This is a genomic window from Flavobacterium sp. FG139 (genome assembly GCF_057809695.1).
The window spans coordinates 1-57,671 of the sequence record NZ_JBMDKL010000013.1 but is presented as its reverse complement, the minus strand read 5'-3'; the positions used below and the strand labels follow the sequence as shown (position 1 = coordinate 57,671).

The window sequence follows — 57,671 nt, the reverse complement described above, 5'->3', positions numbered from 1 at the left end:
TTAACATTAACTTTTCTTCTCAGGTTTGATAATCATTCGTAAGGAAGAGTTTTTTGTGAAATAAGCTATTCCCCAATGATAGAGTGTGTTAACTTTATTTCTTGGCATCGATAGCGACATTAAATGCACAAACAACCAAGCCAACCAAGCGAACGTTCCTTTAAAATGTAGTTTTGGTTTTGGAATGTCAACCACGGCCTTACTTCGACCAATAATGGCCATCGAGCCTTTGTCTTTATATCGAAATGGATGTTCTGATTTTCCAATTTTTTGGTAAATCAAATTTTTGGCAAGATTGCTGCCTTGTTGCATCGCAACTTGTGCCACTTGCGGATGCCCATTTGGAAAATTAGCATCACTGTCCATGTAACATGTATCGCCAATGGCAAATATGTTTTCGGTTGTTGTAACTTTGTTAAATTCATCAACGATCAATCTATTTCCACGACCATAACATTCGTTAGGTAAACCCGAGAATCGCATGGCGGTTACTCCTGCGGCCCAAATTAAATTTTTAGATTTGATGCTGTTTCCTTCTTTAAAATATATGGTTGATCCGTCAAAATCAGACACATGTGTGTTTAAATTTACGACGACACCAATTTCTGTAATGGCCTTTAAAGTATCTTCTTGCGAGGCAATACTCATGGGTGATAAAAGTGCTTCTCCGCCATCAACTAAGTAGATTTTACCATTAATAAATTCCGATAATTCGGGATATTCATTCTTTATTATGGTTTTACTCATTTCGGCAAACATTCCCGATATTTCAACACCAGTCGGTCCACCACCAGCCACTACAATGCGTAATAATTCTTCTTTTTCTTCTCGGTTATTTGAAATCGCTGCGGCTTCTATGCGTTGCAATAAAATGTTTCGCATGTTCAAAGCATCTTCCAGAGTTTTCATCGGAATGGCGTTCTTTTTCACATTTTCCATCCCAAAATAATTGGTCATGGTTCCGGTTGCAATGACTAAATAATCATAGTTGAGTTCACCGTTTGAAAGGATAATTTTGTTTTCATTGGCGTTAATTTCTACCAATTCACCCAGCCAGAATCGGATGTTTTTTGAACCAGAAAACATTTTTCTAAAAGGATAACTAATGGAAGAAGTTTCCAAAAAGCCTGTGGCAACTTGATATAACAAGGGTGGGAAAAAGTTGTAATTGATTTTATCTACCAATACTATCTCGAAACCATCAACATTTGAAAGATTTTTTGCGACGTTCAATCCTGCAAACCCACCGCCAATTATAACTACTTTTTTCATGGTTTAATTTTTTGAAGTAAATTCTATGTTGGCCATTAGGTTGATATTAGAGCCAATTAGTAAACCCGAATTTTCAACATTAGTATTAGAAAACAATTTAAAATCACGACGATTGATTTGTCCAATAATTTCAAAAATAACTTTTGAAAAACCATTTCGAGTTTCAAAGTCTACAATTTTTGCATCTAATTCAACAGTTTTAGTAATGTTGTTTACCGTTAAATCGCCTTTTATAAAATTGATATCGGCATTAATTTTTTCAAATGAAGTAGACTTAAAGCTCACCGTTGGATGTTGTTCTGCATCAAATAAATCATTCAATTTTAGATGACTATCAATGTGTTCTAATTTACCTTCTTTTTTATGAACGTCTACTACAAACTCTATCGAAGCATCTACAAGCTCATCGTTTAGTACTTCTATTGAGCCATTAAATTTATTGATAGAACTTGCCAAATAAGCAATTATAGAATGTCGAGCTCTAATTAAAAAATCGGATTGTTGCGAATTGATAGACCAGTTAGTTGTATTCATTTTGAGAAAGAATTTTATACTATTTTGATGGCAAAGATATACAGGAAACTTTTAATACTAAAATAGTTTCCTTAGTATTTTGATAATTTTAACATTTCAAGCAACCCATGAAACTGTAAAGTAGTTGTGTATTTGTAATCAAATAATATGTAGTTTTGCACTTCTTGTAAACGAAACAAGTCACTCATTATGCAAGCAATCTCACAGTATCAACAACTTATTTCTGATTATTTCACAGCATTACATCTCAATAAAGAACCCAAAAATCTTTATGAACCCATAGAGTATATTTTGCATTTAGGCGGAAAAAGAATGCGTCCAATTTTAACATTAATGGCTGCTGAAGTTTTTGATGTGGATTGTAAAAAAGCATTGGCGGCTGCTACTGCTATTGAGGTTTTTCATAATTTCTCATTAGTGCATGATGATATTATGGACGATGCGCCTTTGCGTCGCGGTAACGAAACCGTTCATGAAAAATGGAACATTAATACTGGAATTCTTTCGGGAGATGCTATGCTGATTTTGGCGTACCAACATTTTGAAGAATACGAGCCAAAAATCTTCAGAGCATTAGCCAAATTATTCAGTAAAACAGCTTTGGAAGTTTGCGAAGGCCAACAATACGACGTCGATTTTGAAACCAGAGACGACGTTACGATTCCAGAATATTTAAAAATGATTGAATACAAAACGGCTGTTTTAGTAGGTGCTGCTATGAAAATGGGCGCTATTGTTGCCGAAACTTCGGAAGAAAACGCCAATTTAATTTATGATTTCGGATTGAATTTGGGGATTGCTTTCCAATTACAAGACGATTATTTAGACGCTTTCGGAAATCCAGAAACCTTCGGAAAGCAAGTTGGCGGCGACATTATCGAAAACAAAAAAACCTATTTGTATTTGAAAGCTATTGAATTTGCGAAATCAGTTGAAAAAGAACAATTGTTGCATTTATTTTCAATTCAACCCGATGATAATACTGATAAAATTAATTCGGTAAAAGAAATTTTCAATCAAACTGGAGCTTCTCAAGCCACTCAACTAGCTATAAAAGAATATACATTCAAAGCTTTTGAAACTCTAGAACAAATGAATATTGATGCTGGTAAAAAAGCACTTTTAAAAGTTTTCGGCGAAAATTTAATGGATCGCAAAGTATAAATTGTGAAGTGGTTTTTGACTTTATCGATTTTCAACAATACCAATAATCACGAACGAGGCGCTTTCTTTTTCACGTTTTGTTTTCCTTTTTTCACCATTGTAGCGTTGTGGATTGATTCGGTTTCTTTTTGTCAAAACCACTTTGATGGAAGAATGCTGACCAACGTTTTAGCCATTACCTATTTTGTGTTCTTCTTCATTTCAGCGCAAGCCAATCTCAGAAAATTGATGTTTTGCATGGTATTTTTGTCGTATATCGGCGAATTACTATTTTGTAAAATATTGGGGTTGTATGCCTATCGCACAGCAGACATTCCACTTTATGTGCCGTTTGGTCACGCTATTGTATATGCATCGGGATTTGTTTTAGCAACCTCGAAATTGGTTAAGACTAACGAAATACTAGTTAGAAAAATTTTCTCAATAGCATTTACATTACTTTTTCTATCGGTTGGTATTTTTCTAAACGATATGTTTTCACTTCTTTTTGGTTTACTGTTTTTCGGTTTGATGAAAAGAAAAAAGTGGCAAAATGTCTATTACACTATTGCACTTTGTGTTATCTTTATAGAGTTGGTTGGAACGTATTGTAAATGTTGGACATGGGTTCCAAAGACATTTAATGCTATCCCAACTGCCAATCCGCCCATGGGAGCCGTGTTTTTCTATGCAGGTGGGGATGTTATTTTGGCAAAAATTGTAAGTTATTGGAAATCAAATAAAGAGTAAATGAATTTTCCCGCACCCACATCTACCGACGAATTGTTGCACAACGCAACAGCCGAAAACTTGTATCAAAACTTAATTCTGCAATTGAATAAAGATTTCAATTTTGCCAACGAACCAGTCGATTTTCATCCCAGTACTACTCCTGATGAATTGAAAGTGCAGTTGCACGAAAAAATCTACCGACTCATTCAGTACAAATTTGCCGAATATTTAAGTCTGCTCTATATTGTGGATGTTCCCGAAGATCAAGTGAAAAAACTAGACGGTTCAGACCTTATGGAATTATCGGAACAAGTTTCTTTTTTGATTTTGAAAAGAGAATGGATGAAGGTGTGGTTTAGAAACCGCTTTTAATTAAATAGTAAAAAACCACTAAAATTAGTAGTCAATACCCAACAAAGGCATTGTAGTGTTTCATGGTTATTTCAATAATTGGTTTGTTGAATAATAGATATTTTTTTGTGACTAACAATCAGACGGATGTTAAAATTATATTCTAATTTTTATTTAAAACATTTATCACTATTTTTGTTAAGAGATAAGATTACGATATTGAAAATATTTTAATTTGCATCAACTGTTCCTTACTTAATTAATCCCCAAACATATGGAAAACTACTTTAAGGAAATAAGGTCACATTTTTTTGATGAAGCCGAAACGTTGTTTTCTATTTGGGATACCAACCTTAACTTTGTGGATGCTAACAAGGCTCTACTCGATATTCTACAAGTAGAAAAAGAACAGCTCATGGGTCAAAATATATCTAAAATGGCTCCTGATACTATAACCAGTGGGCGTTTTGATATATACAAGCAAGTCCTAGAAACTGGTAAAACTGCTATAATTGATGAGGTGAAAACGCATCCTGATTTGGATATTGGTAGTCAATATTACAGAGTAAAAATTTTTAAAATGAAATATGGCATTGGTGTTATCAGTAAAAACATCACCGACCTGAAAATTATCATTAATGATGACATTCAAAAATTACAAGAACAGGCCAGTTTACTACAATATCAAAACACTCAATTATCCGATTTCTGTAATATTGTATCACATAATTTAAGAGCTCCTCTAGTAAATCTTGGTATGCTGACAGATTTTATAGGAGAAAGCAATAATCTTGAGGAATTAAAGGAGTTGTCTTCTAGGTTAAAGCCTGTTATCGAAGGGCTTAATGAGACATTTGATTGTCTAATAGAAACACTTCAATTTCGTTTAGATAAAGAAATAAAAATGGATCAAATTAACCTAGAGGAAAGGACAAACAAAATTCTTAAGGAATTTGAACCTGAAAAAGAAGTCAGTAAAGCTAATGTAAAAATAAATTTTGAATCCTTCCCAGAGATCACTTATCCCCGAAAATATATTGACAGTATCTTGTCTAATTTGATTAGCAACGCATTTAAATATAGATCTCCCAACCGTAATCTTGAACTCAACCTGAGGACTGTGGTAAGGCATGGGAAAGTGCTTTTGGTTGTAAAAGATAATGGCTTAGGTATTGATTTGAATATGCATCATGATCGTATGTTCAAAATAAGGAAAGTATTTCACAAACATCCTCAAGCAAGAGGTTTTGGTTTGTTTATGATAAAAAACCAGATTGAATCAATGGGGGATACCATCTATATTAAAAGCAAAATAAATCGAGGAAGCACCTTTTACATCGAATTTAAAAATCAAAAAAATGACACAAAAGAAATTAGTATTGGTGGATGATGATCAAATTTTTGTTTATTTAACTGCAAAGGCAATTGAACAGACCAAACTTATCGATTTGATAAAGATTTTTGATAACGGATTGGATGCTATTAATTTTTTAAAAGAAAATTCTGGAGAACCTCAATCGTTACCGGAAGTGATACTTTTAGATCTTTCGATGCCCATCATGGATGGCTGGCAGTTTTTAGAAGAATATATTTTTTTGCAACCAAAATTGACTAAAAAAATCATCATTTATATCGTTTCCTCTTCTATCACTCCTGCAGATATAATTAGGGCAAAAAACATCAGTGAGGTTTCAGATTATATTATTAAACCTGTTACCAAAGAAAAACTAATTGAAGTTGTAAAGCAACTATAATAATTACTAGAATATTTCCTGTTTTTAAAAAAAAAACTATTAATTACCTATAAAAAGGAAGTTTTTAAAAAAAAGAGTAGGCTATTCATATTAGTTTAAATCCATAAACCTTATAAAAGGATAACTAAGTTTTTTGGTTACAAAATCTTCTTGGTGATTAAATCGTCGGTAATAATTATGACATTTATAATTTTATTATTATCCGTTCGAGTATAATTTTGTTTTTGGCTAAACAAACAGAATTCCTTGTTATAAGATTTTGGCCAATAAATGGAGTCATTTTAACGCAATGAAGTTACAAAGCTAATAGAACCTTAGTGTTCAATTAGGCATTAGAAATATACTCTAATAAACGGCATCAAAGCATCACTATAAACGCTTTTGTCTTTATCAAAAAGAAGGTTGTATCGAAGACCAACCGTTACGTTATCCATGCGGTAACCAGCGCCTACATACAAACCCGTATTCCAAAAGTTATCTTTTAAGTTGGGTCCGCCAACCATTTGTAAGGTCGAGTTCACACGCACTTGTTCCAGCTCTAATGAAATTTGTGCTTCTTCAATTGGATTGAAAAGTGTGATAAAATTAGCCCCATAAATAGCAGAAGTGTAATAATCTCGTTGTGAAACAAAACTTCCTTGTAGTCCAACACCCATAGAAACATAGCGGTTAAAGTTGTAAATCGCACTCGGAGCCACGGTTACGTCAGTGAAACCAGAACCAATGCTCAAACCCAATCCACCACCAAATTGAACGTGCTCCCAAAAATCGCTTTTTTGTTGTTTTTGAGTGCCTTCCTGTCCATAAACTCCAAAACTTAAACCAATAAAAAACAAAATGGATAGTGTTTTTGTTAAATTTTTTATAGAATTCGTTTTCATACCAATGTATATATTTATTTAGCGATATAAATGTAGCAAAAACATTGAAAGATTGTTATAAATATTTTACTTTTGCAGTAATTTTTTAACTACAAGAGTACTTATATATATAAATATGGATAGGTTTTCCTTTTTAAACGCAGCACATACTCAATTTTTTGCCGATTTATACGAACAATATACTCAAAATCCAGACGCTGTTGAGCCAAGCTGGAGAGCTTTTTTTCAGGGTTTCGACTTTGGAATGGAGACGTATAATGAAGAAAATGCTGGAGCCCAATTGGCTAATTATGCTGCAACTTCATCTGATAACGGAGCAATTTCTGAAAAACTTCAAAAAGAATTTAATGTTTTAAAACTGATTGACGGCTACCGCACTCGTGGACACCTTTTTACAGAAACCAATCCAGTTCGCGATAGAAGAACCTATGAGCCGAATTTAGACTTAGTGAATTTCGGACTTTCGGATGCCGATTTGAATACGGTTTTTGATGCTGCTAAAGTATTAGGACACCAACCATCGACATTAAAAGATATTATTACGCATCTTAAAAACGTGTATTGCCAACACATTGGTATCGAATACATGTACATGAGAAAACCTGAAGTCATTCAGTGGATTCAAAATAGAATTAACATCAACGACAATCTTCCTAAATTTGATGCCGATCAAAAGAAACACATTTTAGGAAAATTAAATGAAGCGGTTTCATTCGAAAATTTCCTTCACACGAAATATGTAGGTCAAAAACGTTTCTCTCTTGAAGGTGGCGAAAGTATTATTCCGGCATTAGACGCGGTAATTGAAGCAGCTGCTGAAAAAGGAGTAGAGCATTTCGTAATGGGAATGGCACACCGTGGTCGTTTGAATGTTTTAGCTAATATTTTTGGGAAAAACACGCAAGATATCTTCTCCGAATTTGACGGAAAAGACTACGATAAAGAATATTTTGACGGAGACGTTAAATACCATTTGGGATTAACTTCTGAAAGAACTACTGCATCAGGTAAAAAAATCAACCTGAATTTAGCGCCCAATCCTTCGCATTTAGAAACAGTTGGAGCTGTTATTGAAGGAATTGCACGTGCCAAACAAGACCGTCATTTTCCAAACGATTTCTCAAAAGTGTTACCCATTGCCGTTCACGGTGATGCGGCAGTAGCAGGTCAAGGAATTGTATACGAAATTGTTCAAATGGCGCAATTGGACGGTTATAGAACTGGTGGAACCATTCATATTGTCATCAACAATCAAGTCGGATTTACAACCAATTACCAAGATGCTCGTTCGTCAACCTATTGTACTGATGTGGCCAAAGTTACTTTGTCGCCAGTACTTCACGTAAATGCCGACGATGCCGAAGCAGTGGTTCACGCGATGCTTTTTGCCTTAGATTTCCGTATGGAATTTGGAAGAGACGTGTTCATCGATTTATTAGGATACAGAAAATACGGTCATAACGAAGGTGATGAGCCTCGTTTTACACAACCGGTTTTATATAAAATTATCGCCAAGCATCAAAATCCAAGAGAAATTTATGCAGAGAAATTAATCACTGCTGGGATTGTAGATGCGGCCTATTTGACTCAAATTGAAAACGATTACAAAGCCGATTTAGATCAAAATTTGGAAGCGTCACGTAAGAAAAGTTTAACCATTATCAAACCATTTATGCAAGATGAATGGAGTGGTTTCGAACAAGTTTCAGACGATGTGATGCTGCAAAAAGTCGATACTAAATTCGATAAAAAACAATTAGATGAAATTATCGAAGTGGTTTCTACTTTACCATCGGATAAAAAATTCATCAATAAAATATCTAAAATTGTTACCGATAGAAAAACCATGTATGATAACAATGTTATCGATTGGGGAACGGCAGAAACGCTGGCTTACGGGTCACTTTTAACAGAAGGATACGATGTTCGTGTTTCAGGACAAGATGTGGAAAGAGGAACGTTTTCACACCGTCATGCGGTAGTAAAAGTAGAAGATAGCGAAGAAGAAGTAATTCTTTTAGACACTTTAAAAAACAGCAAAGGTAGATTTCAAATTTACAATTCGCTATTGTCCGAATATGGTGTGTTAGGTTTTGATTATGGGTATGCTTTAGCATCGCCAAAAACTCTAACCATTTGGGAAGCACAATTTGGAGATTTCTCTAACGGTTGCCAAATCATGATCGATCAATACATTTCGTGTGGCGAAGACAAATGGAACAACCAAAACGGAATCGTAATGTTGTTGCCTCACGGCTATGAAGGTCAAGGTGCAGAACACTCATCGGCTAGAATGGAGCGTTATTTACAACTTTGCGCTCGTCATAATATGTATGTAGCCGATTGTACTACGCCAGCCAACTTCTTCCACTTGTTGCGCAGACAAATGAAAACCAATTTCCGTAAACCCTTGGTGGTATTCTCGCCGAAAAGTTTGTTGCGTCACCCATTGTGCGTGTCAACGCAAGAAGAATTATACAACGGACAATTTCAAGAAACGATTGACGATAAATCGGTAGACAAGAAAAAAGTAAAAACTGTGGTTTTCGTAACCGGTAAATTCTACTATGATATCTTGGCCGAAAGAGAAAAATTAGAACGCAATGATGTAGCTTTGGTGCGTATCGAGCAGTTGTTTCCGTTGCCAGTGGCTCAATTGAAAGACATTATTGCTAGTTATCCCAATGCCGACGATTACGTTTGGGCTCAAGAAGAACCTAAAAACATGGGTGCTTACAGCTATATGTTGATGAATTTCGATTTAGTTAAATGGAGATTGGCATCACTTAAAGCGTATGCCGCACCAGCAGCAGGAAGTAGCACTCGTGATAGAAGACGTCATGCCGATGCGATACGAATGGTTTTTGATAAAAATTTATTTAGATAGTTTTTAAAATCTATTATGAAAAAGCTACTAGTATTCTTTCTCTTTGCAACACTATTTTCTTTTGGACAAGAAATAGAAACACCAAAAGAAGGCAAAGTTTTAGTGTATTTTACAAGATATGATGCCACAGGGTTTTTAATTAATTTTAAATATTTTGATGGAGATAAATATTTAGGGAAGTTCAATTATGGCAAATATATGGTTTATGAATGCGAACCAGGTAAGCATGTCTTTTGGTCAAAGTCTGAAAATTTCGATTTTGTAGAAGCTTCTTTAGAAGCAGGTAAAACTTATATAATTGATTCCAGACCTCAAATGGGTGCATTCAAGGCAGGAGTAAAATTAGTAGTTTTCAATAAAGAACTAGAAAACTACGATAGATATAAAAAACGAATTTTCAAATCAATAGAAAAAGGTGAACGGTATCTACCATCAGAAGAAGAAGTAAAGAAAGAAGCTGATGAAATTAAAGATACTATTGAAAAGGGAATGGAAAAATTCAACAAACTGAAAAGTGAGAATTCAGACCGAATTGAAACTCTTACAGATGGGATGTTTTATGATAAGGATTTTTTTGTTGAAAAAGATTACACAAAAAAAGAGTAAAAGATAAAATACGTCAAATTTTTGACAAGATATAATTGATAATAACACACTTATAAAATTATAAAAGGATGATTTTAGAAATGAAAGTGCCTTCACCAGGCGAATCGATAAAAGAAGTTGAAATCGCAACGTGGTTAGTAAAAGATGGCGATTATGTAGAAAAAGACCAAGCGATTGCTGAAGTAGATTCAGACAAAGCAACTTTGGAATTACCAGCAGAAGCTAGCGGAATTATTACGCTTAAAGCAGAAGAAGGTGATGCTGTAGCGGTTGGCGCGGTCGTTTGTTTAATCGACACCAGTGCAGCTAAACCAAGTGGTGCTGCTCCAGTAGCAGAAGCTCCTAAGGTTGAAGAGAAAAAAGTAGAAGCTCCTAAGGCAGCTCCAGTAGTAGAAAAAACGTATGCTACGCAAGCGCCATCTCCAGCAGCTAAGAAAATATTAGACGAGAAAAACATCCAACCAACAGATGTTGTTGGAACAGGAAAAGGTGGAAGAATCACTAAAGATGATGCGGTAAACGCAGTGCCATCTATGGGAACTCCAACTAGTGGTAATCGTGGTTCTGAACGAACAAAATTATCCATGTTGCGTCGTAAAGTAGCCGAAAGATTGGTTGCTGCTAAAAATGAAACGGCTATGTTGACTACATTCAATGAAGTAGACATGACGGCTATTTATGCTTTGAGAGCGCAATATAAAGATGCTTTTAAAGACAAACACGGATTAGGCTTAGGCTTCATGTCGTTCTTTACTAAAGCAGTGACTAGAGCATTACAATTATTTCCAGATGTGAACTCGATGATTGATGGTCAAGAGAAAATTTCGTATGATTTCTGTGATATTTCAGTAGCGGTTTCGGGTCCAAAAGGATTGATGGTTCCTGTAATGAGAAATGCAGAAACATTATCTTTCCGTGGTGTTGAAGCCGAAATCAAGCGCTTAGCTATTCGTGCTCGTGACGGACAAATTACGGTTGATGAAATGACAGGAGGAACATTCACTATTTCTAATGGAGGTGTTTTTGGAAGTATGTTGTCTACGCCAATTATCAATCCGCCACAATCGGGTATTTTAGGAATGCACAATGTGGTTGACAGAGCTATTGTTAAAAACGGACAAATCGTTATTGCTCCAGTGATGTATGTTGCTTTATCGTATGATCACAGAATCATTGACGGACGTGAGTCTGTTGGATTCTTGGTAGCCGTAAAAGAAGCATTAGAAAACCCAGAAGAAATTTTGATGGGTGGCAATGCTAAGAAAGCTTTAGAATTGTAAAATTAAGTTTTAATAAATATTGAAATCCCGTTTAGGAAACTGAACGGGATTTTTTGTTTATTTGCACCATTGCGTTAGGGATAGCAGTGGAAATACTTTTGTTTTTTATTTAAAACAAAAGATTGGAACGTATAGCCCGACCCTTGTGGTAACGCCCAAAAACTAATTATTATGTCGACGAATAAAAAAACGGCTGCTATCGGATTTATTTTTATCACGATGTTAATTGATATCACAGGATGGGGAATTATCATTCCGGTGATTCCTAAATTGATCAAAGAATTGATTCATGGTGACATTAGTGAAGCGGCTAAATATGGCGGTTGGCTTACTTTTGCGTATGCAATTACGCAATTTCTTTTTGCACCGTTAATTGGAAATTTGAGTGACAAATTTGGACGGCGTCCCATCATATTGATTTCGCTTTTTGCTTTTTCAATGGATTATTTGTTGCTCGCTTTTGCGCCAACGATAACTTGGCTTTTTATTGGAAGGATTATAGCTGGATTAACTGGTGCTAGTATAACCACAGCTTCGGCGTATATTGCCGATGTGAGTACACCCGAAAACAGAGCCAAAAATTTTGGGATGATTGGTGCGGCTTTCGGACTCGGATTCATCATCGGACCGGTTATGGGAGGGTTTCTTGGGCACTACGGTTCTCGAGTTCCGTTTTATGCTGCAGCGGTATTGTGTATGTTGAATTTCTTATACGGTTATTTTATTTTACCCGAGTCGTTATCTCAAGAGAATAGGAGAAATTTCAATTTAAAAAGAGCCAATCCTATTGGTGCTTTTATGAACATGAGAAAGCGTCCGGCGCTATATGGATTGCTGTTTTCTCTTTTTTTAGTATACGTTGCTTCCCATTCCATTCAAGGAAATTGGAGTTATTTTACGATGTATCAATTTGGTTGGGATGAAAAAATGGTCGGGATTTCTTTGGGCGTAATCGGACTTTTAGTCGGATTGGTGCAAGGCGTTTTGATACGATGGATCAATCCGAGATTAGGAAATGAGAAGAGTATTTATGTGGGGTTGGCCTTATATACTTTGGGACTTTCGTTATTTGCAGTGGCTACGGAAAGTTGGATGGTATTTGTGTTTTTGATTCCGTATTGCCTTGGCGGAATAGCCGGTCCGGCGATGCAAGCCGTTATTTCAAGCAAAGTTGATGCTACAGAACAAGGCGAAATTCAAGGCACCTTATCCAGTTTGATGAGTGCTTCTACCATTATCGGTCCGCCTTTAATGTCGAGTGTTTTTTACTATTTTACACACAATGAAGCGCCGTTTAAATTTGCTGGAGCACCATTTGTTTTGGGAGCAGCCTTAATGTTAATCAGCACGGTGATTGCTTATTTTTCGTTTAAGAACAAATAATTTAGGCCATACGATTACACGCTAGCCCTGATGGAAGGGAAAAGCCTTTTTCGTTTATCAAACGAAAAAGCTTGGAATGACAGCAGGAATAGGGTTTGTAGAAAATGCCCAAGCCATTCGCTTCTATTTTAAATACACACAATGGTTGAAATAATCGATGATGGCTTTTCCTTGGAGCAACACATCGGCACCAATAATACCCTGAACCGGTTTGGCTTTATATTGTTGCAACGCTTCGTTGACATGCGATAAATCAAAAATTACCAAGTGAAATTCGGTGTCTTTCCACCGACCGAGTTGTAAGGTATTGTCTTTGGCAATTTGGGTAAACATGCCCGTAGCACCGGCACCAGCCGCTTTGGTTTTAGAGCTTCCGGCGGTGAGTTGAAACAATTCGATGCTTTCAAACCCAACACACGTATTACTGGCTCCAGTATCGAGAATAAAGTTTCCTTTTACCCCATTAATACTGGCTTTTACGAGTAAATGTTGCGTTTTTGAAACTTTAAAATTTATTTTTTTGTATCCTTCTTTTTTGAGGATTGATTGCATGGCTTCCATAATTCAAAAGTAACAGAAAAATTGGAAATAAACTTTGTAACTTTGCCTTTTAAATTTGAAAATGATTCTTACCGATACCCACACCCATTTATATTCTTCCCAGTTTCAAGACGATCGTAGCGAAATGATTCTGCGTGCTATTGATGCTGGCGTTTCCCGATTTTTTATTCCGGCAATCGATTCGACGTATACGCAAAAAATGTACGATTTGGAGCAACTATTTCCTGAAAATATCTTTTTGATGATGGGCTTGCATCCCTGCTATGTGAAGGAAAATTATCTGGAAGAATTGGCGCATGTGGAAGCTCAATTTGCCAAAAGAAAGTTCTACGCTGTTGGTGAAATCGGGATTGATTTGTTTTGGGATAAAACGTTTTTGAAAGAACAGCAACAGGCGTTTCAGCATCAAATACAATTAGCAAAAAAACATAAATTAGGAATTAACATTCACTGTCGTGATGCATTTGACGAAACGTTTGAAGTGTTGGAAAGCGAAAAAGCGGCTGATTTATTTGGAATTTTTCATTGTTTCACTGGCGATTTGGCGCAGGCGAAACGTGCTATTTCATTGGGATTAAAACTCGGAATAGGCGGAGTAGCTACTTTTAAAAATGGAAAAATCGATCAGTTTTTACATGAAATCGATTTGCAACACATTGTTTTAGAAACCGATGCACCTTATCTAGCACCGGCGCCGCATCGTGGCAAGCGAAACGAAAGCAGTTATACGGTATTGGTAGCTCAAAAATTAGCCGAGATTTATAATCTTCCTATAGAAGAAATTGCACGAATTACTACAAAAAATTCCAAAGCCATTTTTGGGATTTAATAGGAAACAAACAACCAGTTTCAAAATATAAAATTAGCCACGAATTACACGAATTAAAACAAATTTGTGTGATGTAATAATATGCAAATCAAAAAAAAGCGGATAAAATTCGTGATAATTTGTGCAATTTGTGGTAAAATGGACAAGAGTCTACTCTAGGATTTAACCATAAAGTAATCAAAAAGTCATATTTTTTTTGTTCATTTGTTATTCTAAAAAATCAGAACCAAAATGCAGAAGTTTGATGCAATTCGACCGTATTATGATACCGAAGTAAACGAGGGAATTCGTTCGTGTTTAAATCACCCAATGATGAAAGCCATAATGGATTTTACCTTTCCAGAGGTAGATGATGAAATATGGAAAGAGCAATTGAGAAGAACGCATTCGATACGCGATTTTCAATGCAATTTCATCTACCAATCGGTGCAGAAAGTGCTCGAAAAATCGTCGGAAGGATTGACCACATCGGGTTTTGAGAAGTTGGAAAAGAATACATCGTATCTTTTTATTTCCAACCATAGAGATATTATTTTAGATACGTCTTTGCTTAATGTGTGTTTGTTTGATCATGGCTTAGTGATGACAGCATCGGCTATTGGCGACAATTTGGTCAAGAAAGATTTTCTCTTAAAATTGTCAAAATTAAACCGAAATTTTTTGGTACAAAGAGGTTTGCCACCACGTGAATTGTTGCAAAGTTCGAAACTTATGGCCGAATACATTGCACAATTGTTATTGCGTGAAAATCGTTCGGTATGGATTGCGCAACGTGAAGGCCGAACTAAAGACGGAAACGATGCCACTCACACAGGAGTTTTAAAAATGCTCGGAATGGGTTCGGACGAAAAAAATCTGATGGATTATTTTAAGAAGATTAAGATTGTTCCGGTTTCAATTTCCTACGAATACGATCCAACGGATGCTTTAAAAATGCCGCAATTAATGGCAGAAGCTAAAGCTGAGATATATGTCAAAGAGAAAAACGAAGATTTTATTACACTTTTAAGCGGAATTATAGGTCAGAAGAAACGCATTCACATTCATGTTGGTGATGTTTTAGATTCAGAAATTGATGCCATTGTAGCTGAAAATGATAATAATAACAAACAAATTCAAGCTTTGGCACAAGCCATAGACGATTCTATATTACAATCGTATAAATTGTGGCCTACCAATTATATTGCTTATGATTTACTGCACAAAACCAACCAATACAGTAATCAGTATACCGAAGATGAAAAATCATTATTCGAACGTCGTTTAGAAATGAAAATAGACGTTTCTAATCCGATAATGATGGACGGATTTTTAGCGATGTATGCCAATCCAGTGGTCAATAAGTCGAAATACGAAAATGCAATCTAAACCTAACATATTGCTCATTTATACTGGTGGAACTATCGGTATGATGAAAGATTTTGAGACTGGTGCTTTAAAGGCATTCAACTTCAAAAAGTTATTGCAAAAAATTCCGGAAATCAAGCAATTGGATTGTGATATCCAAACCTTTTCTTTTGAAAAACCCATAGATTCGTCTAATATGAATCCTGAAAAATGGGTTCAAATCGCTACAATTATCGAAGAAAATTATGCCAATTTTGATGGGTTTGTAGTGCTTCACGGTTCGGATACCATGTCGTATTCGGCATCGGCATTGAGTTTCATGTTGGAAAATCTAGCAAAACCTGTTGTGTTTACTGGGTCACAATTGCCTATTGGCGATTTGCGTACGGATGCTAAAGAAAATTTAATTACAGCGATTCAAATTGCTTCGTTGCAACAGAAAGGCAAGCCAGTTATTCACGAAGTATGTTTGTATTTTGAATACAAATTGTATCGGGGTAATCGTACTACCAAAATCAACGCCGAACATTTCAATGCTTTTACATCGCCCAACTACGCTTCTTTAGCAGAATCGGGTGTGCATTTGAATGTAAATTCTAGTTTTTTATTCCCTAAATCCACTAAGAAGTTTGTCGTTCATAAAGAATTAGACGATCATGTAGTGGTGGTAAAAATGTTTCCTGGCATCAACGAATTGGTGTTGACCGCTTTGATTGCTATTCCGAATTTAAAAGGCATTGTTTTAGAAACGTATGGTTCTGGAAATGCGCCAACCGAGGATTGGTTTATCCAAATTTTGAAGAAAGCCATCAAAAGTGGTTTGTACATTATTAATGTTACCCAATGTTCGGGCGGAAGTGTGAATATGGGACAATACGAAACCAGTACCCAATTAAAAAAGATCGGAGTGATTTCGGGTAAAGACATCACTACGGAAGCAGCGATAACCAAATTGATGTATTTGTTAGGTCAAAAGGTAGCGCCCAACGTATTTAAAACCATATTTGAAACTTCTTTACGAGGTGAGATGCAATAAGCTTTGATATTTGCTAAATTTTGTGGTTATTTGCACTACAATTAGAGAGGTGTCCGAGTGGTTGAAGGAGCAAGCCTGGAAAGTTTGTATATGGGTAACTGTATCGTGGGTTCGAATCCCATCCTCTCTGCAAAAAATGTTTTTTTAATTTTTACAAAAAATTAATTAAAGAGAATGTTCGAATCCCATCCTCATACAAAAATGTTTTTTTAAATTTTTATTAAATTAATTAAAGAGAATGTTCGAATCTCATCCTCTCTGCTAAATTCTTGATAATGCGATATTACTTTTCTCTTCTAGTATTGTTCGTTTTTTTTGGTGCTTCTGCCCAAGAGGAGGTTGCAGAAAAGAAAGTAGTCGATTCGTTGTATCGTGAAGACCAATTTTATATCAATACTTCTTTTATTAATACGCAGAAAACACCAAGCGGATTAAGACAAAACAAAATTTCTCCAAGTTTAGGTTTCGGAATTTTAAGAGATATGCCTATCAATAAAAATAGGACTTTTTCGATAGCGGCTGGTTTGGGGTATAGCATCAATATTCTTAATGATAATTTATATACTTACACGACTTCCGATGCCAATTCGACACGTGTTTACGAAATTATTTCTTCGGATATTTATTTTACAAAAAACAGATTGACTACCCAATATTTAGATTTCCCAATTGAAGTAAGATGGCGAAATTCTACCTATGAAAGTCATAAATTTTGGCGAATTTATACCGGTTTCAAGTTGAGTTATTTGATTGCAGATAAATATAAATTTGAAAACGATTTGGGAACTACTATTTTAAAACACGATCCCAATCTCAATAAACTACAATACGGATGTTATATTTCATCGGGCTGGAATACTTTGAATGTGTATGTGTATTTTGGTTTGAATCCTATTTATAAAACTACCGAAGTAAATGGGCAACGTAATAAAATGAATTTTTTTACTTTAGGGTTGCAATTCTATATTCTATAACCAAAACCAAAATAAGACAATTTGCGGAAGCATTCCAGCGAGGTATCCAATCAGTAGTTCTTGCATAGTGTGTGCTTTCATAGCTAATCGTGAAGAGGCTACAATTCCACTAATGATAAATAACGTAGCTATAGTGTAAATAATGTTCAATTCGTGATGCATGCTCATGCCAATCACAAAGAACGTTAATGCGCTTAAGGCAATCATGTGAATGCTGGCTTTGAGATTAGCATACAACAATCCGAATGCAATTATTGTACTAACAATTCCGCCTAGAAAAAAGAAAAATAATTCCTCAAATCGTTCTACAGTTACACTTTTGCTGATGAGAATACCCGTTAATGCAATTTGCATCAATAACGGAATTTTACGTTGTGAAACTTCCGAAAGCATTATGGTATCGACCTTTCCAAAGGTTCTTAATAAGTAAAAAAATGCTAACGGAAGAAAAAAAGTAATGATTATTACCTGAAATAACAACAGAAAATATTGTTCTTTAGCATAATAATTTTCACTAAAAAGAATGTAAAAAACAGTTCCTACTATTGGGATGAAAATAGGATGGAAGAGGTAGGAAAAAAAAGGAAGAATCTTTTTCAATGCGGTGGATTTAAAAACAAATATAGTAAATAGATGGAATTATCATTATCCTTATGGATATAAAAAAAACGAACACAATGTTCGTCTTTTTTATATTTTTTTTCGCATTCGAGCTACCGGAATGTCCAATTGCTCACGGTATTTAGCAATCGTTCTTCGGGCAATTGGGTAGCCTTTTTCTTTTAAAATTTCGGCCAATTGGTCGTCGGGTAAAGGTTTGTGTTTGTCTTCGGCTTCAATAACGTTTTGTAAAATCTTCTTGATTTCAAGTGTGGAAACGTCTTCACCTTGGTCGTTTTTCATCGCTTCCGAGAAGAATTCCTTAATCAATTTAGTACCATAAGGCGTGTCTACATATTTGCTATTGGCAACTCGAGAAACAGTTGAAATGTCCAAGCCAACCATATCGGCAATGTCTTTCAAAATCATGGGTTTCAAACTGGTTTCTTCGCCATCTAGAAAATACTCTTGCTGAAAATGCATAATCGCATTCATGGTTACAAAAAGGGTTTCTTGACGTTGTTTAATAGCGTCAATAAACCATTTGGCAGAATCCAATTTTTGTTTGATAAACTGCACCGCATCTTTCTGCGAATTCGATTTATCTCTCGAATCCTTATAGGTTTGCATCATTTCTTGGTAATCTTTAGAAACGTGCAATGAGGGTGCATTTCTGCCATTCAACGTCAATTCCAATTCACCATCATTAATTCGAATGGCAAAATCAGGAATGATGTTCTCAGTCACTTTATTATTTCCGGTAAACGAACCACCTGGTTTGGGGTTCAGTTTTTCAATTTCGTGAATGGCTTTTTTCAATACATCTTGTGAGATATTGTATTTCTGAAGTAACTTATCGTAATGTTTTTTAGTGAACGCATCAAATTGCGTTTCGATAATATTGGTAGCTAAATCAACCGATTCTGTGGGTGTTTTATGCTTCAATTGCAACAACAAACACTCTTGTAAGTCGCGTGCACCCACACCAGAAGGTTCCAATTCGTGAATGACATGCAAGATGCGTTCTACGTTTTTTTCGTCGGTATAAATCCCTTGCGTAAAGGCCATATCATCTACGATATCTTGTATGGTTCTGCGGATATACCCCATGTCGTCAATGCTTCCCACAAGAAATTCTGCAATTTCTCTATCGGTATCGTTCAAAATAAACGTATTCAACTGATTGATTAAATCTTGATGGAAACTTACTGGAGAAGCAAACGGACTTTCGCGATCGTTATCGTCATCACTATAATTGTTGGCTTGTAATTTGTAATCAGGCGTTTCGTCGTTACTTAAATATTCATCGATATTGATGTCGTCAGCTTCAATATTGTCGCTTCCTTCATAATCATCGTATTCATCATTGTTGTCAAACTCGTCTTTTTCATAAACTTCTTCCTCATCTTTACCCGATTCTAGTGCTGGGTTCTCGTTCATTTCTTCCAACAAGCGTTGCTCAAATGCCAACGTAGGCAACTGAATCAACTTCATCAACTGAATTTGTTGAGGAGATAATTTTTGAGATAATTTGAATTGTAAGTTTTGCTTTAACATTTTTTATAGTTGCTAAGTAACTGAGTAACTAAGATTCTGAGTTTCTCTTTATGATTTTAAATTAATAAAAATATTTTAAACCTTAGCAACTCAGAAACTGAGGAACTAAGAAACTTAAAATTAAAACTCTGCATTCTGTGGCGTTCTTGGAAACGGAATTACGTCTCTAATGTTTGTCATTCCGGTTACAAACAATACCAATCGTTCAAATCCTAATCCGAAGCCCGAGTGCACTGCCGAACCAAATCTTCTAGTATCTAAATACCACCACAATTCTTCTTCGTCAATACCTAACGCTTTCATTTTTTCAACCAAAACGTCGTAACGCTCTTCTCTTTGAGAACCACCAACGATTTCTCCAATTCCAGGGAAAAGGATGTCCATCGCACGAACGGTTTTTCCATCTTCATTCAAACGCATGTAAAACGCTTTGATGTTCGCTGGATAATCAAATAAGATTACTGGACATTTGAAGTGTTTTTCAACCAAATAACGTTCGTGTTCCGATTGTAAGTCAGCACCCCATTCGTTGATGATGTAATTGAATTTTTTCTTTTTATTTGGTGTAGAATCTCTTAAAATATCAATAGCTTCCGTGTAGGAAACACGTTTGAAATTGTTTTCTAACACGAAGTTCAATTTCTCTAACAATGCCATTTCGCTTCTGTCTGCTTGTGGTTTTGATTTCTCTTCCTCCAACAAACGGCCTTCTAAGAATTTCAAATCATCTGGACATTTCTCCATCGTATATTTAATGACGTATTGGATAAAATCTTCTGCCAAATCCATATTGTCATTCAAGTCATTGAACGCTACTTCGGGTTCAATCATCCAAAATTCCGCCAAGTGACGCGAAGTATTTGAATTTTCAGCACGAAAAGTTGGTCCGAACGTATAAATCTGACCCAAAGCCATAGCAAACGTTTCGCCTTCCAATTGTCCAGAAACGGTTAAGTTGGTTTCTTTTCCGAAGAAATCTTCTTTATAATTTACTTTTCCGTCTTCGGTTCTTGGGGTGTTGTCGAATGGTAAAGCGGTAACTTTAAACATTTCACCAGCACCTTCAGCATCCGAACCGGTAATGATTGGCGTATTTACATACACAAAACCTTTTTCTTGAAAATAAGTATGAACTGCATGAGCCAATACCGAACGAACACGCATAATGGCTCCGAATGCATTCGTTCTAACTCTTAAATGTGCATTTTCACGCAAGAATTCCAACGAATGTTTTTTGGGTTGCATTGGGAATTTTTCTGCATCCGAATCACCCAAAATCTCTAATTTAGTAACTTGGATTTCGTATTTTTGACCAGCACCTTTGCTTTCAACTAATTCGCCAATTACTGAAACGGCAGCACCAGTGGTAATTCTTTTTAATGTTTCTTCAGGGGTGTTTTCAAAATCCACCACACATTGAATATTATTAATAGTCGAACCGTCGTTCAACGCAATAAATTGATTGTTTCTAAAAGTTCTAACCCAACCTTTGGCATTTACTTCATAATTTGCTTTAGCGCTGTTCAGTAAGTCTTTAACTTTGGTATGTTTCATTTTATAGATTTTTAGATCATTCGATTTTTAGATTGTTGAAATAACAAGTGAAATCGTATTACAAATATAAATTAATTTTATTTTTCTTCTTCAGTTTCTTCTTCCTCTTCCACTGGTGAACGAAGAATTTTTAGTGCTGGTTCGTCAATAACATCGCTTTTTCCACTCCATTTTTCGGTGGTTAAAACTAATGCTGGTAATACCAATAAGTTAGCAAACATGGCAAAAGTTAACGTTACAGATATTAATCCTCCTAAAGCAATGGTTCCGCTAAAGCTAGATAAAGTGAAAATAGCAAATCCAAAAATTAAAACGATGGAAGTATAGAAGGTACTTACTCCTGTTTCATGCAAAGCACTAACGACCGATTTTTTAATTTTACCTTTATTATGAATCAAATCGTGACGGTATTTGGCCATGAATTGAATAGCGTTGTCAACCGAAATTCCAAAGGCGATACTAAATACCAAAATAGTTGATGGTTTTAACGGAATTCCGAAATACCCCATCAATCCAGAGGTGATGCAAAGCGGTAAAATATTGGTAACCACCGAAGCAAAAATCATTTTCCAAGAACGGAACATATACGCCATCAATCCAGCAATTAAAAGGATGGCAAATATTAATGATTCGATCAGATTGTCAACCAAATAGGATGTTCCTTTTTGAAACACTAGCGCTTTTCCGGTTAGTTTTACTTCAAATCGATCGCTTGGGAAAATCTGATGGATTCGTTGGTGTAACTTACCTTCAACTTTAGCCATTTCTTCGGTGCCGATATCTTTCATAAACGTAGTGATTCGAGCATACTGCCCAGTAGAATCTACGTAACTCTTCATCAAGTTTTCTTTCGAATTTTTGGTGGCATTTTTGGCATACCCTAAGATGAAAGCTTGTTCTTGCGAAGTAGGTAATTCATAATACTCGGGATTGCCATTGTAATAAGCTTGTTTCGAATATTTTACCAAATTCACAATCGAAACGGGTTTAGAAAGTTCAGGAATACTGTCGATGGTTTGCTGCAATTCGTCCATTTTTCTGATGGTAGACGATTTCATAACTCCTTTTTTCCGTTTGGTATTGATCATGATTTCCAAAGGTTGTACACCGTTGAATTCTTTCTCGAAAAATAAAATGTCTTTAAAGAACGAAGCACTTTTAGGCATTTCGCCAATCAAACTTCCAGAAACTTTCATTTGTGAAACACCAATAACGCTGAAAACCAATAGTAATCCGTAAATGATGTAAATGGTATTTCGTTTGTATCGAACAATGTTTTCAACCGAATTTAGAATGGATGAAAGGTAGTTTTTGTTCAAATGTTTCAAATGTTTTTCCTTTGGCACTGCCATAAAACTATATACTATAGGCACTACAACCAAAGTAAGTAAGTACACCGTGATCACATTGATGGAAGTTACCAATCCAAATTCATACAACAAATCATTCCCAGTAATCATGAAGGTAGCAAAACCAATAGCCGTAGTCATGTTGGTCATCAAAGTAGAAACGCCAATTTTAGAAATCACACGTTGCAGAGCTTTAGCTTGATTGCTATGGTTTTTAATTTCTTGTTGGTATTTATTGATGAGGAAAATACAATTGGTAATTCCGATTACGATGATTAATGGCGGAATAATAGCGGTTAAAATGGTGATTTTATAATGGAATAATCCCAAAGTTCCGAACGACCACATTACACCAAAGATTAAGATACAAATCGATATAAAAGTAGCTCTAAACGAACGGAAGAACAAGAAGAAAATCAATGAAGTGATGAATAATGCGGCACCAATAAACAATCCGATCTCACCTTTCATGTTTTCGGTGTTGATGGTTCTGATGTAAGGCATACCTGAAACCTTCAAGTCTATTTTAGTAGCATCTTCAAATTTCGTGATTTCAGGAACCAAAACATTCAAAATAAACGCTTTTCGAATGGGTGAATTCACCACTTTTTTATTGATGTACAAGGCACCACGAATACTACCCGATTTTTTATTGAATAACAACCCTTCATAAAACGGCAAATCGTTAAAAAGTTGTCGTTTGATTTCAGACAAATACGCTTGGTTTTGAGTTTGCTTTTGATCAATAAGCGGTACCAATTCAAATTTTTCGTTGATGGTATCTTTTTGAAGTTTTTTCAAATCGTTTATAGAAACGATAAGCTCAACTTCTTTGTGCTTTTTTAATGAAGACATCATTTCGTTCCAAGCGGCATAGGCTTTTGGAGTAAAAAAAGCATTGTCTTTAACTCCAATAACGACCAAGTTTCCTTCTTCGCCAAAGGTGTTTAAAAATTGGGTATAGTCTTTATTGGCAGGATGATTTTTAGGTAAAAGATTGGCTTCGTTATAAGTCATCCCAACATTTCTCCATTGAAAGGCAAGGAAAACAGTGAGCAAAAAGATAACCACCAAAATTGTAATTCGGTTTCGAAGTACAATTCCAGCGACAAATTCCCAAAAACCAGTAGTTGATTTCTTTTTCATCAGTGAATTTAAAAACGAGTGCAAAGGTAATGAAAACCGTTTAAAAGCAAAGCACTTAAAACAATCTTTTGAAGAGAAATCTCACTAAAAATTTTATATTAATTTTATACCGCTTTAACAAATTATGATTAAGATTTTCTCATATTTGTAGCATTCAATAAAAGCAATGTTTGCCGATGAAAAATATTAAAAATTCCTTGTTTTATCTGAGTGTTACAGGTGGTTTTACAGCTCTTATGTTTTGGATTGTTTCCAAAGGGAAAATACTTGAAGTTGGTAGAAATGTTGTGGCCAAAACATCTAAAGACACCATGTTTAATCAGTTTTTAGAATCGTTGGTGCATAATCTAAAGCATCCGTTGGCGATTTTATTATTACAAATCATCACCATAATAATCGTAGCACGTTTTTTTGGTTGGATTTTTAGAAAAATTGGTCAGCCTAGTGTTATCGGCGAAATAATAGCAGGTATTTTTCTTGGACCTTCTGTAGTTGGAATGTATTTTCCAGAATATTCAGGATTGCTTTTTCCAACAGAATCGTTAGGGAATTTACAGTTTTTAAGCCAAATCGGATTGATACTGTTCATGTTTGTTATTGGGATGGAACTTGATTTAAAAGTTTTGAAAAACAAAGCCAATGATGCGGTCGTAATCAGTCATGCGAGTATTGTAATTCCGTTTGCTTTAGGGATGGGGCTTTCGTATTTCATCTACCATAAATTTGCTCCCGAAGGCGTAGAGTTTTTATCGTTTAGTTTGTTTATGGGGATTGCTATGAGTATTACGGCATTTCCAGTATTGGCTCGAATTGTGCAAGAACGTGGTATTCATAAAACCAAATTAGGCACTATTGTTATTACTTGTGCTGCAGCCGACGATATTACCGCTTGGTGTATTCTTGCTGCAGTAATTGCCATTGTTAAAGCAGGAAGTTTTGCCAGTTCGATTTATATTATTTTGATGGCTGCGGTGTATGTGCTGATGATGCTTTTTGTAGTAAAACCTTTTTTGAAAAAAATCGGTGATTTGTATGCTAACAGAGACAATCTGAGCAAACCAGTCGTTGCTATTTTCTTGTTGACCTTGATTATTTCATCGTATATAACCGAAGTTATTGGGATACATGCGTTGTTTGGAGCATTCATGACAGGAGCTATTATGCCCGATTTGACGAAAATCAGAAAAATAATCATCGAAAAAATTGAAGACGTTGCTTTGATATTATTATTACCGTTGTTCTTTGTTTTTACAGGACTTCGCACGCAAATTGGGTTGATTAATGACGCCTATTTATGGCAAGTAACGGGTTTAATTATTACGGTTGCCGTGGTTGGAAAATTCTTTGGAAGTGCTTTGGCAGCAAAATTTGTAGGTCAGAATTGGCGCGATAGTTTAACTATTGGTGCGTTAATGAACACACGTGGTTTGATGGAATTAGTAGTGTTAAACATCGGCTACGATTTGGGCGTTTTATCGACAGAAGTATTTACCATGATGGTGATTATGGCTTTGGTAACTACTTTTATGACCGGACCAGCTATCGATGTGATTAATTTTGTTTTTAAACGAAAAGAAGTCCTTATTCCAAATGAAATTATTGAAAATAGTAAGTTTAAAATTCTTATTTCTTTTGGTAATAATGAAAAAGGAAAGTCCCTTCTACGATTGGCCAGCAGTTTTGTAAAAAAGCAAAAAGACAATTCCAATGTTACGGCCTTGCATTTGTCGTTGAGTGATGAGGTGCATTCGTATAATTTACACGATTATGAGAAAGAAACTTTTGAGCCAATTATTGCAGAATCAAAAGTGTTGAATCAAGAATTGACGACTATATTCAAATCCACTGTCGATATTGAAACCGATATTGCAGACATTGCTTCTCGAGGTGAATTTGATTTGGTTTTGGTTGGATTAGGAAAATCCATTTTTGAAGGATCACTTCTCGGGAAAGTGCTCGGGTTTACTACTAGGATTATTAATCCCGACCGACTTTTAGATAAATTTACCGGAAAAGAAGGACTTTTTGACAATTCACCTTTTGACGATAGAACGCGCTTGATTATTTCTAAAAGTAAAAAACCACTCGGGATTTTAGTCGATAAAGACTTGAATGAAGTGAAAGAGGTTTTTATGCCAATTTTCAGTATTGATGATGCTTTTTTAATTGATTATGCTCAAAAATTGATTTACAATAACGATTCAAAAGTTACTGTTTTAGAAATTAATAATCAGGTGAAAAACAATTTTATTATAGAGAATTCGATTACTACTTTAGAAAAAAGCTTTCCTGAAAATATTGCAGTTATTAGCGAAAACGAAATGAAAGCTGGGTTTTTGGCCAAACAAGATTTGATGATGATTTCTTTAGAAAGTTGGAAGAAATTAGTCGATGCTCAAAGTGTATGGTTAAGTACCATTCCTTCGGTTTTAATTATTAAGCCGTAGTAGAATTTAAAATCCTAAGTCAAGAACATAGCTTAATTTAAGAGCAAAATTGTCTTCCAATTTTGGTAAGGCATTAGGGCCATATCGAACAAAAAATGTCAAACCAAATCCTTTGAAAATTTGATTCATTTCAACACCACTTTCAAAAAACCCTTTATCTAACGTTTTGTATTGAAAACCTAGGTGTTGTTCGGGCTTGTCCATAGTTCCCCAGGCCATGCGCGTTACCACAGAAATTAAAGGTTTTATTTTGTAGGCTAATTTCACTTTGTTGAACGTGTGTTTTGCATGAAAAGTCACATACTTGCTCGAGAAAAATTCGTTGAAAAACATGGTTTCAAAACTATTTTTTCCGGCAAAAGTAATGCGTTTAAACAGCCCATCTCGATTCAAATTGTTAGGCGCAATACTGTATAAGTGCGTAAGTGGTACATCGCCAAAGGCAAATCCACCTTGCAAGATAAATGACGTGTTTTGTCCTGATAAATAAGGAATTTCGTGTACAACTTTCACATCAAGTTTAGTGAAATCAAAATCACTTCCGATGATATTTGCAAATGATTTCGTTACTTGAAGTGAGAATTTTGGGAACCTTTTTTCAATTTCAATTCGGCCCGATGAAGTTTGCATATAGCCACTAAACGGATTCCATTGAATGGCAAATTGTGCCGCCGCAATAGTATAGTTGGAATATAAATTGTCGTGTGCAAAGTAGGTGTAGTCAAAAAGAGGTTGAATGTCACTTCTTGACAGACCAAAATAAATATCGGTTTTGGGAAGAAATTTAGTTTCTATAAATCCGGAAAATGCTTTGTTGCTATAAAAAGTAGAAATGTTGATGGGACGCGGGTCATAAATCTTGAATCTTCTGGCTTGCGTGGCAAATTGAATCTGACCAATTTCACTCAAATCATTAGTATACGAAGCACTTACCCATGTGTTGGTTTCCTTCTGTAAAAGATAGGACGGCGTGATGCCATATTTGAATTTTTCATCTTTAAATCCGTATGCTACAAAGCCACTTATTTTATATTTGTCGGATAATTTGTTGTTGGTTACGCCACCAATTCCCAATCTAAATCCTTCAAAATTATTGTATTTGATGATCGATTTTAAATCAACATCAACCACGCTGAGCGGTAAGTAGCCGTTAAATACTTTTTTACCGAAAATGATTTTGTTCTCAATATTTTCAGCAACAGAGAGGCTGTCTAAATTGGTGTAAGTTCTTATTTTTCGTACGTCCAAACTGTCTTTTCGAATAGAATTCCAGTAGGAATCAGGCTTTGACATGCTCGTTTCGGGAACATCAATTTTAATACTTGGTGTTTTAAACGAAACCAACTGATTTATTTTTACATCGTAAGGCGTTGATTCTAGTTTGAGAAAAATTTGATCGGACGCATCTTTCTGTATGCCTTCCAAACTGGTGTTGAATTTAATTGTTTCACCAAAAACATTCAAATCTTCGCTGTTATTACCTTTCACAACAATAAACTTTCGTTTCTCGGGAAACCATATTTTGTGGTCTTTTAGATACTTAAAAGTATAGGTAGCATTGATGTTGATGATTCCGTAAATACGATAAAAGGCTTTGGCAATTCCAAAATTTTCGGCATCAACATACAACAAACCACGAAGTGAATTGGAATTGAATTTTTTGGGTTGAAAGTAAATACGATAGACACTTCTATCTTGAATTTTAACGGTATCCACAATCTTAAACACAAACATGTTTCTACCATAGCTTGAAATCGGATTCTGAATTGGAATTTCCAAAATCTCCAACTGATTTTCATACAGCGAATAAGAAACGAGCTTCAATCCCAAATACTCATACAAGGGTTTCTTAAAACCAGCCATTCGTGAAGCCAAAATGGTTTCTTTGGTGCCGTCGTTATTGTGTTGGATTAGATTTACTTTTTCGGTTTGGTATATGTGTTGTTTTTCAACCAGTTTTTTGAATTTATAATTGGTTGAATCCAAACGCAATCTTCTTTTGTGGAATAAGGATTTCTTGTAAGTAGTATCAATTTTACTTGAAATAGAATCGGGATTGGCAGAAACTAATAGATGTTCGTAATTCTTGTATTCAAAGGTGTTTAACGCTTTTTCGGGTTGGTTTTTGGGTTTGTTTTCAATCACTTTTTTAATGATTAAATTCACTTGGTTCTCAGAATAAATTTCTTGTTGTTTCATGGTATTATTGGTTACCATTTTAATTAAAAGAAATTTGGCGCCAACCGTTTGATAGTAGGTTTTGTCGTAATATCCTTTGTATGAAAAAACTATGGGTTTGTTGTCATCTTTTATTTCAATCGAAAATTTTCCTTCCCAATTGGAAGCAATTGTTTTGTTGTTGTAGGTGATTTTGGCAAACGCAATTGGTACAGTAGTGTCATAATCAATAACTTGACCTTGCATTGTTTTTTGAGAAAAAGCAACATTGCAAAACAGCACAAGAAGGAATATCCAAAACTTTCTCATTAAGATACTTTGATTTAATGGTGTAAAAATAATGGTACAAATGTAGGAATAAAAAAATCCGTCTGGTTCACAAACTAGACGGATTTTAATATAGATTTAACGAACTTACACTTTCATAATCTCGGCTTCTTTTTGAGCCAGATGTTCGTCGATTTTTTTAATAAAACTGTCGGTCATTTTTTGAATGGTTTCTTCGGCTACTTTGCAAACATCTTCCGAAACACCTTCTTTTTCTTGTTTTTTAATATCCGTATTAGCATCTTTTCGGTGGTTACGAATACCAATTTTAGCTTCTTCCGCTTCTGCTTTGGCTTGTTTTACTAAATCACGACGACGCTCTTCGGTTAAAGGCGGAACGCTAATTATGATCACATCACCGTTATTCATAGGGTTAAATCCTAAATTAGCAATCATAATCGCTTTTTCTATAGGGTTCAACATGCTTTTCTCATAGGGTTGAATCGTAATTGTTCTGGCATCTGGAACATTTACATTCGCAATTTGTGAAAGTGGTGTTTGTGAACCATAATAGTCAACAAAAACGCTGCCTAACATTTGAGGTGATGCTTTTCCAGCACGAATATTTAAAAAAGATTTTTCTAAATGAGCCACAGAACCATTCATAGCTTCTTTTGCTTCGTCAATTATAAAGTCAATTTCTTCCATTGTATTTCAGATTATAGCGTCTAAAAATTGTTTTTCTAAATTATATGTTTACTACGGTTCCTACATTTTCACCTTCGCAAATTTTAAGTAGATTACCTCTTTTGTTCATGTCAAAAACCACAATCGGCAATTCGTTTTCTTGGCTTAACGTAAAAGCAGTGGTATCCATTACATTCAATCCTTTTTTCAAAACATCTTCAAAAGAAATGGAGTCAAATTTTACAGCCGATTTGTCTTTTTCAGGATCAGCGGTGTAAATTCCGTCTACACGAGTTCCTTTCAAAATCACATCAGCATGCACTTCTACGCCACGTAAAACGGCAGCAGTATCGGTGGTAAAATACGGATTTCCAGTTCCTGCGCCAAAAATAACAATGCGGCCTTTTTCTAAATGACGAACCGCTCTTCTTTTAATGTACGGTTCTGCAATTGCTTCAATTTTTAGGGCTGTTTGCAAACGAGTTAACATACCTTTGTCTTCTAAAGCGCCTTGTAATGCCATACCGTTAATAACTGTTGCTAACATTCCCATATAGTCACCTTGAACGCGATCCATACCATTACTAGCACCAGCAACGCCTCTAAAAATATTTCCACCACCAATTACAATTGCAATTTCTACACCTTTGTCGTGAATTTGCTTAATTTCATCAGCGTATTCGGCTAGAATTTTTGGGTCAATTCCGTACTGTCTTTCGCCCATCAATGCTTCGCCGCTTAATTTTAGAAGTATTCTTTTGTATTTCATTACTCTTTTTGTTGTTTGTAGTTGTGTTTTGGAAGTGCAAATATAGTTATTATCTGATTTTATGAAATAGTAATTTAAAATTTATGATGCAATTCTTCGAATGATTTTTTGGCCGCTTCATACCCAATTTTGAAGATGGCATCCATTTTTGTTTTACTTGTTTCAAAAGTACTGTAATTAGCTAGTTCTTTGGGTTCAATAATCCAATTGCAATGTTTAAATTTTTCGTAATTGGAATTGGCCGACAACAAATCGAAGGCTCGAGTGGTAACCGCTTTAATCGAAGTTAAATCTTTAGCGGTAATTTTGTTTATCGGACTTACATAAATTCCGATGATGAAATCGCATTTGTCTTGGAGTAAGTCGGTTGGAAAATGGTTTAAAATACCGCCGTCATTATATATTTTACCTTCAATTTCATAAGGAGAAAGCACGCCGGGAAAGGCAGAAGAAGCCAAAATGGCATCAACAACATTAGTTGTTTTTGGAAATACTTTTAATTTGCCTTTCACCATATCTGTTGCGGTAATGTGGATTGGGATGTTTAGATCGCCAATATTGCGTCCTTGAAATATATCTGTAAAATATTTTTTAAAGGAATCAGAATCAATGATTCCAGCTTTTTTTAAAGTGAAATGTTTCCAGTTGAAAAAATAAATCGATTTAAAGAACTCTAAAATTTCTTCGGGTGTTTTTCCGCTGGCATACAACGCTGCAACTATAGAGCCTGCACTAGTGCCCGAAATTTCTGTGGGATGGATATTTTGTTCTTCCAAAAATTGGAGTGCTCCGGCATGTGCCAAACCTTTAGAGCCGCCACCAGAAAACACATAGCCTATAGATTTTTTTTCGAAGTTCATGCGTTGAGTGTGATTAATGTTACAAATCAGTTATAAAAATAAGACTAATTTTGTAATGTAAAATCACAATTATGAATCCGATACTAAAAAACAGTTTAAAAGCCAGTTTATCCTACCAAGAATATAGAAATTTAACCACACAATATGCTGCAGAAGGGAAAACATCTGGTAATAATCAAACGCCAGATTATGTGAATTATACTAAACTAAATGAATCGAGAATGCATCGTTTGGATAAAACGATGCAGGTTGTTGATGAAGTTAAAACCGATCTAGAACATCTAAATAAAAAGTACACATGGCTCGTTATCACGGAAACGTGGTGTGGTGATGCCGCTCAAATAGTGCCGATTATGCATAAAATGGCTGAACTATCCGTGAATATTGATTTGCGAATTGTTCTTAGAGATGAACATGAAGATCTGATGAATTTGTATTTAACCAACGGCACAAAATCTATTCCGAAACTGATTGTTATTAACGCTGAAACAGATGAAGTAATAGCCGATTTCGGACCTAGACCAAGCGGAGCAAAACAATTGATTTTGGATTATAAAGCCATGTATGGCGTTGTTGATGAAACGGCCAAAATAGCTTTGCAAAAATGGTATTTAGAAGATAAAGGCGTGTCGACCCAAAAAGAAATTATTGCATTAATGAAATAATTTTTTCTTCAAACTCTTTAGGAGTAATGCCATTTTCAACAGAATAATCGCCAATTTTAGTTCGACGTAAACACGATAAATAACCTCCAGAGTGTAATGCTTTTCCAAAATCAAACGCTAGCGAACGGATATAAGTTCCTTTGCTGCATTGCACTCTAAAGTCAATTTCAGGCAAATTGATTCGTGTGATTTCAAATTCGTATATCGTTGTTTTTCGGGAAGCAATTTCTACCGTTTCTCCTGCTCGGGCATGTTCGTACAACCGAATGCCATCTTTTTTTATAGCCGAAAAAACAGGTGGTTTCTGGTCGATTTCTCCTAGAAATTGTTTGGTTGTTTCTAGAATTAAGTCCTCAGTAATGTGTTTAGTTTCAAAAGTGGCATCAACTTCGGTTTCCATATCATAGGATGGCGTAGTGGCTCCAACAGTTATGGTGCCAGTATATTCTTTGGTTTGCGCCTGAATTTCAGTAATTTTTTTAGTGAATTTTCCAGTACAAATAATAAGTAAACCTGAAGCCAGTGGGTCTAAAGTTCCGGCATGACCAATTTTAAATTTCTTTGGAAGATCAAATTCGCGTTTCAAAATGTATTTTAATTTATTCACCGCTTGAAACGAACTCCAAGTCAACGGCTTGTCAATTAAAATAACGTGACCTTCAAGAATAGTTTCGGCAGTCATTAAATAACGTCTAATTTATGTATACAGAAATGGATTACCAATAGTGCAATTCCAACCGCAATTCTATAGTATCCAAAAAGTTTGAAGCCATTTCTACTCAAATATCCGATAAAACTCTTAATAGCAATCAAAGCCACCACAAAGCCAACTACATTTCCAATAATTAAGAAATTAACTTGTTCGTGTGATAATACAAAACCGTCTTTATAGTAATCGTAACATTTTTTTACCGTCGCACCCAACATCGTTGGAACGGCTAAAAAGAAGGAGAATTCGGCAGCTGTGGTGCGTGATAATTTTTGTGACATTCCACCCACAATGCTGGCGCCACTTCTTGATACGCCCGGTATCATAGCTAAACATTGGAACAATCCAATTTTTAAAGCGGTTACATAACTAATTTCTTGGTTGGTTGCGATTTCTGTTTTGGTTGAAAACCAATCATCAACTTTTAATAAAATGATACCGCCTATTAAAAGCGAAACCGCTACGGTAACCGGATTTTCTAGTAAGGCATCTATTTTTTTACTGAATAGCAATCCGAAAACCACAGCTGGAATAAAAGCTACCAACAATTTGAAGTAAAAATCAAAACTTTGAAAGAAGCGTTTGAAATATAAAACTACCACAGATAAAATGGTGCCCAATTGAATGACCACGGTAAATAATTTGGTAAATTCTTCATGCGAAATTCCCATAAACGAACTCGCAATAATCATATGACCAGTGGAAGAAATCGGGAGAAATTCGGTTATTCCTTCAATAATTGCCAGAATAATAGCTTGTAAATAATCCATTTTTAGTGAATAGTGATTAGTAAAAAGTGATTAGTTACTCTTATTTATTTTTTTTAAAAATAGCGTAAATGGTAATTCCAAAACCAATTAATACGGTTGTGGGTGCCAAACGAATTCTTCGGAAACTAAACAATGCCTCTTCATTAAATACTTTTGGATTGTCACTGCCACCGCCACTCATTAGAAAAAACCCTAATGCGATTACTCCAATTCCAATTAATAAGAATTTGTAATTTACCTTGTCAAATAAAAAATCGGTGGTTTGTTCGTTATTTTTCATCATATTTTTTGTCTTTTAGTCTATTGTCTGTTGTCTATTCGTCTATTATCTATTCTCTAATATAAATCGTCGGTTCTTAAATTTAAGAAACGTTGTGTTGCAAAGTACGTTCCAATCCATGTAATTAGAATTCCAAGAGCTAAAACGCTTGCCAGAACTGCAACGGTTAACAGTTGGTCTTTAAAAATATCCAACGCAGGATAGTTAGTTGAAACATAGAATAAAACTCCAATCAATGCTGCAATGGCTAACACAGATCCAATGATTCCTAAAATGATGCTTCTTGTTACAAAAGGTTTTCTAATAAAGGCTTTGGTAGCGCCAACCATTTGCATGGTTTTAATAATAAATCTATTGGCATAAATGGACAATCGAAGCGAACTGTTGATCAGCAAAATAGAAATCACGGTAAAAATGCCACTGATGATTAAAATCCACATACTGATTTTCTTCACGTTGTCATTGACTAAGGTAATCAGTTGCTTGTCGTAAACAACATCGGCAACCATAGCGTTTTTTCTAATTTCAGTTTCCATTCTAGAAAAACCAGGATTGGTTACATATTCTGCTTTTAAATGAATGTCGTACGAATTGTATAACGGATTGGCTCCTAAAAATTCGGTGAAGTGCTCGCCAAGGGTTTTTTCGTGTTCTTTAGCAGCTTCTTCTTTCGATACAAATTTGAAATCTTTAGCAAATTTACCTGCTTTCATTTCGGTTTCAAATGCTTTGAAAACAGTATCTGTTGCTTCATTTTTAAAGAAAACACTCATCACAATATCTTCCTTGAAATTGTCTGAAAGTCTTCTCGAATTAATTACAAAAAGCCCTAATAATCCCAGTAAAAACAATACTAAGAATACACTCAATACTACCGAAAAATAGGAGGAAATTAATCTGCGTTTTTGAAATTTGTCAAAATTGGATGCCATACATACTGAATTAAGCCGTAAAAATAATAAAGAATTTGTTTATTCATAGTTTATAACGTTTAAAGTTTTGACTTTAGTACAATAAATGTAAATTTGTGACCGATTACCGTAGACATTAACTTTCGATTAACTTTCAAGGATTTATTTGAAAATTTAAACAAAGTAAATTCTTACAAGAAAATGTGTTTTAAAAGCGATAATCGTATAATCATTAAAATTAAAACTTAGTCACTCAGAATCTCAGTGACTCAGAACCTTAAAATATGAAATACTTCCACGAAAAAATCGAAGCCAAATGGCAACACTATTGGGCAGAACACCAAACTTTTGCTGCATCAAACAACAGCGATAAACCAAAATATTATGTTTTGGACATGTTTCCGTATCCATCGGGAGCAGGATTACACGTTGGTCATCCGTTAGGGTATATTGCTTCCGATATTGTGGCTCGATTCAAACGTCATAAAGGTTTTAATGTGTTGCATCCGCAAGGGTACGATTCGTTTGGTTTGCCTGCCGAACAATATGCGATTCAAACGGGTCAACATCCCGAAAAAACTACTCGTGAAAATATTGCGCGTTACCGTGAACAGTTGGATAAAATCGGATTTTCATTCGATTGGAGTAGAGAAGTACGTACCTCAAATGCCGATTATTACAAACATACACAATGGATTTTCATTCAATTGTTTAATTCTTGGTACAATAATGATTCCGATAAAGCAGAAGATATTGCAACTTTGGTTTCTATTTTTTCAACAGAAGGAAATGCGAATGTCAATGCGGTTTGTGATGATAATATTGCGCCATTTTCAGCTACTGAGTGGAATGCTTTTTCATCCTCAGCACAACAAAAAATACTATTACAATACCGATTGACGTATTTGGCAGAAACCGAAGTCAACTGGTGTCCAGCGTTAGGAACTGTTTTAGCCAACGATGAAATCGTAAACGGTGTTTCTGAACGTGGTGGACATCCAGTGATTCGTAAAAAAATGACCCAATGGTCGATGCGAATTTCAGCTTATGCCGAAAGATTATTACAAGGTTTAAACGATATCGATTGGAGTGAATCCATCAAAGAATCTCAAAGAAACTGGATTGGAAAATCAGTTGGTGCTTCGGTTGATTTCAAATTGAAAGATTCAGATAAACTAATTTCTGTTTTCACAACAAGACCTGATACCATTTTTGGAGTAACGTTCATGACTTTAGCACCAGAACATGAATTGGTGTCTCAAATCACCACACCAGAACAAAAAGCTGTGGTAGAAGCCTATGTAGAAGCTACTGCAAAACGTTCAGAACGTGAAAGAATGGCCGATGTAAAAACCATTTCAGGAGTGTTTACCGGTGCTTATGCCGAACATCCATTTACGAAAGAATCCATTCCGGTTTGGATTGGCGATTACGTTTTGGCGGGTTACGGAACCGGAGCAGTGATGGCGGTTCCATGTGGTGATGAACGCGATTATGCTTTCGCGAATTTCTTTAAAGGAACGCACGGAATGCCTGAAATTAAAAACATTTTCAATCAAGATATCTCGGAAGCAGCTTATGGTGAAAAAGGCGGTTTCGAATTGGTAAACTCTGATTTCTTAAACGGATTAGGATACAAAGATGGAACGAAAAAAATCATCGAAGCACTAGAAAAAATCGGACAAGGAAAAGGCAAGACCAATTACCGTTTGCGCGATGCCGTGTTCTCTCGTCAACGCTATTGGGGTGAACCGTTTCCAGTGTATTATGTAAACGGATTACCACAAATGATTGATGCCCAACATTTACCAATCGTATTGCCCGAAGTTGAAAAATACTTGCCCACCGAAGACGGTCAACCGCCATTAGGAAATTCTTCTAAATGGGCTTGGAATACCGTGACCAATGCGGTTGATTTTAATGAAAATATTGATAACGTTACCGTTTTTCCTTTAGAATTGAATACGATGCCAGGTTGGGCAGGAAGTTCGTGGTATTGGATGCGATATATGCAAGATCCAAAAAACAACAAAAATCCAGAATTTGCTTCAGCCGATGCATTAAAATACTGGGAAAACGTCGATTTATACATTGGTGGAAGCGAACACGCCACCGGACATTTATTGTATTCGCGTTTTTGGAACAAGTTTTTAAAAGATAGAGGCTATGCCCCAACAGAAGAACCCTTCAAGAAGTTGATTAATCAAGGGATGATTTTGGGGATGAGTGCGTTTGTATATAGAAGTGAAGATTCTAAAAAATTATATTCAAAAGGATTAATCAAAGATATAAATGTTCATCCTATTCATGTCGATTTAGCTGTAATCAACGACATTACAAATGAATTAAACATTGAAGCTTTTAAAAATCATCCATTATATTCAGATTACGCCAATGCAGAGTTTATATTAGAAGATGGAAAATACATCGTAGGTCGCGAAGTAGAAAAAATGTCCAAATCCAAATACAACGTAGTCAATCCCGATGATATTTGTAATGATTACGGAGCCGATACCTTGCGTTTGTATGAAATGTTTTTAGGGCCATTGGAACAAGCAAAACCATGGAATACTGCTGGAATTACAGGAGTTTCTGGTTTCTTGAAAAAGCTATGGCGTTTGTATTTTGATGATAACGGTTTGATTGTAACCAACGATGAACCAACAGCAGAAATGTACAAATCATTACACAAAACCATTAAAAAAGTGACCGAAGACATCGAGAATTTCTCGTTCAATACGTCGGTTTCACAGTTTATGATTTGTGTAAACGAATTGGCAACGATGAAATGCAATAGTAGAAAAATTCTGGAGCCATTAGCGATTTTGGTTTCACCTTATGCGCCGCATATTGCGGAAGAATTGTGGAGTCAATTGGGTCACGAAGGTTCCATTTCAACAGTGGCTTTCCCAATTTATGAGGAGAAATACCTGATAGAATCTGAAAAAGAATATCCAGTCTCGTTTAACGGAAAAATGCGTTTCACGATTAAATTACCGTTGGATTTAACCGTTCCGCAAATTCAAGAAATTGTGATGGCAGACGAAAGAACCATCAAACAATTAGACGGTAGAACACCTAATAAAGTGATTATCGTTCCTGGAAAAGTGATTAACTTGGTAGGATAAAAATTTGTTAAATAAAAAAGTGCAAATCCAAATGTGAAGAATTTTCTTGATATTTGGATTTCTTTTTTAAACACGTCAACCATGAAAAAAATAATTTTCTTATCGTTATTGGCTTTTAGTAGCTATAGTTTTGCTCAGGAAACTTCTCAAAAAAAGGACGAAGTTAGTGCTAGTTTTTATTACGGAATTGGAGCCAATGTCAATGGATCTTACAAGATTGACGATAAATTAGCAGCCAGTAATTTTCCGCAAACGGTGCAAACCACACCCGAATTTATTATTGGTATGGATTATTTTGGTAACGATTTTTCGATTGATACGGAGTTGGCATCGCAATTTTTTAAAAAATCAAATTCCAATGGAACGAGTTCTGGAAATTCTACTGCTTTCAAATTGAGAGGACATTATAATTTTGTAAACAGCCCTAAATTTTTCTTTTCAGGCGGTTTGAATTTAGCCTATACTATGAATGATTATGGAGTAAATGCTTCCAATAATCAGGTGGATTTGAATAATTTAAATACCAGTACTTCCAATTACATCCGATTGCGAAATGGAATGTTCTACACGGGTCCGTCTATAGCGTTTGGACTTAAAAAAAATGACAAAGTTTCCGTTCGCTTGAATCTTGGGTATGAGTTTGCCTTAGCTTCGGGAAAATGGAAGTCCGATTTTGCCAATGTAAGTAATTCGTTTTCCGAAAATGGACACAACCGCTTCATGATTGGATTGGTGTTTATGTCCAACAGGTCAAAAAGTCAGAAAGAGTAAAATGGCTTACAATTTGATGCTTACTCCATAAATATTAAATTTAAAATTATGGGAATGGGGTATCTATTTTTAGCCGGAATTATTATGCTGATGAGTTGGCTGGTAAGCAGTCGACTGAAAAGTAAGTTTGAGTACTATTCGCAATTGCCATTACAAAATGGTATGTCGGGAAAAGAAATTGCCGAAAAAATGCTTGCCGATAACGGAATTTATGACGTAAAAGTCATTTCTGTAGAAGGCCAATTGACCGATCATTACAACCCGGCAGATAAAACGGTGAACTTGAGTGAAGCCGTATACAACCAACGCAATGCAGCTGCAGCTGCGGTAGCGGCACACGAATGTGGTCACGCGGTACAACACGCTAAAGCCTATAGTATGTTGGAGTTGCGCTCGAAGTTGGTGCCTATAGTATCATTTGCCTCTGGAATTGTACAATGGATATTGTTAGCCGGAATTATTATGATTCGTACATTTCCAGCACTTTTGTTGGTGGGAATCGTAGTTTTTGCCGCCACAACTTTGTTTACTATTATTACGTTGCCTGTAGAATACGACGCAAGTAACAGAGCTTTAGCGTGGTTGAAAAACAAAAACATGCTGAATCAAGCCGAATATGCCGGTGCTGAAGATGCTTTAAAATGGGCAGCACGAACCTATGTAGTGGCCGCCATTGGTTCGATAGGAACGTTACTCTATTATGTTTCGCTTTATATGAGCGGCAGTCGAAGAGATTAATTTTTTTGAAATAATATGAAATCCGTTATGAGAATAGCGGATTTTTTATTTGGCAAAAGTGGATAAAATGACCGCTACTGATAACCAAGCCACACCGTGAATTAGTAGGCATTTTACATAGCTTTGGTTGCCATAAATTTGTTTCACCAAATGCACCATAAAATAAATTAAACTCACTGGAATCATTACATAAAGCAGCAATACACCCATATTTGGGGTTTTGGCATCGCCTGGGAAAAGTTCGTAGCAAATACCTGCAATTAAAATATAAATGATGTAAAAAGCAGTGGTTATGTTTTCTTTTGAGAATTTGTTGAGGTTCATTTGATGTTTAATAGCTAAAATTTTATATCTACAATTGTATCTGTCGTTCTATTTGTTGCTCCAAAGAGATGAAGGTTTCGGTTCTGGAAACGCCATCGATGGGTTGGATTTTTTTATTCAAAAGTTGCATTAAATGTTCGTTATCTCGACAAATAATTTTGATAAGAATACTCCAATTTCCAGTTGTATAGTGGCATTCGAGCACTTCAGGAATTTTTTTCAATTCTTTTACGGCTTCCGAATTGCTCGCAGCTTTTTCAAGATAAACCCCAATGAAAGCCATGGTTTTATAGCCTAAAACTTTATTGTTTACAATGAATTTAGAACCCGAAATCACGCCAGCTTCTTCCAGTTTTTTCAATCGTTGGTGGATGGCTGCACCAGAAATTCCGATTTTGTTGGCGATTTGTAGAATAGGTTTTCTAGCATCTTCCATCAAATCACGTAGAATTTCCTTGTCGATTCCGTCAATTTCTATTTGTAGCTGATTGATTTTCATTAGTTGTGAATTTAAAGCAAAAATAGAAATTTTGTTTCAGATTATAATAAAAACTAATTGCTTGTGACTAATTTATCAGGATTATAACCAATATAGGGCATTTCAGTTTCTTTGAAAATTACGCCAAATTCTTCTAATTCTTTCAAGATTGGTTCGTAAACTTCTTTTTTAATTGGCAATTGCACGCCAGGTGTTTTGATGTTACCGTTTAAGATTTGCAAAGTTGCCATAGCAACAGGTAATCCCACAGTTTTGGCCATGGCGGTATAGGTTTGATCGTCACCAATGCACACCATTTTAGAGTCGATTTGGTGGTCTTTACCGTTGAGTTCGTAGCCAAATTTGTGGTACATTACAATCATGTCTTTGTCATTGGGTTGTAACGACCAGCTGTCGTTTAAAATGCGTTCTAGAATTTGTGCTGGTGTAGCATTTTTTAATCCAACAATTTTATTTGAATTGAACAAATCGAGTTCCAACAGTTTGTCCCACATGATGTCATCTTGCTCAATGTTAAGCGCCAAACGGGTTTTAATTTCTACCGAATCGGTTGGGTGGTAGGGTAAAAATGAATTGGTGAATTCTCGGAAACTCATGGTTTCTGAGTTTTCCATAGTGTAGGTGTCGTCGGTCATGCCAAGTTGTACAAACATGTTCCAAGCTTTGGAAAAACCTACTCTTCGAATGGTGCCACGATACAATGTTAACACATCGTCTAAACCATAAACGCTTCGGTATTTTAGCGAATCGCGGTTGGCATAGCCTTCAAATTTTCCGTAACCTTCAACGGCAAGAAATTCGGTTCTTCTGAATAATTTAGTGTAAGGTATGTATTTGTATTTACCTTCTTGAATGAATTTGGCAGCACCGCCTTGACCCGCCAATACCACATTTCGTGGTGCCCAAGTAAATTTGTAATTCCACAAATTGGTATCGCTTTCGGGAGCCACTAATCCGCCACAGAACGATTCAAACAGGAGCATTTTTCCGCCTTTATCCCGAATTTCGTCTAAAACTTTCATGGCGCTCATGTGGTCGATACCTGGATCCAATCCGATTTCGTTCATAAAAATCAATCCGTTTTCTTTGGCAGCAGCATCCAATTCTTGCATCGCATCGGAAACATAAGAAGCGGTAACCATGTGTTTTTTGAAGGTGATGCAATCTTTGGCCACTTCAATGTGCATGTGCGCTGGAAGCATCGAAATTATAATATCGGCTTTTTGAATTTCAGCATGACGTTGTGCTTCGTTGTGGATATCCAGTTGAATAGCGGTAGCATTTGGGTGGTTGTTGGTTTTTCTTTGTGCCAATTCTAACGATAAATCTCCTATAGTTAAATGAAGATTTTCTTGCTCCGATTTGTTTAATAAGTACTGAATTAAAGAAGACGCCGAACGACCTGCTCCGATGATTAGAATGTTTCTCATGGTTTGTTTGTAATAGGCAGCAAATTTATGAAATTGGAATGATTTTCGTTTACTAATTGATAAAAACAAAAAAGCTCATACAAAAACGAATGAGCTTTTAAATTTTATGTAAAGAAAATTACTCTAAATCTTTTTCCAAATCTTCGAGCTCTTTTTTGGCTTCTTGTTTGGTTTCGATTTTTTGTTTTTCAAATTGCGTATCAACCGCGACTTTATCTTTGATTAAAAACGTTTTTCCAAGAACGACTAAAGCACAAATGTAAGTAACAATAAAAAGACGTTTGGGAAATTTTCGCTGGTCAACCTCTGACTTTTTAAAAGCCAAAAAGATGAATAACAACGCAATTCCGATGGGTGCAAGCGCTAAAGTATCTAAAGGCAATGCTGAAAATACAATACTAAGTATAGTAAAAATTACGGCAATAATTAAAAATGCTTTTCTCATGTTTATGCTGAATTTATTTCAGTAATTAAATTCCAGTTGCTGAAGTTAAAGCCAATTGTCCGGTTCCAACAGGAATGCTGAATTTCATTAAAACAGGCACTTTTTTGGCATCGGCCGTCAAGTAAATTAAGTTTTTATCTTTTCCTTTTAATACATCTGTTTTGGCGCCGATAGAAAGTTTGTAGCAATTTTTAGAACCTAAATTTCCAGCAGAAACGGTTTCGTTTCCTAGTAATTTAACGGTAACTGGAATTTGCTTCTCGTCAAAAACGATAGTAAACGACTGACTTTGTCCGGTTTTCATTTTAGATAAATCCATCGTTCTTAATTTGTACATTATCGAAACCACATCTTGTGTAGAGCCGCCAATAGAGAAGGTTTTGGTTGTTTCGGGTTTGTTTCTTTTTTTAGCAGTACTGGTTACCGAATTGCCTTTGAAAACGTACTTTTCTTTCTTGGTCCAACCGCCTTCGTCGATGCTTCTTTTATACAAGCTAGGTTTTAGGGTAATTGGGTCGACATACGATTCGTAGATGTCACGAATTTTGAAAAACTTATCCCACTTAGCATAGGTTTCTAATTCGCAATTCAAATGCAAATACGAATTTTTCGACGTAGAAACGATATCAGTAGATAAGGTAACTTGTGCCAATTGGGTCATTAATCCACTCATATTGTAAGAGCCTGCAAAAACTAATTTTTCTCCGGCTGGAATTCCGACATTGTTTTCCGTTTTAAACGAGCAGAAAATCAAGGCAATAGCCATTATAAATAAAATCTTTTTCATTTCTAAAAATTATGGTGCAAATATAAAATTTTAATATTGGTATTCCCGAAGCATCGGAACAAAAAAAACACAAAAGTCCTTTACCATTCCATACATAACTGATAAATTTGTGAAATAGTATAAATTAAATGAATACTGTATTTAGTACAATACCTTATGGATAAAAAAATTCTTTCGGCGGCAGGATTCTTCGGAATGTCGGCCATTATTTTGGGAGCCTTCGGAGCTCATGCTTTAAAAAAAGTATTGACAGTAGATCAATTAGCAACCTTTGAAACTGGAGTGAAATACCAAATGTATCACGCTTTGTTTTTGTTATTTTTAGGATTGAATACCCATTTGAGTGCTGCAACAAAAAAAATAATTTTAGGCTTTACTATTTCGGGAGTAATCTTATTTTCGGGCTCGATTTATCTTCTGGCAACCGACACTTTGAATGCTTTTGATTTCAAAGTAATTGGATTTGTGACGCCAATCGGAGGATTACTGTTAATAGTAGCTTGGAGTATATTAATGGGGCATTTTTTAAAGAAAAAATCATAATTTCTTAATTTACTACAACGTTGTAATAATTAATTTTTACCTTTGCGGTCTAATTATTATTGCAACAAACTAATTTTCTATGGAGAATACTGCCCATTTCACGAAATCGATTTCGTTAGAAAAATACGGAATTAAAAATGCACAAGAAATTATATACAATCCATCGTATGAATTTTTATATAATGAAGAATTAGATTCAAGTTTAGAAGGTTACGAAAGAGGTCAACTTACCGAACTTGGAGCTGTAAATGTAATGACCGGCGAATTCACAGGTCGTTCTCCTAAAGATAAATACATTGTTAAAGATGCCGTAACTGAAAATACCATTTGGTGGAATTCAGATAAAGCAGTAAATGATAACAAACCTATTTCACAAACTACATGGAATGCCTTAAAAGAAACTACCGTAAACCAACTTTCAGGTAAACGATTATTTGTGGTAGATGCTTTTTGTGGAGCCAATGAAAATACTCGTCTTAAAGTACGCTTCATTATGGAAGTGGCGTGGCAAGCTCATTTTGTTAAAAATATGTTCATCCGTCCAACGGAAGAAGAATTGGAAAATTTCGGAGAACCCGATTTTATCGTGATGAACGGTTCTAAAACAAGTTTTAAAGAGTATGCAGCTCACGGATTAAATTCTGAAGTATATGTTGCTTTCAATCTTACTGAAAAAATCCAATTGATTGGAGGTACTTGGTATGGTGGCGAAATGAAAAAAGGCTTGTTCTCCATGATGAATTATTACCTGCCACTTCAAGGCATGGCATCGATGCATTGTTCTGCCAATAAAGGGAAAGATGGTGATGTGGCTGTGTTCTTCGGATTGTCTGGAACGGGAAAAACTACTTTGTCAACCGATCCAAAACGTGAGTTAATTGGTGACGACGAGCACGGTTGGGACGACGAAGGCGTATTCAATTTTGAAGGTGGATGCTATGCCAAAACCATCGATTTAAGTGCGGCAAACGAACCCGATATTTACGGTGCAATCACTAAAGATGCTTTGTTAGAAAACGTAACCGTTGATGCCAATGGTGTAATCGACTTTAAAGATGGTTCTGTAACTCAAAATACCCGTGTATCGTATCCCATTTATCACATTCATAATATTGTAAAACCAGTTTCTAAAGCAGGTCATGCGACCAAAGTAATTTTCTTAACGGCAGACGCTTTTGGAGTGATGCCTCCAGTATCCAAACTAACACCAGAACAAACTAAATACTATTTCCTTTCTGGATTTACGGCCAAATTAGCAGGTACTGAGCGCGGTGTAACCGAACCACAACCAACATTCTCGGCGTGTTTCGGAAAAGCATTTTTATCGTTGCATCCAACGCAATACGGTCAAGAATTGGTGAAGAAAATGGAACAACACAACGCTACGGCCTATATGGTAAACACCGGTTGGAACGGAACGGGAAAACGTATCTCTATCAAAGATACGCGCGCTATTATTGATGCCATCTTAGACGGTTCTATCGAGAAAGCAGAAACAAAAGTAATTCCAACGTTCAATTTTGTAGTACCAACGGCGCTTCACGATGTCGATTCGGCTATTTTAGACCCGAGAGATACCTATGCCGATCCAACCGAATGGAATGCCAAAGCAACCGATTTAGCCTCTCGTTTTATTAAAAATTTTGTACAATATACCGACAATACCGAAGGACAAAATCTGGTAAAAGCGGGTCCGCAATTATAGCATAACAAACAAAAACTAACTTAAACAAGCGGAAAAGGTTCGGCAGCAATGCTGGACTTTTTTTATTAGAAGCGGTTGGTTTGGTCTTTTTTGTAATCCTTATTCCTGCTGTCCGCGCTACTTGGTAGCTCGCTTCCATCAGGGCTAGTGAGTATGCGTCTTTTGTAAAGTTTTCATTTTCAAAAGAATTTTAAATAAAAAATCCCAAACTCATAAGGATTTGGGATTTTAGTATTTTGAAAAGTTTGATTTATTTTCCTTTGTTTGCTTCAGCTACATAACGCTCTAAAGCCATCGTCATTGATGGAGTTTCTGGCGTTGGTGCCAAAATGTCAATGCGTAATCCGTGTTCCAAAGCTTCTTTTTGAGTAGTGCTTCCAAAAACGGCAATGCGCGTATTATTTTGTTTGAAATCAGGGAAGTTTTTAAACAACGACTTGATTCCAGTTGGACTAAAAAACGCCAAAACATCATAATATACATCTGCTAAATCAGATAAATCACTCATCACTGTTTTGTAAAAAATCGCTTGTGTCCAGTTGATTTTTAAGTTATTTAAAGTAACTGGTGCATCGGCATTCAATTGATCAGAAGCAGGCAACAAGAATTTTTCGTCTTTATATTTTTTGAAAAGCGGTGCCATATCAGCAAAGTCTTTCTGACCCACATATATTTTACGTTTTCTGTACACCACATATTTTTGAAGATAAAAAGCAATCGCTTCCGATTGACAAAAATATCTTAAATCTTCAGGAACTTTATAGCGCATTTCTTCTGCCACTCTAAAAAAATGGTCGACAGCATTTTTGCTGGTTAAAATTATTGCCGTAAAGTTATTAAGGTCAATTTTCTGTGCCCTAACATCTTTAGCGCTTACGCCTTCTACATGAATAAAAGAGCGAAAATCAACTTTTACCTTATGCTTTTGTTGTAAATCAAAATAAGGCGAATTCTCTACTTTTGGCTCTGGCTGTGACACCAAAATTGTTCTCACTTTCAAATTTGACATGTTTATGCTCAATTTTTTGTAATCAAATAATATATGAAATAATAGGGCGCTATTTCAAGTGCGCAAAGATACAAAATAAAATAAAACAACTTACCGAATATTAAATTTTGATAATTCTTTAAAGAAAGGAGATAAGTTAGCAGGTTTATTATTAATAATGTAACGATTATAACCAATAATAGTGATTTTGATGCATAATCACCATAGAACAACATGATTGTAACTGGCAATAACAGTAATCCAGCATAGGTTCTAAAGTTAACTTTCTGTAAATTAAACTGCTCAATGATTTCTTCGATGCCAAAAGTAGCTGCAATTATTTTTTCTACAATAAATTTACTTAATATAAAAACAGATAAAAGGGTGAATATCCTAACGTATAAAATCCAGTCTGTTTTGTCGGGATATTTAAAAAAGTGAACCAAAATCATTTGGATGAAAAACGAAAGGGAAACCAGATTTACGGTGAAAAGCAAAACATTAAATCCACTCATCAAATGACTGCTTTCTCGATAAATCTTGTTGTATTTGTCCGATACAATCAGCCTTAAAAAATCATTAAATCGAGATTCGAAAGCCGTTTTCGCCAAAACAATTAGCGCCAAAGTAATGACAAAAATTAGAGTTGCCCAATCTTTGTTTGCGATAATTCTGTAATGTAATTCGAGTGCTATCATGAGTCGCAAAATTACTAAATTTTATTTGTTGATTACTATTATAATATTATTAAGATTATCAAGTTATAAAATGAGTATTTTTGCAAAAACTTTTTTAAATTGCTATGAACTGCGGTATTGTCATTATTCCAACTTATAACGAAATTGAAAATATAGAAAGCATTGTGAGAGCGGTGTTTTCGTTACATAAATCCTTTCATATTCTTATAGTTGACGATAATTCGCCAGACAAAACAGCCGATAAAGTTAAAGAGCTTCAAAAAGAGTTTGAAAATCGATTGTTTTTAGAACAACGAACTAAAAAAGCAGGATTAGGTACGGCGTATGTTCACGGATTTAAATGGGCTTTGGCAAGAGAATATGAGTTCATTTTTGAAATGGATGCAGATTTCTCTCACAATCCAGTTGATTTAGAGCGATTGCATGATGCTTGTCATTTTGGTGGTGCCGACATTGCCATAGGATCTCGCTATGTAACGGGTGTTAATGTGGTCAATTGGCCGTTGAGTCGGGTTTTATTATCGTACTTTGCTTCGGTATACGTGCGAATGATCACAGGTATGAAAATTATGGACGCCACGGCAGGATTTATTTGTTACAATAGAAAGGTGCTGGAAAGCATCAATTTGGATAAGATAAAATTCATTGGGTATGCCTTTCAAATTGAAATGAAATACCGTGCTTTTTGCAAGAAATTCAATATTCAAGAAGTGCCCGTTATTTTTACTGATAGAACCAAAGGGCAGTCTAAAATGAGTGGTTCAATTATAAAAGAAGCCATCTTTGGAGTGTTATCACTTCGAATTAAAAAGTTATGTAACCGATTATAAATATGAATACCGTTTTAATTAAAAATGCAAAGATTGTTAATGAAGGAAGGATTTTTGAAGGCGATGTTCTAATTGAAGGTGAATTTATTACCGAAATTTCAGCTAGCATTAGTCATAAAAGTTCGAATTGCAAAGTTATTGATGCCGAAGGAAGTTATTTAATTCCGGGTGCTATTGATGACCAAGTGCATTTTCGTGAACCCGGTTTGACGCACAAAGGAGATATTGCTTCTGAAAGTCGTGCTGCCGTAGCAGGCGGTATAACGTCGTTTATCGAGCAACCCAATACGGTACCTAATGCGGTGACTCAAGAATTGTTGGAACAGAAATACCAAATTGCTGCCGAGAAATCGTATGCGAATTATTCGTTTATGATGGGTGGTACCAACGATAATTTGGAGGAAGTTTTGAAAACCAATCCTAAAAATGTGGCTGGAATCAAATTGTTTTTAGGTTCTTCTACAGGAAATATGTTGGTGGATAATCCAGAAACACTAGAGAATATATTTTCAAGTACTAAAATGCTTATTGCGGTTCATTGTGAAGATGAAGCAACTATAAAAGCCAATTTAGAAGAGTATAAAGCAAAATATGGTGACGATATTCCAGTTACTGCGCATCATTTAATTCGCAGTGAAGAAGCGTGTTATATTTCGTCTTCTAAAGCCATTGAGTTGGCTAAGAAAACAGGTGCTCGATTGCATATTTTTCATATTTCAACAGCTAAGGAATTGGATTTGTTTACCAATAAAATTCCGCTAGAAGACAAACAAATTACAGCCGAAGTTTGTGTGCATCATCTTTGGTTTACCGATGAAGATTATAAAACTAAAGGTAATTTTATCAAATGGAATCCTGCGGTTAAAACGGCAGCTGATAGAGAGGCGCTCTGGAAAGCGTTGTTGGACGACAGAATTGATGTAATTGCTACCGATCATGCGCCACACACCATAGAAGAAAAATCTCAAAAATACTCGAGTGCACCTTCAGGTGGGCCTTTAGTACAACATGCCATCGTGGCTTTATTTGAAGCGCACCATCAAGGTAAAATTTCGGTTGAGAAAATTGTTGAGAAAATGTGTCACAATCCGGCGAAGATTTTCAAAATTGAAAAAAGAGGTTTTGTCAAAGAAGGGTTTTATGCCGATTTAGCCATTGTAAATCCAGCCAAACCGTGGAGTGTCAATAAAGACAATATTTTATATAAATGCGGTTGGTCGCCGTTTGAAGGAACCAATTTCAAATCAAGAATTTCGCATACCTTTGTTAACGGACAATTGGTTTATGAAAATGCAAAAGTGAAAGAAATTAAAGCCGGAAAGCGCTTGCTTTTTGATCGATAGTTTCTGAAAATAATTCCATATAAATGAAAAAGTTTACTCTATTTTTTATAGCTATAATTTTAACAATTGTCAGTTGTAAAGACAAAGTTATTGAGAAACCTAAAAATCTTATCGAACGCGATAAGATGATTGATGTTATATACGATTTGGCCATTTTAGAAGCGGCAAGAGCGCAAACTTCAGGTAGTTATCAATACCCAAAAACGACTCAGTTTTTAAAAGAAAAGTATAAAATTGACAGTTTGACCTTTGCACAAAGCACACAATATTATGCCTCTGATATGAAAGAATACAAAAAAATGTATGATGAAGTAAAAGAGCGCTTGAATGTTGAAAACACTAAGCTTAACGGCGGACAACCTGTTAAGGAAAACCCAGAAGAAGGCATTGTAAAGTAATTAGTTCTTGAAATATACTGCAATTTCATTTAAGTAACTATCGATTGATGTAAACGAATAGTTAAGATGCTGTTTAATTTTTTCGTTTGAAATTTGTTCTTTGTTTAAAAGCGATTGTGCGCTTAACTTAGATATTTTTCTTTTGGTTATAAAAAATGTAGATAACACCCAATCCAATCGCCAAGCTATATTTAGCAACCAGGCTTTAGCTTCTATAGTTGGTTTTTTCGCTCCAATTTTTGCTGCAATTTTAAAGATTATGTCTTTGTAGGAGATGTTTTCTGCAATTAGGGTAAAGCGTTCGCCATTGCAGTCAGAAATCATTAAGAGTCTCATTATTTTTACCACATCGGTTACGGCAACATAAGCAGAGGAACCTTTGGTAAAGAACGGAAATCCTTTTTTGATGGAAGTAAAAAACGCACCACTACCTTGATCCCAAAATCCAGGTCCGAAAATCACACCGGGATTGACGATCACTACTTGTAATCCTTCTTGATGACCGCGCCACACTTCCATTTCGGCACCATATTTTGAAATCGCATAATCGCTGTGTAATACTTCGGGATTCCATTCGGTTTCTTCAGTAATGAAAGCGTGTTGCACATGGTTTTGAGTTAAATCACCTAAGGCTGCAATTGAGCTAACGTGGCATAATTTTTTTATGTTTTTATCAATACAAAAATTTACAATGTTTGCGGTGCCTTCGATGTTTATTTTTCGTAGTTGATTTTCGTCGTTTGGATTAAAAGAAATACAAGCGGCGCAATGGTAAACGTATTCTATGTTTTGAAATGCTATTTCTAAGGATGGGATATCAATAATATCAGCTTTGAGCCATTCTATTTTGGCAAACAAATCACTTTTTTGATACAATTCAAAAAGGGCTTTTGTTTTTTCAATTTGTTTCGGGTTTCGGTAGATAGCGCGTAGGTTGGATTCGCCATTTTCTGTTAAATGAACGAGCAAATGTGCGCCTACTAATCCGGTTCCGCCTGTAACTAATATCATGGTAGCAAAGATAATTAGTTTGTTGGATTATTGGATTTTTAACTTCGGAAAAAAGTAAGCCTTCTGATTTTCTTTTAGCCCTGATTGAGACGATAGCTCTTGTTGAGGTACGAAACAAGACTAAAGGCGAAAGCAGGAATAAGGATGGCTGATAAAGCCCGAGCCATTCGCTTCTATTACTTAAAAATTTGATTTTGCCAGTGCCTTGTGTTTCGCTATATTTGCGCAAATTATTGATTAAAAATGAAGAATTTAGTAGCAGAATTGCAATGGCGCGGATTGGTGCATGATATGATGCCGGGCACAGAAGAACAACTTTTGAAGGAAATGACGACGACGTATATTGGGTTTGACCCAACCAGCGATTCGTTGCATATTGGGAGTTTGGTGCCGATTATTTTGTTGGTTCATTTGGAGCAATTCGGACACAAACCGATAGCTTTAGTGGGTGGTGCAACCGGTATGATTGGTGATCCTTCTGGGAAAAGTGATGAAAGAAACTTGCTTGATGAGGCGACTTTAGAAAAAAATGTAGCTGGAATAAAAGCGGTATTGTCTCGATTTTTGGATTTCAATTCGACGGCTGCTAATGCTCCGATTTTGGTCAATAACTACGATTGGATGAAAGATTTTTCGTTTATCAATTTTGCACGTGATGTGGGAAAACGTATTACGGTAAACTACATGATGGCGAAAGATTCGGTTAAGAAGCGTTTGAGTGGCGAAACAGGCGAAGGAATGAGTTTTACCGAGTTTACCTATCAGTTGATTCAAGGGTATGATTTTCATCATTTGTATAAACATAATAATTGTTTGTTGCAAATGGGCGGTTCTGATCAATGGGGAAATATTACAACCGGTACAGAATTAGTGCGCAGAATGAATGGAGAAGGGGCTAAAGCGTATGCTATGACGTGTCCATTGATTACGAAAGCCGACGGTTCTAAATTTGGAAAAAGTGAAGGTGGAAACGTTTGGTTGACGGCTGATAAAACGTCTGTGTATAAATTTTACCAGTTTTGGGTAAATACTACCGATGTAGATGCGGAGAAATACATTAAGATTTTTACGTTTTTAGAAGAAGATACCATTAATAGTTTAATTGCGGAACATCATGAAGCGCCGCATTTGCGTGTGTTGCAAAAACGTTTGGCTGAAGAAGTAACGACTTTTGTTCACGGAAAAGAAGAATTGGAGAAAGCTATTTTTGCTTCGAGTGCTTTTTTTAGTCCGACGATGGATGATTTAGCGCGATTGGATGACGCTACTTTTGTTGAGGTTTTTGATGGCGTTCCAAATGCCACCATTTCTAAAGAAGATGTTGGTGCTGGTTTGGACATGATTGCAGCGCTTTCGGCGAAAACTAACTTTTTGGCGTCTAATAGTGATGCGCGTCGCGAACTGAAGCAAAATGCTATTTCATTGAACAAAGCCAAAGTTGCAGAAGATTATATAATTACGGAAAAAGATTTGATTAAAGGAAGATTTTTGGTCCTGCAAAAAGGAAGAAGGAATTATTATTTGATACAAGTAGTATAAATTGAAAAGGAGCTTTTTTAGCTCCTTTTTTAATATACCATTAGGTTGCAACCTCTAATATCAGAATTGTCAAAACGCCCTAATACTTCAAACGAATTGTTAGGATATTTTTTACCTAAATCTTGAGTAGCAATAAAAGAGCACGAATTGATATTGGCCAAATCGATTACGTTGATACCGCCTGTTTTTCCTGTGGAAACATAAGTAAGGGCATCTTCGGTGTCGCGAATTAAGATATTCATCCAATTGGGGCATTCAAAAATACCGTCTCCTAACGAATATGCTTGCGATAGTAATTCGGTCATGCCGTATTCGGAATGTATGGACGAAACGCCAAAACCATTGCATAATTTTTCATGTAATTCTTCACGAATGATTTCTTTTCGCTTGCCTTTCATGCCTCCAGTTTCCATGATGATGGTGTTTTTTAATTGAAATTTTTGTTTCTCAATTAAATCCAATAAGGCATAGGTTACGCCAATTAAAATTACGTTTTGACCTGCATTGTCAAGTTCAATTACTTTAGCGATAAGTTCGTCGTAATTGTGTAAATAGAATCCGCTGTTTTCGTTGTTAGAAAGTGCTATTAAATCTTTCATCATATAAATTAGAGATGAACCGCTTCGTTCTAAATAGGATGGAAGTAGCGCCAAAACGGCGTAATCTTCAATGTTACCATAAAATTCAGAAAAGGCATTACGGTAACTTTCTTCATATAATGTCACATCGGTAATGAGATGTTTGCTGGTAATCATTCCAGTAGTGCCGCTGCTGGTAAACGTTTCTTGAACTACTTCGGAAGAAGACAGAACATCATGACTTTTAAAAAACTGAATGGGTAAAAATGGGATTTGCTGTATTGATTTTACATTTCCTTTTTCAACGTTTAGTAATTCGCAAAATTCACGATACACAGGATTATTTTCGTATTGGAAACGAAATACTTTCAAAGCTATTTTTTCAAATTGCTTTTGGTTGGAAATGGTAAATATGTCTTGTAGAGCAATCAATGATTTTTTTGTAAAAGTAATGAAAATAAAAAAGCTCCAACGTGAATTGGAGCTTTCAAATATAATTTTAATTAATTATTCAATAACTAATTTTCTTGTAGCAGAATTTCCTTCTTCAGTAATTTTCACCATATATACTCCTGGTTTTAAACCAGATACATTGATAGCACTTTGAGAAGTTGTAGTGTTTAAAACTTGTTTTCCTAATACGTCAAAAACAGTAACAGTTCTTTCAGCGTTAGCATCGGTATTGATGTAGAAAACACCGTTTTTAACTGGGTTTGGATAAACGCTTAATCCTGAAATGGCATTTTGTTTAGTGCCTAAAGCAACTACAGTTGATGTAGCATCGGTCCAGTTAGTAGCTATTCTTAACTCATCTAATTCAACAGTTGGAGTGTCTGTAGCGCTACCTTGTCTTATTAAGAATTTTGCAGCTTGAGTTAAATCAGTCCCTGTTGTATTTGTTGCTGTAGCAGTTTCAGTTGGTTCAGCACCACCTAAAGTTGGATTAACCCATACTTTAACAACGTCATCAGCAGTTGAAGCGTTAAAGGTATAATTAACAACTATTAAATAGGTTTGATTTACATTGTATGCTGTAGCTCCAAAAGCAGTATTAGCAGCTGTAGTTCTTGGGTTTACACCTATGTTAAAAGTAGAAGCATCAATTTTTTTCAACCATAAAGTGGCTCCAAAAGTAGATCCGGTTGAAATTAAACCAGCACAATAACCACCTGTGGTACTTGTTGTTGCTGATAAATCAGTAACATTTAATAAGAATGAATAGTAAACAGAGCCTGTAGTCTGAACTGCAAAATCTTTAGATGCGTCAATACCAGCTCCTCCAAAAGACACCTTATTTCCTGTTGAAGCAGGAAGACCAACATAGCTTAAGCTAGGTGCTGTTATTGCTAAATCATCACCTGTGTTAAGTGTATTCCAAAGAGGTTGCGTTTGTAGTGTTGCACCAGCTGCATAATCAAATCCTTCATAAAATGGAGGTGCTTGTTGTGCGAAAGTAGCAGTTGCAATTAATAAAGATGCTAAAATGTAAAGTTTTTTCATATTTTTTAATGTAAAATTAGACCGCAAAGATAATGACTATTTTTACAAATAAAAATAATCAAAGTAAAAAAATAGTTAAATCAAAAAAGATTTAACTATCTGACAATTAATTTTCTAGTAGTACTTGCGTCTCCTTCTTCAATTTTGATGATGTATACGCCAGGTGAAAGAGAAGAAATATTTAACTCTTTAGATGTCAAAACAGTTTGAAGTACTTTTTTACCTAATACATCAAATATGGTTATTTGTTTGTCATCGTTCGATTTTGTAGTAATATATATTCTATCGCCACTTGTTGGGTTAGGGTATATATTCAAACCTTCAATAGTACTTTCTTGTACTTTTGATTGCTGTTTTCCATCTTGAGCTGAAGCACTAGTAGCGCTTAAACAAAGGAAAAATAGAATGATATAAAAGTAATTTTTTGTCATGAGTACAATTTGGTTAAAGCAAATATATAAAAACTTTTCAAATACCATACCAAAATAAATAAATTTTAACGTATTTAATCATAGGAGTTTGTAATAAATAACTCTTGAATTTATTTTTTTACAATTTCTAAATAGAATGATGTTTTTTTATTTACGCTAAGTTAACAATTATGGTTTTTTGAAAAGAATTGATAAAATAGTGTTAACAGAGTTTTAAATTTGCAGAAGTAAATTTGCCCATTAAATAATAATATCAAATACTATTTAAATGAGACTATTTTACGCGATAATTTTATTCTTTGTATCACAGTTGTTTTTTGCTCAAAATTCTGTAATTAAAGGAGTTGTAATAGAAGAAGCAACAGGAAGACCATTGCCAGGTGTTAACATTATAATAAAGTCTTTAAAAAAGTCAACCATTTCTGATGCCGATGGAAGTTTTATTTTTAGAGGATTGCCAGTCGGAAAATACGACATCCAATTTTCTTTTTTATCCTTTGAATCTAAAATTGTTTCAGAAGTTGAAACCGTTGCAAACGATACCTATTCGATGACAGTCTCATTAGTAGAAAAGAAAAATGAATTAGAAGAAGTAGTTATTAAATCGGTAAAAGCGAAAGCAGAATCGGTGAAGTCACTTTTAAGTATGCAAAAAAATAGCGTCAGAGTATCGGACGGAATTTCGGCAGAAACTATCAAAAGAACTCCAGACAAAACCACTTCAGATGTGTTGAAAAGAATTAGCGGCGCGAGTATTCAAGATAATAAATTTGTTGTTGTAAGAGGATTAAATGATCGGTACAACACCTCGTATTTAAATGGAGCGCCATTACCCAGTTCTGAGCCCGATAGAAAAGCTTTTGCTTTTGATATTTTTCCAGCCAACATGATTGATAATTTGGTGATATACAAAACAGCATCACCTGATTTGCCTGGAGAATTTGCAGGTGGTGTTATCGAAATTAATACCAAAGCAACACCCGATAAAAATTTTCAAACGCTGTCTATTGGTTCAGGTTATAACACCATAACAACTGGAAAGAAACAAGTGTATTATACTGGAGGTAAAAAGGATTGGATGGGATTAGACGACGGATCTCGAACATTACCCTCTTATTTCCCATCAACCAGTCAGTTTCAGGCATTACAAGCGGCAAATAATCAAAGTAGTATTACCCAAATTGCCAATGTGGCAAAGACGTTTCAAACGGATTGGAATTTGTATGATAAAAAATTTAGTCCGAATACCAGTTTTCAATACACTTTTGGAAGGTATTTAAAGATGCAAGACAATCAAAGTTTGGGTTTTTTGGCTTCGGTTACCTACAACAAGACCAATAATTACAATCAAACGCTAAGAAAAAGTTATGAAACTCCAGGAGCTTTGTTGACCGATCAAGTGGATGATAATTATTCGGAACAAGTACTACTTGGGGTTTTGGCTAATGTTTCTTTAAAAATGGATGCCAATAACCTATTTACATTCAAAAATTTATACAGCATCAATTCTAATAATAAGGTAATTGACCGAAATGGATCTTTATCACAAGAAAGTGATCCGTTATACATTAATACTACTGCTCGAATGTTTACGAGCAATAAAATATATTCAGGGCAATTGAATGGGGAACATTTTTTGCCTAAAAGTAAAATTAAAATCAGTTGGGTTGGATCGTACAGTAATGTTTTGAGAACGATTCCAAACGAGAGAAGAAATACCTACGTATATGTAAAATTTGATGACGGAACGGTAACACAACCCTCAGCCTTTTTCTCTATTAATACCGTTGGTGGTGAATCACCTGGATCTATGTATGTTTCTGAAAATGTAGAAGATATTTTTAGTACTAAAGTAGATGTCAATAGAAAAGTAAAATTCACAGAAAAATTCAGCACTGATTTTAAAGTTGGCTTTTTTACGCAATCACGCTACAGAGATTTCTCTGCCAGACAATTGGGTTATATTCCATTTAATGGTACAGTTAATGGAGTGAATTACGGTGGTTCAACATTTTCATCAACAATCCCTTTATTAGACAATTCTACTATTTTTAACAGCTCCAATATGGGCATAATTGCGCCAGGAGTAAGCGGATTAACCCTATTCGATGGCACTAAAGGTAACGATTCTTATAAAGCATCTTCTCGATTGAATGCGGTTTATGCTATGTTAGACAATTCATTTAATAAATTACGTGTTATTTGGGGTGTTCGTATGGAAGATTATTCACAATTGCTAAGTTCTAAAGCCGATAATGGATTGCCTATTAATGTTGACAATGCTCAAGTTGACTTCTTACCATCGGTTAACTTTATTTACGGATTGAATAAAAAACAAAACCTTCGGTTGAGTTTTTCAAAAACATTAAATCGTCCCGAATTTAGAGAGTTAGCACCATTCCTTTTTTATGACGCAGAAACCAAACGCAATAGAGAAGGATCGCCATTAATAATTGCAAAAATCTTTAATGCCGATTTACGTTATGAAATTTTTGCTGGAAAAGGGCAATTGTTTTCGGTGTCTGCTTTTTACAAAAAGTTTGATGATCCGATAGAATTACAAGCGCAAGCCAACAATACCGATAAATATAAAAATGCAAAATCGGGTGAAAATAAAGGAATGGAAATTGAATATAGAACGCTGTTGAGTTCTGTTTTTGGAACTGAAAACACCAAAATATTTGATGATATTACTTTTTTTACCAATCTCTCCATCATTCGTTCTAAAGTTGATATTTCCAATTTAGTGACTTCATCTACACTACAAGCAATTCCTTTACAAGGTCAATCACCTTACGTTTTTAATGCTGGACTTCAATATATTAATTCAGAATCGGGATGGGCATCTGCTATAAACATCAATAAAATTGGCAATAGGGTTGCCATTCAAGGCAATCAAACCTCGGGTGCATCTACACCTGCATTTTGGGAAAAAAGCAGAACTTTTCTAGACATGCAAATCACTAAAAGTTTTCTAAAAAATAAATTGGAAGTAAAATTCAACGCTCAGAACATTTTGGCTCAAAAAGCAATTTTTTATCAAAATAATGATTTAGGGAAGAACAATGCAAAAGGGATTGCCAAAACATTTAACTCCATTTTTACCGGAGACGCTCAAAATAAAAACGGCTACAATCCCGAGGAAGATGACTTGGTTTGGCAAACTAAATACGGACCAACTTTTTCATTGACATTTAGTTATTCGTTTTAATAAAATAACAATAGTACGTAAAGGGTAGTCAATTTTGTCTGCCCTTTTTTATTTGTAAATACAGGCAATTAACAATTTATAAACGTATGATTATTGTTAAAATAACAATTTAGACACTTAAAATTATTGTTTAAATAACGATTTGTTTCTCATGTATTTACATTCAGATTTTACCTTTGATAAAATTAAAAACAACACTATTTCATCATGAAAAAAAATTACTATGTACTAGTTTTATTATTGGTTAGTTTTTTTGGTTTTTCTCAAATAACCAACACAACGTACCGAGGCGCATTTGCACCATCACCTACACCTATGTGGACAGATTCATGGACCAATTATGATCCACAAAATACAGTTTATCCAACACCTACAGTGGATGTTACGACTAACATTACCGCTGATACTCATTGGACGGCTTGTAACACCTATTATTTAAGAGGACAGATTTATGT

Annotated in this window: 52 protein-coding genes, 1 tRNA gene and 1 pseudogene; 27 read left to right on the top strand and 27 right to left on the bottom strand. The window is 35.3% G+C overall.

Going from position 1 to position 57,671, the window contains the following annotated elements:
• Nucleotides 1-6 precede the first annotated feature (6 nt).
• Nucleotides 7-1,272 carry an NAD(P)/FAD-dependent oxidoreductase gene (locus tag ACODSI_RS11810; RefSeq protein WP_488917057.1) on the bottom strand — a complete coding sequence of 422 codons (1,266 nt, stop codon included), beginning with the start codon at nucleotides 1,270-1,272 and terminating at the stop codon, nucleotides 7-9.
• A 3-nt stretch (nucleotides 1,273-1,275) separates the two neighbouring features.
• Nucleotides 1,276-1,806, bottom strand: a complete 531-nt coding sequence (locus tag ACODSI_RS11805) for a YceI family protein (protein ID WP_488917056.1) — start codon at nucleotides 1,804-1,806, stop codon at nucleotides 1,276-1,278.
• Between the two features lie 189 nt (nucleotides 1,807-1,995).
• On the opposite strand from ACODSI_RS11805, the gene ACODSI_RS11800 reads away from it, so the two are divergent.
• The 5 genes from ACODSI_RS11800 (at nucleotide 1,996) to ACODSI_RS11780 (ending at nucleotide 5,786) form a co-directional block, all read left to right on the top strand.
• The gene (locus ACODSI_RS11800) at nucleotides 1,996-2,970 is read left to right on the top strand and encodes a polyprenyl synthetase family protein (protein ID WP_488917055.1); all 975 of its coding nucleotides are present in this window, start codon (nucleotides 1,996-1,998) and stop codon (nucleotides 2,968-2,970) included.
• 3 nt (nucleotides 2,971-2,973) lie between these two features.
• Entirely contained in the window at nucleotides 2,974-3,699 is a 726-nt protein-coding gene (locus tag ACODSI_RS11795; protein ID WP_488917054.1) for a hypothetical protein, read from the top strand.
• Nucleotides 3,700-4,053: a hypothetical protein gene (locus tag ACODSI_RS11790; protein WP_488917053.1), complete on the top strand. Its 354-nt coding sequence runs from the start codon at nucleotides 3,700-3,702 to the stop codon at nucleotides 4,051-4,053.
• Nucleotides 4,054-4,306: 253 nt separating this feature from the next.
• On the top strand, nucleotides 4,307-5,422 hold the full coding sequence (locus tag ACODSI_RS11785; protein ID WP_488917052.1) for a PAS domain-containing sensor histidine kinase: 1,116 nt from the start codon (nucleotides 4,307-4,309) through the stop codon (nucleotides 5,420-5,422).
• The gene (locus ACODSI_RS11780; protein WP_488917051.1) at nucleotides 5,391-5,786 is read left to right on the top strand and encodes a response regulator; all 396 of its coding nucleotides are present in this window, start codon (nucleotides 5,391-5,393) and stop codon (nucleotides 5,784-5,786) included. Before ACODSI_RS11785 ends, ACODSI_RS11780 begins: the two co-directional genes overlap by 32 nt.
• A gap of 332 nt (nucleotides 5,787-6,118) precedes the next feature.
• Here the strand turns inward: ACODSI_RS11780 and ACODSI_RS11775 are convergent, their stop codons facing one another.
• A complete protein-coding gene (locus ACODSI_RS11775) occupies nucleotides 6,119-6,667 on the bottom strand; it encodes a hypothetical protein (RefSeq protein ID WP_488917050.1) in 549 nt (182 codons plus the stop codon).
• Nucleotides 6,668-6,782: 115 nt separating this feature from the next.
• Between ACODSI_RS11775 and ACODSI_RS11770 the strand changes: the two genes are divergently transcribed.
• From ACODSI_RS11770 to ACODSI_RS11755, 4 genes are all read left to right on the top strand, one after another.
• Complete coding sequence (locus ACODSI_RS11770; RefSeq protein ID WP_488917049.1) at nucleotides 6,783-9,554, top strand: 2-oxoglutarate dehydrogenase E1 component; 2,772 nt, start codon at nucleotides 6,783-6,785, stop codon at nucleotides 9,552-9,554.
• 15 nt (nucleotides 9,555-9,569) lie between these two features.
• Complete coding sequence (locus ACODSI_RS11765) at nucleotides 9,570-10,160, top strand: hypothetical protein (protein ID WP_488917048.1); 591 nt, start codon at nucleotides 9,570-9,572, stop codon at nucleotides 10,158-10,160.
• Nucleotides 10,161-10,228: 68 nt separating this feature from the next.
• Entirely contained in the window at nucleotides 10,229-11,440 is a 1,212-nt protein-coding gene (odhB, locus tag ACODSI_RS11760; RefSeq protein ID WP_488917047.1) for a 2-oxoglutarate dehydrogenase complex dihydrolipoyllysine-residue succinyltransferase, read from the top strand.
• Between the two features lie 171 nt (nucleotides 11,441-11,611).
• Complete coding sequence (locus ACODSI_RS11755; RefSeq protein ID WP_488917046.1) at nucleotides 11,612-12,823, top strand: TCR/Tet family MFS transporter; 1,212 nt, start codon at nucleotides 11,612-11,614, stop codon at nucleotides 12,821-12,823.
• Nucleotides 12,824-12,946: 123 nt separating this feature from the next.
• Here ACODSI_RS11755 and ACODSI_RS11750 read toward each other — a convergent pair whose 3' ends face one another.
• Nucleotides 12,947-13,384 carry a retropepsin-like aspartic protease gene (locus ACODSI_RS11750; protein WP_488917045.1) on the bottom strand — a complete coding sequence of 146 codons (438 nt, stop codon included), beginning with the start codon at nucleotides 13,382-13,384 and terminating at the stop codon, nucleotides 12,947-12,949.
• Between the two features lie 61 nt (nucleotides 13,385-13,445).
• On the opposite strand from ACODSI_RS11750, the gene ACODSI_RS11745 reads away from it, so the two are divergent.
• The 5 genes from ACODSI_RS11745 to ACODSI_RS11725 all read left to right on the top strand — a co-directional run bounded on the left by ACODSI_RS11745 (nucleotide 13,446) and on the right by ACODSI_RS11725 (nucleotide 17,570).
• Entirely contained in the window at nucleotides 13,446-14,213 is a 768-nt protein-coding gene (locus tag ACODSI_RS11745; RefSeq protein WP_488917044.1) for a TatD family hydrolase, read from the top strand.
• 231 nt (nucleotides 14,214-14,444) lie between these two features.
• Nucleotides 14,445-15,581, top strand: a complete 1,137-nt coding sequence (locus ACODSI_RS11740; RefSeq protein ID WP_488917043.1) for a 1-acyl-sn-glycerol-3-phosphate acyltransferase — start codon at nucleotides 14,445-14,447, stop codon at nucleotides 15,579-15,581.
• Nucleotides 15,571-16,596 carry an asparaginase gene (locus ACODSI_RS11735; protein ID WP_488917042.1) on the top strand — a complete coding sequence of 342 codons (1,026 nt, stop codon included), beginning with the start codon at nucleotides 15,571-15,573 and terminating at the stop codon, nucleotides 16,594-16,596. Before ACODSI_RS11740 ends, ACODSI_RS11735 begins: the two co-directional genes overlap by 11 nt.
• A 43-nt stretch (nucleotides 16,597-16,639) precedes the next feature.
• A tRNA-Ser gene (locus ACODSI_RS11730) sits at nucleotides 16,640-16,726 on the top strand.
• A gap of 145 nt (nucleotides 16,727-16,871) precedes the next feature.
• Nucleotides 16,872-17,570, top strand: a complete 699-nt coding sequence (locus ACODSI_RS11725) for an outer membrane beta-barrel protein (RefSeq protein ID WP_488917041.1) — start codon at nucleotides 16,872-16,874, stop codon at nucleotides 17,568-17,570.
• Here ACODSI_RS11725 and ACODSI_RS11720 read toward each other — a convergent pair.
• From ACODSI_RS11720 to ACODSI_RS11705, 4 genes are all read right to left on the bottom strand, one after another.
• Nucleotides 17,565-18,170: a hypothetical protein gene (locus tag ACODSI_RS11720; RefSeq protein WP_488917040.1), complete on the bottom strand. Its 606-nt coding sequence runs from the start codon at nucleotides 18,168-18,170 to the stop codon at nucleotides 17,565-17,567. The two genes, ACODSI_RS11725 and ACODSI_RS11720, sit on opposite strands and share 6 nt — an antisense overlap.
• A gap of 90 nt (nucleotides 18,171-18,260) precedes the next feature.
• On the bottom strand, nucleotides 18,261-19,727 hold the full coding sequence (gene rpoN / locus ACODSI_RS11715) for an RNA polymerase factor sigma-54 (protein ID WP_488917039.1): 1,467 nt from the start codon (nucleotides 19,725-19,727) through the stop codon (nucleotides 18,261-18,263).
• Between the two features lie 120 nt (nucleotides 19,728-19,847).
• Nucleotides 19,848-21,281 carry an asparagine--tRNA ligase gene (asnS, locus tag ACODSI_RS11710; RefSeq protein ID WP_488917038.1) on the bottom strand — a complete coding sequence of 478 codons (1,434 nt, stop codon included), beginning with the start codon at nucleotides 21,279-21,281 and terminating at the stop codon, nucleotides 19,848-19,850.
• A 77-nt stretch (nucleotides 21,282-21,358) separates the two neighbouring features.
• Nucleotides 21,359-23,776, bottom strand: a complete 2,418-nt coding sequence (locus ACODSI_RS11705; RefSeq protein ID WP_488917037.1) for an efflux RND transporter permease subunit — start codon at nucleotides 23,774-23,776, stop codon at nucleotides 21,359-21,361.
• 176 nt (nucleotides 23,777-23,952) lie between these two features.
• Between ACODSI_RS11705 and ACODSI_RS11700 the strand changes: the two genes are divergently transcribed.
• A complete protein-coding gene (locus ACODSI_RS11700) occupies nucleotides 23,953-26,223 on the top strand; it encodes a cation:proton antiporter (protein ID WP_488917036.1) in 2,271 nt (756 codons plus the stop codon).
• A gap of 6 nt (nucleotides 26,224-26,229) precedes the next feature.
• Here the strand turns inward: ACODSI_RS11700 and ACODSI_RS11695 are convergent, their stop codons facing one another.
• From ACODSI_RS11695 to ACODSI_RS11680, 4 genes are all read right to left on the bottom strand, one after another.
• Nucleotides 26,230-28,710: a DUF5686 family protein gene (locus ACODSI_RS11695; RefSeq protein WP_488917035.1), complete on the bottom strand. Its 2,481-nt coding sequence runs from the start codon at nucleotides 28,708-28,710 to the stop codon at nucleotides 26,230-26,232.
• Between the two features lie 105 nt (nucleotides 28,711-28,815).
• Entirely contained in the window at nucleotides 28,816-29,376 is a 561-nt protein-coding gene (gene frr, locus ACODSI_RS11690; RefSeq protein WP_488917034.1) for a ribosome recycling factor, read from the bottom strand.
• A 40-nt stretch (nucleotides 29,377-29,416) separates the two neighbouring features.
• Entirely contained in the window at nucleotides 29,417-30,124 is a 708-nt protein-coding gene (gene pyrH, locus ACODSI_RS11685; protein WP_488917033.1) for a UMP kinase, read from the bottom strand.
• A gap of 74 nt (nucleotides 30,125-30,198) precedes the next feature.
• Nucleotides 30,199-30,984 (bottom strand): patatin-like phospholipase family protein, encoded by a 786-nt coding sequence (locus tag ACODSI_RS11680; RefSeq protein WP_488917032.1) that lies wholly within the window; start codon nucleotides 30,982-30,984, stop codon nucleotides 30,199-30,201.
• Nucleotides 30,985-31,055: 71 nt separating this feature from the next.
• On the opposite strand from ACODSI_RS11680, the gene ACODSI_RS11675 reads away from it, so the two are divergent.
• A complete protein-coding gene (locus tag ACODSI_RS11675; protein ID WP_488917031.1) occupies nucleotides 31,056-31,649 on the top strand; it encodes a thioredoxin family protein in 594 nt (197 codons plus the stop codon).
• On the opposite strand, the gene truB is transcribed toward ACODSI_RS11675, so the two are convergent.
• From truB to ACODSI_RS11655, 4 genes are read right to left on the bottom strand one after another with little or no spacing between them, the layout of a single operon-like run.
• Entirely contained in the window at nucleotides 31,630-32,331 is a 702-nt protein-coding gene (truB, locus tag ACODSI_RS11670; protein ID WP_488917030.1) for a tRNA pseudouridine(55) synthase TruB, read from the bottom strand. The two genes, ACODSI_RS11675 and truB, sit on opposite strands and share 20 nt — an antisense overlap.
• A complete protein-coding gene (locus ACODSI_RS11665) occupies nucleotides 32,331-33,128 on the bottom strand; it encodes an undecaprenyl-diphosphate phosphatase (RefSeq protein ID WP_488917029.1) in 798 nt (265 codons plus the stop codon). The genes truB and ACODSI_RS11665 overlap by 1 nt, the downstream gene beginning before the upstream one ends.
• A gap of 40 nt (nucleotides 33,129-33,168) precedes the next feature.
• Nucleotides 33,169-33,408 carry a DUF3098 domain-containing protein gene (locus tag ACODSI_RS11660; protein ID WP_488917099.1) on the bottom strand — a complete coding sequence of 80 codons (240 nt, stop codon included), beginning with the start codon at nucleotides 33,406-33,408 and terminating at the stop codon, nucleotides 33,169-33,171.
• A 56-nt stretch (nucleotides 33,409-33,464) separates the two neighbouring features.
• On the bottom strand, nucleotides 33,465-34,340 hold the full coding sequence (locus tag ACODSI_RS11655) for a cell division protein FtsX (protein ID WP_488917028.1): 876 nt from the start codon (nucleotides 34,338-34,340) through the stop codon (nucleotides 33,465-33,467).
• Between the two features lie 263 nt (nucleotides 34,341-34,603).
• On the opposite strand from ACODSI_RS11655, the gene leuS reads away from it, so the two are divergent.
• From leuS to ACODSI_RS11640, 3 genes are all read left to right on the top strand, one after another.
• Nucleotides 34,604-37,447, top strand: a complete 2,844-nt coding sequence (gene leuS / locus ACODSI_RS11650) for a leucine--tRNA ligase (RefSeq protein ID WP_488917027.1) — start codon at nucleotides 34,604-34,606, stop codon at nucleotides 37,445-37,447.
• 81 nt (nucleotides 37,448-37,528) lie between these two features.
• Nucleotides 37,529-38,218 carry a hypothetical protein gene (locus ACODSI_RS11645; protein WP_488917026.1) on the top strand — a complete coding sequence of 230 codons (690 nt, stop codon included), beginning with the start codon at nucleotides 37,529-37,531 and terminating at the stop codon, nucleotides 38,216-38,218.
• 48 nt (nucleotides 38,219-38,266) lie between these two features.
• Entirely contained in the window at nucleotides 38,267-38,956 is a 690-nt protein-coding gene (locus ACODSI_RS11640; RefSeq protein ID WP_488917025.1) for a zinc metallopeptidase, read from the top strand.
• 45 nt (nucleotides 38,957-39,001) lie between these two features.
• Here the strand turns inward: ACODSI_RS11640 and ACODSI_RS11635 are convergent, their stop codons facing one another.
• From ACODSI_RS11635 to ACODSI_RS11615, 5 genes are all read right to left on the bottom strand, one after another.
• On the bottom strand, nucleotides 39,002-39,280 hold the full coding sequence (locus ACODSI_RS11635) for a hypothetical protein (protein ID WP_488917024.1): 279 nt from the start codon (nucleotides 39,278-39,280) through the stop codon (nucleotides 39,002-39,004).
• A 28-nt stretch (nucleotides 39,281-39,308) separates the two neighbouring features.
• Complete coding sequence (locus ACODSI_RS11630; protein WP_274782027.1) at nucleotides 39,309-39,779, bottom strand: Lrp/AsnC family transcriptional regulator; 471 nt, start codon at nucleotides 39,777-39,779, stop codon at nucleotides 39,309-39,311.
• 53 nt (nucleotides 39,780-39,832) lie between these two features.
• A complete protein-coding gene (locus ACODSI_RS11625) occupies nucleotides 39,833-41,209 on the bottom strand; it encodes a saccharopine dehydrogenase family protein (RefSeq protein ID WP_488917023.1) in 1,377 nt (458 codons plus the stop codon).
• Nucleotides 41,210-41,327: 118 nt separating this feature from the next.
• Nucleotides 41,328-41,654: a hypothetical protein gene (locus ACODSI_RS11620; protein ID WP_488917022.1), complete on the bottom strand. Its 327-nt coding sequence runs from the start codon at nucleotides 41,652-41,654 to the stop codon at nucleotides 41,328-41,330.
• A gap of 25 nt (nucleotides 41,655-41,679) precedes the next feature.
• Nucleotides 41,680-42,441, bottom strand: a complete 762-nt coding sequence (locus tag ACODSI_RS11615) for a DUF3108 domain-containing protein (protein WP_488917021.1) — start codon at nucleotides 42,439-42,441, stop codon at nucleotides 41,680-41,682.
• A gap of 156 nt (nucleotides 42,442-42,597) precedes the next feature.
• Between ACODSI_RS11615 and ACODSI_RS11610 the strand changes: the two genes are divergently transcribed.
• On the top strand, nucleotides 42,598-42,984 hold the full coding sequence (locus ACODSI_RS11610; RefSeq protein WP_488917020.1) for a DUF423 domain-containing protein: 387 nt from the start codon (nucleotides 42,598-42,600) through the stop codon (nucleotides 42,982-42,984).
• A gap of 79 nt (nucleotides 42,985-43,063) precedes the next feature.
• Nucleotides 43,064-44,689 carry a phosphoenolpyruvate carboxykinase (ATP) gene (pckA, locus tag ACODSI_RS11605; RefSeq protein WP_488917019.1) on the top strand — a complete coding sequence of 542 codons (1,626 nt, stop codon included), beginning with the start codon at nucleotides 43,064-43,066 and terminating at the stop codon, nucleotides 44,687-44,689.
• Between the two features lie 250 nt (nucleotides 44,690-44,939).
• Here the strand turns inward: pckA and ACODSI_RS11600 are convergent, their stop codons facing one another.
• Both ACODSI_RS11600 and ACODSI_RS11595 read right to left on the bottom strand, forming a co-directional pair.
• Entirely contained in the window at nucleotides 44,940-45,689 is a 750-nt protein-coding gene (locus ACODSI_RS11600) for a uroporphyrinogen-III synthase (RefSeq protein WP_488917098.1), read from the bottom strand.
• Nucleotides 45,690-45,706: 17 nt separating this feature from the next.
• Nucleotides 45,707-46,375 carry a DUF4271 domain-containing protein gene (locus ACODSI_RS11595; protein WP_488917018.1) on the bottom strand — a complete coding sequence of 223 codons (669 nt, stop codon included), beginning with the start codon at nucleotides 46,373-46,375 and terminating at the stop codon, nucleotides 45,707-45,709.
• Nucleotides 46,376-46,479: 104 nt separating this feature from the next.
• Between ACODSI_RS11595 and ACODSI_RS11590 the strand changes: the two genes are divergently transcribed.
• Genes ACODSI_RS11590 through ACODSI_RS11580 form a run of 3 tightly spaced genes read left to right on the top strand, consistent with a single transcriptional unit; the run spans nucleotide 46,480 to nucleotide 48,946 of the window.
• Complete coding sequence (locus ACODSI_RS11590) at nucleotides 46,480-47,205, top strand: polyprenol monophosphomannose synthase (protein ID WP_488917017.1); 726 nt, start codon at nucleotides 46,480-46,482, stop codon at nucleotides 47,203-47,205.
• Between the two features lie 2 nt (nucleotides 47,206-47,207).
• On the top strand, nucleotides 47,208-48,548 hold the full coding sequence (locus ACODSI_RS11585; protein ID WP_488917016.1) for a dihydroorotase: 1,341 nt from the start codon (nucleotides 47,208-47,210) through the stop codon (nucleotides 48,546-48,548).
• 23 nt (nucleotides 48,549-48,571) lie between these two features.
• Nucleotides 48,572-48,946, top strand: coding sequence for a DUF4296 domain-containing protein (locus ACODSI_RS11580; protein ID WP_488917015.1), 375 nt, complete (start codon nucleotides 48,572-48,574; stop codon nucleotides 48,944-48,946).
• On the opposite strand, the gene ACODSI_RS11575 is transcribed toward ACODSI_RS11580, so the two are convergent.
• Entirely contained in the window at nucleotides 48,947-49,957 is a 1,011-nt protein-coding gene (locus tag ACODSI_RS11575; protein ID WP_488917014.1) for an NAD-dependent epimerase/dehydratase family protein, read from the bottom strand.
• Nucleotides 49,958-50,200: 243 nt separating this feature from the next.
• Between ACODSI_RS11575 and tyrS the strand changes: the two genes are divergently transcribed.
• Entirely contained in the window at nucleotides 50,201-51,496 is a 1,296-nt protein-coding gene (gene tyrS, locus ACODSI_RS11570) for a tyrosine--tRNA ligase (protein WP_488917013.1), read from the top strand.
• Nucleotides 51,497-51,525: 29 nt separating this feature from the next.
• Here tyrS and ACODSI_RS11565 read toward each other — a convergent pair whose 3' ends face one another.
• The 3 genes from ACODSI_RS11565 to ACODSI_RS11555 all read right to left on the bottom strand — a co-directional run bounded on the left by ACODSI_RS11565 (nucleotide 51,526) and on the right by ACODSI_RS11555 (nucleotide 54,005).
• Nucleotides 51,526-52,506: a LuxE/PaaK family acyltransferase gene (locus ACODSI_RS11565; protein ID WP_488917012.1), complete on the bottom strand. Its 981-nt coding sequence runs from the start codon at nucleotides 52,504-52,506 to the stop codon at nucleotides 51,526-51,528.
• A gap of 75 nt (nucleotides 52,507-52,581) precedes the next feature.
• Nucleotides 52,582-53,574, bottom strand: a complete 993-nt coding sequence (locus ACODSI_RS11560; RefSeq protein WP_488917011.1) for a T9SS type A sorting domain-containing protein — start codon at nucleotides 53,572-53,574, stop codon at nucleotides 52,582-52,584.
• Between the two features lie 95 nt (nucleotides 53,575-53,669).
• Nucleotides 53,670-54,005, bottom strand: coding sequence for a T9SS type A sorting domain-containing protein (locus ACODSI_RS11555; RefSeq protein ID WP_488917010.1), 336 nt, complete (start codon nucleotides 54,003-54,005; stop codon nucleotides 53,670-53,672).
• Nucleotides 54,006-54,273: 268 nt separating this feature from the next.
• Here ACODSI_RS11555 and ACODSI_RS11550 point away from each other — a divergent pair, with 268 nt between their 5' ends.
• Both ACODSI_RS11550 and ACODSI_RS11545 read left to right on the top strand, forming a co-directional pair.
• Nucleotides 54,274-57,216, top strand: coding sequence for a TonB-dependent receptor (locus tag ACODSI_RS11550; protein ID WP_488917009.1), 2,943 nt, complete (start codon nucleotides 54,274-54,276; stop codon nucleotides 57,214-57,216).
• A gap of 207 nt (nucleotides 57,217-57,423) precedes the next feature.
• Nucleotides 57,424-57,671 (top strand): annotated as a pseudogene (locus ACODSI_RS11545) (hypothetical protein); the annotation flags it as partial.

What these genes read in the sequence shown, in the direction of transcription:
- rpoN (WP_488917039.1), bottom strand. Translation starts at nt 19,727, where the DNA reads ATGTTAAAGCAAAACTTACAATTCAAATTATCTCAAAAATTATCTCCT.
- ACODSI_RS11740 (WP_488917043.1), top strand. Translation starts at nt 14,445, where the DNA reads ATGCAGAAGTTTGATGCAATTCGACCGTATTATGATACCGAAGTAAAC.
- pckA (WP_488917019.1), top strand. Translation starts at nt 43,064, where the DNA reads ATGGAGAATACTGCCCATTTCACGAAATCGATTTCGTTAGAAAAATAC.
- ACODSI_RS11775 (WP_488917050.1), bottom strand. Translation starts at nt 6,667, where the DNA reads ATGAAAACGAATTCTATAAAAAATTTAACAAAAACACTATCCATTTTG.
- ACODSI_RS11665 (WP_488917029.1), bottom strand. Translation starts at nt 33,128, where the DNA reads ATGGATTATTTACAAGCTATTATTCTGGCAATTATTGAAGGAATAACC.
- pyrH (WP_488917033.1), bottom strand. Translation starts at nt 30,124, where the DNA reads ATGAAATACAAAAGAATACTTCTAAAATTAAGCGGCGAAGCATTGATG.
- ACODSI_RS11655 (WP_488917028.1), bottom strand. Translation starts at nt 34,340, where the DNA reads ATGGCATCCAATTTTGACAAATTTCAAAAACGCAGATTAATTTCCTCC.
- ACODSI_RS11695 (WP_488917035.1), bottom strand. Translation starts at nt 28,710, where the DNA reads ATGAGAAAGTTTTGGATATTCCTTCTTGTGCTGTTTTGCAATGTTGCT.
- odhB (WP_488917047.1), top strand. Translation starts at nt 10,229, where the DNA reads ATGATTTTAGAAATGAAAGTGCCTTCACCAGGCGAATCGATAAAAGAA.
- ACODSI_RS11620 (WP_488917022.1), bottom strand. Translation starts at nt 41,654, where the DNA reads ATGAGAAAAGCATTTTTAATTATTGCCGTAATTTTTACTATACTTAGT.
- ACODSI_RS11770 (WP_488917049.1), top strand. Translation starts at nt 6,783, where the DNA reads ATGGATAGGTTTTCCTTTTTAAACGCAGCACATACTCAATTTTTTGCC.
- ACODSI_RS11585 (WP_488917016.1), top strand. Translation starts at nt 47,208, where the DNA reads ATGAATACCGTTTTAATTAAAAATGCAAAGATTGTTAATGAAGGAAGG.
- ACODSI_RS11625 (WP_488917023.1), bottom strand. Translation starts at nt 41,209, where the DNA reads ATGAGAAACATTCTAATCATCGGAGCAGGTCGTTCGGCGTCTTCTTTA.
- ACODSI_RS11700 (WP_488917036.1), top strand. Translation starts at nt 23,953, where the DNA reads ATGAAAAATATTAAAAATTCCTTGTTTTATCTGAGTGTTACAGGTGGT.
- frr (WP_488917034.1), bottom strand. Translation starts at nt 29,376, where the DNA reads ATGGAAGAAATTGACTTTATAATTGACGAAGCAAAAGAAGCTATGAAT.
- ACODSI_RS11705 (WP_488917037.1), bottom strand. Translation starts at nt 23,776, where the DNA reads ATGAAAAAGAAATCAACTACTGGTTTTTGGGAATTTGTCGCTGGAATT.
- ACODSI_RS11800 (WP_488917055.1), top strand. Translation starts at nt 1,996, where the DNA reads ATGCAAGCAATCTCACAGTATCAACAACTTATTTCTGATTATTTCACA.
- ACODSI_RS11590 (WP_488917017.1), top strand. Translation starts at nt 46,480, where the DNA reads ATGAACTGCGGTATTGTCATTATTCCAACTTATAACGAAATTGAAAAT.
- leuS (WP_488917027.1), top strand. Translation starts at nt 34,604, where the DNA reads ATGAAATACTTCCACGAAAAAATCGAAGCCAAATGGCAACACTATTGG.
- ACODSI_RS11550 (WP_488917009.1), top strand. Translation starts at nt 54,274, where the DNA reads ATGAGACTATTTTACGCGATAATTTTATTCTTTGTATCACAGTTGTTT.
- ACODSI_RS11580 (WP_488917015.1), top strand. Translation starts at nt 48,572, where the DNA reads ATGAAAAAGTTTACTCTATTTTTTATAGCTATAATTTTAACAATTGTC.
- ACODSI_RS11555 (WP_488917010.1), bottom strand. Translation starts at nt 54,005, where the DNA reads ATGACAAAAAATTACTTTTATATCATTCTATTTTTCCTTTGTTTAAGC.
- tyrS (WP_488917013.1), top strand. Translation starts at nt 50,201, where the DNA reads ATGAAGAATTTAGTAGCAGAATTGCAATGGCGCGGATTGGTGCATGAT.
- ACODSI_RS11660 (WP_488917099.1), bottom strand. Translation starts at nt 33,408, where the DNA reads ATGAAAAATAACGAACAAACCACCGATTTTTTATTTGACAAGGTAAAT.
- ACODSI_RS11735 (WP_488917042.1), top strand. Translation starts at nt 15,571, where the DNA reads ATGCAATCTAAACCTAACATATTGCTCATTTATACTGGTGGAACTATC.
- ACODSI_RS11745 (WP_488917044.1), top strand. Translation starts at nt 13,446, where the DNA reads ATGATTCTTACCGATACCCACACCCATTTATATTCTTCCCAGTTTCAA.
- ACODSI_RS11640 (WP_488917025.1), top strand. Translation starts at nt 38,267, where the DNA reads ATGGGAATGGGGTATCTATTTTTAGCCGGAATTATTATGCTGATGAGT.
- ACODSI_RS11810 (WP_488917057.1), bottom strand. Translation starts at nt 1,272, where the DNA reads ATGAAAAAAGTAGTTATAATTGGCGGTGGGTTTGCAGGATTGAACGTC.
- ACODSI_RS11560 (WP_488917011.1), bottom strand. Translation starts at nt 53,574, where the DNA reads ATGAAAAAACTTTACATTTTAGCATCTTTATTAATTGCAACTGCTACT.
- ACODSI_RS11615 (WP_488917021.1), bottom strand. Translation starts at nt 42,441, where the DNA reads ATGAAAAAGATTTTATTTATAATGGCTATTGCCTTGATTTTCTGCTCG.
- ACODSI_RS11595 (WP_488917018.1), bottom strand. Translation starts at nt 46,375, where the DNA reads ATGATAGCACTCGAATTACATTACAGAATTATCGCAAACAAAGATTGG.
- ACODSI_RS11765 (WP_488917048.1), top strand. Translation starts at nt 9,570, where the DNA reads ATGAAAAAGCTACTAGTATTCTTTCTCTTTGCAACACTATTTTCTTTT.
- asnS (WP_488917038.1), bottom strand. Translation starts at nt 21,281, where the DNA reads ATGAAACATACCAAAGTTAAAGACTTACTGAACAGCGCTAAAGCAAAT.
- ACODSI_RS11635 (WP_488917024.1), bottom strand. Translation starts at nt 39,280, where the DNA reads ATGAACCTCAACAAATTCTCAAAAGAAAACATAACCACTGCTTTTTAC.
- ACODSI_RS11680 (WP_488917032.1), bottom strand. Translation starts at nt 30,984, where the DNA reads ATGAACTTCGAAAAAAAATCTATAGGCTATGTGTTTTCTGGTGGCGGC.
- ACODSI_RS11790 (WP_488917053.1), top strand. Translation starts at nt 3,700, where the DNA reads ATGAATTTTCCCGCACCCACATCTACCGACGAATTGTTGCACAACGCA.
- ACODSI_RS11725 (WP_488917041.1), top strand. Translation starts at nt 16,872, where the DNA reads ATGCGATATTACTTTTCTCTTCTAGTATTGTTCGTTTTTTTTGGTGCT.
- ACODSI_RS11755 (WP_488917046.1), top strand. Translation starts at nt 11,612, where the DNA reads ATGTCGACGAATAAAAAAACGGCTGCTATCGGATTTATTTTTATCACG.
- ACODSI_RS11575 (WP_488917014.1), bottom strand. Translation starts at nt 49,957, where the DNA reads ATGATATTAGTTACAGGCGGAACCGGATTAGTAGGCGCACATTTGCTC.
- ACODSI_RS11750 (WP_488917045.1), bottom strand. Translation starts at nt 13,384, where the DNA reads ATGGAAGCCATGCAATCAATCCTCAAAAAAGAAGGATACAAAAAAATA.
- ACODSI_RS11785 (WP_488917052.1), top strand. Translation starts at nt 4,307, where the DNA reads ATGGAAAACTACTTTAAGGAAATAAGGTCACATTTTTTTGATGAAGCC.
- ACODSI_RS11630 (WP_274782027.1), bottom strand. Translation starts at nt 39,779, where the DNA reads ATGAAAATCAATCAGCTACAAATAGAAATTGACGGAATCGACAAGGAA.
- truB (WP_488917030.1), bottom strand. Translation starts at nt 32,331, where the DNA reads ATGACTGCCGAAACTATTCTTGAAGGTCACGTTATTTTAATTGACAAG.
- ACODSI_RS11610 (WP_488917020.1), top strand. Translation starts at nt 42,598, where the DNA reads ATGGATAAAAAAATTCTTTCGGCGGCAGGATTCTTCGGAATGTCGGCC.
- ACODSI_RS11645 (WP_488917026.1), top strand. Translation starts at nt 37,529, where the DNA reads ATGAAAAAAATAATTTTCTTATCGTTATTGGCTTTTAGTAGCTATAGT.
- ACODSI_RS11780 (WP_488917051.1), top strand. Translation starts at nt 5,391, where the DNA reads ATGACACAAAAGAAATTAGTATTGGTGGATGATGATCAAATTTTTGTT.
- ACODSI_RS11675 (WP_488917031.1), top strand. Translation starts at nt 31,056, where the DNA reads ATGAATCCGATACTAAAAAACAGTTTAAAAGCCAGTTTATCCTACCAA.
- ACODSI_RS11805 (WP_488917056.1), bottom strand. Translation starts at nt 1,806, where the DNA reads ATGAATACAACTAACTGGTCTATCAATTCGCAACAATCCGATTTTTTA.